The sequence below is a fragment of the Aureimonas sp. AU20 genome (assembly GCF_001442755.1).
In the GTDB taxonomy this organism is placed as follows: Bacteria; Pseudomonadota; Alphaproteobacteria; order Rhizobiales; family Rhizobiaceae; genus Aureimonas.
This window is the reverse complement of the sequence record NZ_CP006370.1, coordinates 170077-227747: the sequence shown is the minus strand read 5'-3', so window position 1 is coordinate 227747 and position 57671 is coordinate 170077. Positions and strand designations below refer to the sequence as shown.

Genomic DNA, 57671 nt, shown 5'->3' with positions numbered 1-57671 from the left:
TCGGAACGCTGATGGCCATCATGCTTTTGACGTCGAAGGGCGCGGCGACGGTTTCGGGCGGGAGCTTCGTCGTCTTCGCGGCGACAGTCACCGCTTCCGGCTTCATCCCGGTGGAGGGCCTCGCCTTGATCTTCGGCGTCTACCGTTTCATGTCGATCGCCGTTTCCACCTGCAACGCCATCGGCAATTGCGTGGCGACCGTGGTGACGGCGAAACTCTGCGGCGAGTTCGACCCGGCTATGGCGGAGCTGGCAAACCGCGATCCCCTTGCCGCCGAGCGGGCCGTCACATCCGAGTTCGAGCGTGGGGACGCGGCTGCAGCCCTCGCCTGAGGAGCTGAGATACCTCAGCTACTGGATGGTTCTTCCGGGGAGACTCACGAGCTCCCCGCCGTCCCGGCTTTCGCCATCGGCCCACCCATCAAGGACCTCGAACATGACCGATCAACCGGCTTGCCGGATCGAGCACGACGCCTTCGGCCCGGTCGAGATTCCCGCCGACCGCTATTGGGGCGGGCAGACGCAACGCGCGCTCGGTGTGTTCGAGATCGGCGACGAGCGTTTCCCGGCTTCTCTCGTTCGGACCTTCGGCCTGCAGAAGCTCGCGGCGGCCCGCGCCAATCGACGGCTCGGAACGATCGACCCGATCCTGGCCGACGCAATCGAGGCAGCGGCCCGCGAGTTGTGGGAGGGTCGCTTCGACGACCACTTTCCGCTGACGATCTGGCAGACGGGGTCCGGTACCCAGACCAACATGAATGCGAACGAGGTCATCGCAAACCGCGCCAACGAGGCCCTTGGGCACCCGCTCGGACGTCGCCAGCCGATCCATCCCAACGACCATGTGAATCGCTCGCAATCCTCGAACGACAGCTTTCCGACCGTCATGCACCTCTCGACGGCGATCAAGCTGCGCAACGGGCTGCTGCCCGCGCTCGGGCTCCTGCGCGACACGCTCGCCGCCAAGGCGCGGGAGTTCGAGGGCATCGTCAAGATCGGCCGGACCCACATGATGGACGCCGTTCCGATGACGGTCGGACAAGGCTTCGACGCCTTCGCCCGGCAGATCGGTCTCGGGATCGACCGGGTCGAGGCGACGATGCCGCGCCTGTACCTGCTGGCGCAAGGCGGCACGGCCGTTGGCTCGGGACTGAACGCGCCGGATGGGTTCGACGAGGTCTTCTGCGCCGAAGTGGCGAGCCTGAGCGGGCTCCCGTTCCTGCCCAATCCGAGCAAGTTCGAGGGGATGGGTGCTCATGACACTTTGGTCGAAGTCTCGGGCGCGCTCAACGTTCTCGCCGTCTCGCTGATCAAGATCGCCAACGACATCCGCCTGCTCGCCTCCGGGCCGCGATGCGGCCTCGGCGAGCTCGTCCTGCCGGACGACGGGCTGTCCTCCTCCATCATGCCGGGAAAGCGCAACCCGACCATTGCGGAGGCGCTGGTGCAGGTCGCCTTTCAGGTCATCGGCAATCACGCGACGATCTCGGCGGCGGGCGCGTCGGGAAGCTTCGAGCTCAACGTCGCCAAACCCGTTCTTGTCCACAACCTCCTGCAATCGATCCGCCTCCTGACGGACGGTTCGCGGATCTTCGCCACGAAACTGGTTCGAGGCCTCGACGTCGACCGAGAGCGTCTCGCCGCGAATGTCGCCGACGCGCTGCTCCTCGCCACGGTTCTCAATCCAATCTTGGGCTACGATCGCGTCGCCGACATCACCAAGAAGGCGCTGAGCGAGAACCTGACGCCGCGAGCGGCGGGCATCGCGCTGGGCTACGTGACAGGAGAGGACTACGACCGCATCGTCGACCCGAAGACGATGGTTGCACCTGTGCCGCGCTAGCCAGGGCAGCGCCCCCACGAACTCGGGAGTCAGGTCGTTGCCGAGAACGGCGATGCCGAAGCCGATTTCGAAAACCGGCGTCATGAGCGACAGGACGCCAAGGCGCGACGCGAGGTAGGCGCGCATCGACGGTTCGCCGAAGATGCGGGCTCGGCATCTTCGCACGGGGTCGGCACGCCTCGATCAGCGGCTCCGCATCAGACCATTGCTCTTCGCTCAGCATCCCGGCTTTCCCGTTCGTGAAAAGCCAACGACGTAGAGTCGGACTCAGGCGCCAACAGACCCCGGAGGATTCAGCCGGCGTCGGCGCCCGGCTTGGTGCCGACCGAGATGCCGCCGGCTCGCTCCAGGGCGCGCTTGGCGGCTTTGGGCGGGCGGGCGCGCAGGGATTCCAGGCCCTCGCGGGCGAGGGGGCGCAGGCCCGCGCCGTCCGCCGCGTCGAGATGGGCGAGGATCGTGTCTCGCATGCGCGGCGTCCAGAAGGCGGCGACATGGTCGGCGACGCCCAGCGCGCCGGGCTCGTGCGCCTGCGCCTCGAAGAAGCGCGCCACCTGGTTCAGCATGGAGACGAGCTTTTCGGCCTCGCTCGGTCCCGTCTCGTGCGCTCCGGTCTCGTCCGATCCCGCTTCGTGTGGCGCGCTCATTCCGCCGGCTCCGCCTGGGCGACGCGGCGCGAGCGCTCCGCGAAGCTGTTGTAGTGCTCCTGCCAGTCGCTCGGCCCGTTGGAAGGCGAGACCTGAACGGCGGTCACCTTGTATTCCGGGCAGTTGGTGGCCCAGTCCGAATAGTCCGTCGTCACGACGTTGGCCTGCGTCAGCGGATGGTGGAAGGTCGTGTAGACGACGCCCGGCGCCACGCGGTCCGTGATGCGCGCGCGCAGGCTCGTGTCGCCGGCCCGGCTCGCCACCTTGACGAAGGCGCCCTCGCGGATGCCCCGCTCCTCGGCGTCGTGCGGGTGGATTTCGAGGAGATCCTCCTCGTGCCAGAGCACGTTGTCCGTGCGCCGCGTCTGCGCGCCGACATTGTACTGCGACAGGATGCGGCCCGTGGTGAGCAGAAGCGGGAAGCGCGGGCCGACCTTCTCGTCGGTCGGCACGTATTCCGTCACCACGAAGAGGCCCTTGCCGCGCACGAAACCTTCCATGTGCATGAGCGGCGTGCCGAGCGGGGCCTTTTCATTGACCGGCCATTGCAGGGACTCGGTCTCCAGGCGCTCGTAGGACACGCCCGAGAAGGTAGGCGTCAGCGCCGCGATCTCGGCCATGATCTCGGACGGATGCGCGTAGGCCATCGGCAGGCCGAGCGCGTTGGAGAGAAGCTGCGTGATCTCCCAGTCGGCATAGCCGTTCTTGGGTTTCATCACGCGTCGCACGCGCTGGATGCGGCGCTCGGCATTGGTGAAGGTGCCGTCCTTCTCCAGGAAGGTCGAGCCCGGCAGGAAGACATGGGCGTGGACCGCCGTCTCGTTCAGGAACAGGTCCTGCACCACGACACATTCCATGGCGGCGAGGCCCGCCGTGACATGGCGCGTGTTGGGGTCGGACTGGAGAATGTCCTCGCCCTGGATGTAGATGCCCTTGAACTCGCCGGCGACCGCCGCGTCCAGCATGTTGGGAATGCGCATGCCCGGCTCGTCGTCGAGCTCGACGCCCCACATGGTCTCGAACAGGGCGCGCGCCGTGTCGTCGGACACGTGGCGATAGCCCGACAGCTCGTGCGGGAAGGAGCCCATGTCGCAGGCGCCCTGCACGTTGTTCTGCCCGCGAAGCGGGTTCACGCCCGCGCCGCGACGGCCGATATTGCCGGTGGCCATGGCGAGGTTCGCGATGGCCATGACCGTGGTGGAGCCCTGGCTGTGTTCGGTGACGCCGAGCCCGTAGTAGATCGCCGCCCGGCCGCCCGTGGCGTAGAGACGTGCGGCGGCGCGAAGGTCGGCCGCGGGAACGCGGGTCATCGGCTCGCTGGCTTCCGGCGAGCGCGCGGGGTCGGACACGAACTCCGCCCAGGCCGCGAAGGCCTCCAGATCGCAGCGCGCGCGCACATACTCCTCGTCCACCAGCCCTTCGGTGACGATCACATGCGCCATGGCGGTGAGAACGGCGACGTTGGTGCCGGGGCGCAGCGGCAGGTGGTGCGCGGCTTCCACATGCGGCGTGCGCACGAGGTCGATGCGGCGCGGGTCGATCACGATCAGCTCCGCGCCCTCGCGCAGTCGCTTCTTCATGCGGCTGGCGAAGACCGGATGCCCATCGGTCGGGTTGGCGCCGATCACGAGAATGACGTCGGATTCTTCGACGGAATCGAAGTCCTGCGTGCCGGCCGAGGTGCCGAGCGTGGTCTTCAGCCCGTAGCCGGTCGGCGAGTGGCAGACGCGGGCGCAGGTGTCGACATTGTTGTTGCCGAAACCCGCCCGGATCAGCTTCTGGACGAGGAACGTCTCCTCGTTGGTGCAGCGGGACGAGGTGATGCCGCCGACCGCGTTGCGCCCGTACTTCTCCTGGATGCGGCGGAACTCGGACGCCGTGTGGGCGATCGCCTCCTCCCACGACACTTCCTGCCAGGGATCGGAGGTCGAGGCGCGGATCATCGGCTTGGTGATGCGCTCGCGGTGGTTGGCGTAGCCATAGGCGAAGCGGCCCTTGACGCAGCTATGGCCGTGATTGGCCTTGCCGTCCTTCCAAGGCACCATGCGCACCAGCTCCTCGCCGCGCATCTCGGCCTTGAAGGAGCAGCCGACGCCGCAATAGGCGCAGGTCGTGACCTTGGAATGCTCGGGCACGCCGATCGCCACCACCGACTTTTCCATCAGCGTCGCGGTGGGGCAGGCCTGGACGCAGGCGCCGCAGGACACGCATTCGGAGGAGAAGAAGTCCTGCCCCTGGCTGGGCGAAACGCGGCTGTCGAAGCCGCGCCCGGCGATGGTCAGCGCGAACGTGCCCTGCACCTCCTCGCAGGCCCGAACGCAGCGCGAGCAGACGATGCATTTGGACGGGTCGTACTGGAAATAGGGGTTGGAGAGGTCCTTCTCCATGAAGAGCGGGTTCGCCTCGCCATGCTCGTGGGCATGGACGTGGTTCTCGCCGTGCTGGCCGTAGCGCACCTCGCGCAGGCCGACTTCGCCCGCCGTGTCCTGCAGCTCGCAGTCGCCATTGGCCGAGCAGGTCAGGCAGTCCAGCGGGTGGTCGGAGATGTAGAGTTCCATCACGCCCCGGCGCAGCTTGGCGAGCCGGTCGGTCTGCGTGTGGACCACCATGTTGTCGGCCGCCAGCGTGGTGCAGGAGGCCGGCGTGCCGCGCAGCCCTTCCACTTCCACGAGGCACATGCGGCAGGAGCCGAAGGGCTCCAGCGAGTCGCTCGCGCAGAGCTTGGGGATCTTGGTGCCCATCAGGCTCGCGGCGCGCATCAGGCTGGTGCCCGCCGGCACGGTGACGCTTTCGCCGTCGATCGTCAGCGTCACCATCTTCTCGGAGCGGCGCTCGGGTGTGCCGTGGTCGGTCTCGTGAACGAGCGACATGCCGTGTCCTCCTCAGTTCGCCGTCTGGAGCGCGGCCGGGAGCGGCCGCGCGTCGAGATCGAAGTCTTCGCGAAAATGCGTCATCGCGCTCATGACGGGGTAGGGCGTGAAGCCGCCGAGCGCGCAGAGCGAGCCGAACTTCATCGTCTCGCAGAGGTCGGCCAGGAGATCGAGCTCGGCCCTGGCGGAGCGCCCGGCCTCGCGCGCGGCGAGCACGCGGTCCATCGTCTCCTGCCCGCGCACCGCGCCGATGCGGCAGGGCGTGCACTTGCCGCAGCTTTCCGCCGCGCAGAACTCCATGGCGAAGCGCGCCATATGCGCCATGTCGACCGTGTCGTCGAACACGGTGATGCCGCCATGGCCGATCAGCCCGTCCTTGGCCGTGAAGGCCTCGTAGTCGAAGGGCGTGTCGAAGAGCGAGGGCGGGAAATAGGCGCCGAGCGGGCCGCCGACCTGCACCGCGCGCACCGGCCGGCCCGAGGCCGTGCCGCCGCCGATCTCGTTGACGAGTTCGCCCAAGGTGATGCCGAAGGGCACTTCCACCAGGCCGCCATGGCGCACATTGCCGCCGAGCTGCACCGGCATGGTGCCGCGCGAGCGTCCGAGACCCAGCCGCTCGTAGGCCTCCGGCCCTTCGGCGAAGATCGCCGGCACGGCGGCGAGCGAGAGGACGTTGTTGACCACGGTCGGCCTGCCGAACAGGCCCTTCAGCGCCGGCAGCGGCGGCTTGGCGCGCACGATGCCGCGCTTGCCCTCGATCGAGTTGAGAAGCGAGGTTTCCTCGCCGCAGACATAGGCGCCGGCGCCGACGCGCACCTCCATGTCGAAGGCCAGCCCCGAGCCACCGACCGAGCTCCCGAGCCATCCGGCGCGGCGCGCTTCGACGATGGCGTGCTCCATCGCCTCGATCGCGTGCGGATATTCCGAGCGGATATAGATATAGCCATAGGTCGCGCCGACGCTGACGCCCGCGATCGCCATGCCCTCCACGAGGCGGAACGGATCGCCTTCCATGGTCATGCGGTCCGCGAACGTACCGGAATCGCCTTCGTCGGCATTGCAGACGACATATTTCCGGTCGGCCGATGCCATGCGCACCGTGTCCCACTTGATGCCCGTGGGAAAGCCCGCGCCGCCGCGCCCGCGCAGCCCGGAGGCGGCGACGGTCTTGACCCTTTCCTCGGCGCTCATGGCGAGCGCCGCTTGGAGCCCGCGCCAGCCGCCATGGGCGCGATAATCGCTTTCCGAGCGCGGATCGACGATGCCGCACAGCGCCATGGTGGAGCGCGTCTGGCGAGCAAGGAACGGATGCGCCTCGGGCCGCCCGATGCGCAGCGGATGCGCGCCGCCCTCGAACAGGCCCGCCGCGACCAGCGCGGCGACGTCCGCCTCGCCAACAGGGCCGTAGCCGATGCGCCCGTCCGCCGTCTCGACCTCGACCAGCACTTCCAGAAAGTGCATCCCGCGCGAGCCGGTGCGCACGATCTCGACGGCGCGCCCCGCTTGCGCTGCGGCCTGCGCGATGGCGCTCGCCACCTCGTCGGCGCCGACCGCGAGAGCCGCGGCGTCGCGCGGCACGAAGACACGAACCAGCCCGTTCATCGCACGGCCTCCCCGAGAAGCGTCGCCAGTCGCTCGGCCGACAGGCGGCCATGGATCTTGCCGTTCACCATCGCCGCCGGGGCGACGGAGCAGAGGCCGAGGCAGTAGACCGGCTCCAGCGTCACCGCGCCGTCGCCGCTGGTCGCCTTCATGGGCACGCCCAGCAGTTCCTCGGCCCGGGCCTGGAGCGCCCGCCCGCCCGCCGCCTGGCAGGCCTCGGCCGAGCAGAGCTTGACCACGGTGCGGCCCGCCGGCTGGCGGCGGAAGTCGTGATAGAAGGTGAGAACGCCGTGCACATCGGCGCGCGACAGGTTGAGCGCTAGCGCGATCACCGGCACGGCGGCGTCGTCCACCATGCCGAACTCGCCCTGCACCTCGTGCAGGATCGGCAAGAGCGCGCCGGGCCGATCCTTGTGGGCGGCGATGATCTCGTCCAGCCGCTCTCGGTCGAAGGGAACGGAGCGTCGCGCGGAATCGAGCATGGGTGATCTCCCGAATATCGAAAGGCCGGCGCCACGAGGGGCGGCGCCGGCGCGACTTGATCGTCAGAACAGGGCTGCGGCCTTCTGCAGCGTGATGAAGACGCCCCAGAGAAGCGGCAGGGCGATGATGCCCCAGGCCAGAAGCGCCGCGCCGCTGAAGCCGCCGCGCCCGATGCCGTAGTCGCCGCCCGCCGGGGCCGCGCCGACCAGCGTCGGCTTCGAGGCGCCCTTGCCCTCCTGGCGCATCTGCCATTTCTGCGCGACGGGGCGAACGAGGAGATTGGCCACGAAGCCCACCGCCAGAAGCGCGGCGACCGTCAGGAAGATCGGCTGGTACACCGTCTCGCGCGGCACGCCGGCCGCGATCTGCCGGTCTCGGATCGTGCCGGTGATGAGACCGCCGAAGACGCCCGCGAGCGACCAGGCGGTGAGCAGCCGGCCATGGATGGCGCCGACGAACTTGGTGCCGAACACGTCCGCGAGATAGGCCGGCACGGTGGCGAAGCCGCCGCCATACATGGAGGCGATCACGCAGAACGAGGCGACGAACACGAACAGAAGGCCGCCGGAAGCGCTGAGCGGCAGCAGGGCGGCATAGATCGCAAGGCCGAGCGCCAAGATCACGGCATAGGTGGTCTTGCGGCCGAGCCGGTCGGAGAAGGAGGCCCAGAAGAAGCGCCCGCCGATGTTGAACAGCGACACGAGGCCGACGAAGCCCGCGCCCACGGCGGCGGCGGCGGCGCGCTGCTCGGGCGTGAAGTCGAGGAAGCGGACGCCCTCGGCCCCGATCAGCCGCCCGGCGAAGATTTCTTGCAGCATGGGCGAGGCGACGCCGATGATGCCGATCGAGGCGGAGACGTTGGTGAGGAGCACCACCCAGATCAGCCAGAACTGCGGCGTCCTGTGCGCGTCCTTCAGGTGCACGTCGCCGGTGGCGATCATGCGGTTCTTCGCCTCGGCGGGCGTCCAGCCAGCGGGGCGCCAGTTCTCGGGCGGCACGCGGTATCCCAGCGCGCCGGACACCATGAACACGAAGTAGACGGCGGCGAGCACCAGGAACGTCTGCCACACGCCGACGCCCTCAGGGCTGGCGAAATGGCGCATCAGCATGTCGGCGAGCGGTGAGCCGATCATCGCGCCGCCGCCAAAGCCCATGATCGCCATGCCGGTCGCCATGCCGCGACGGTCCGGGAACCATTTGATGAGCGTGGAGACCGGCGAGATGTAGCCGAGCCCGAGGCCGATGCCGCCGATAATTCCTGAACCCAGCCACATCAGCCAGAGTTGGTGGAGGTAGATGCCGAGCGCCGAAATCACCATGCCGCCGCACCAGCACACGGCCGACACGAGCCCGGCCTTGCGCGGACCGGCCCGCTCCAGCCAGCCGCCCCAGATGGCGGCCGAGGCGCCGAGCACCACGAAGAACAGCGTGTACATCCAAAGAAGGTCCGACACGCGCCAGTCGCACGTTGTCGTGAACAGGGCGGTCGTCAGGTTCATACCGTCGCAGGTGACGGACTGCGACACGCCGATGGCGCGCGACAGCGGCAGCCAGAACACCGAGAACCCGTAGGCCATGCCGATACACAAATGGATGGCAAGGGCGCAGGGCGGGATCAGCCAGCGGTTGAAACCGGCCTTCGCGACGGTGTTTTCCCGCTCCAGAAAGCCGGCTTTGGCTGGACGCGACACATCGGCTGCGGAACTCATGAACCCTCCCAGGACACGCGGAGCCACGACCTCGCGATCGTGTTTCTCCTGACAGACGAGGGTGTTGCGAAACTTAGAATGAGTCAAATGCAGCCGGATCGATCGTTGATAGAGCGCCTCTATCAAAAATCGCTCAGCGTGTGTCCCGCAGCGGCTCGATCTGGCGGCGGAACTCGGCCGAGCGTACGCAGGAGAGGATCGCGCGCGTCAGCGCCGACATCGGATGGCGATCGAGCACGACGAGCCCCACGGCCTGGGGCGGCGAGGGATCGTCGAAGGGCAGGACCAGGATCGAGGGATCGCGCTCGGCCGTGCGGGCCTGGGGATGGGGCAGGATCGAGGACAGGCCGCCCATGCGCACCATCGAGAGAAGCGCGGTGTAGGAATTGGCGGTGGCGCGCGGGCGCATCTCGACGCCGACGCGGGTCATCTGCGCGTCGAGAATGCGCCGGTTCTGCATGTCGCGCGTGAGAAGGCAGAGCGGGGCCGAGGCCGCCTCGGCCCAGGAGATGGACGAGCGGCCGGCGAATTCGCCGTCGGCCGGCGTCGCGAAGCGGTAGCGCTCCTCGTAGAAGGTCCAGCTGATGACGCCCGACAGCGGCTCGCTTTCCAGATAGGTAATGCCGCCGTCGATATCGTGCGCATGAAGCGCGCGCTCGATCTCGCGCGAGGTCATGGACAGGATCACCGGCTGAAGATCGGGATGGTCGATCGCCAGAACCGGCGGGATGGCACCCGCCGCCGGCATGGCGGCCGGGATGACGCCGAGGCGCAGCCGCCCGGACAGGCCGATGCCCGGCCGGCCGGCTGCGCGCAGCATTCCGTCGCAATCGTGCAGCATCTGCTGCGCCCAGGGCAGGGCCGCCTCGCCCTCGGCCGTCAGCCCGACGAAGCGCCGGTCGCGCCGCACCAGTTCCACCCCGAGCAGGGTCTCCAGCGAGTTGAGCCCGGCCGAGAGCGTCGGCTGCGACACGCCGCAGCTTTCCGCCGCGCGGCGGAAATGGCCGACGCGCGCCAGGGTGACGAAATACTGGAGATGTCGGATCTGCATCGGGGCTCCGCGAAGGCAGGGGGCCGAACCCGCGCCGCGCGCAGGCTAGTCGTCGCCCGGCCGAGGGGCAACGGGTGGGGAGCGGTGGCTGCGGGAAATGGCGGGGCCCGGCTCGCACTCGGCCCCTTGACCCGTTCGGGTGAGGACCCATCCCGACTTGATGGGCGAGCAATGGGCGTCAAACTCGCCCGCATGACCCAACCCCTCCGCAGCCCGACGGGCTTTCGCCTCGCCTTCTGGATCGCCTCCGCCTTCTGGCTGGGCCTCGCGATCGTTCTGTCCCTCGCCTGACGGATCGGGCCTTATACCCCGTTTCATACCCTTACTGCGCGCGTCAGCGGAACGTGTAGGGCACGGGACCCCTATGGTCGGAATCGAGCTGGATGTCGGCGGCCGCGGGCGGAAAGGCCCGCTGGTCGCAGTCCTGGCGCGGGCAGATGCGGCAGGACGATCCGATCGGCGTCGGGGTGCCGTTGGTGCCGATCGCGTCGGCATAGACGAAGTCGGCGGCATGCGCGATCTCGCAGCCGATCGCCACGGCGTAGCGGCGCGGGGGGCGCGCGAAGCTGGAGGAGGGCTTCACCAGCCCCTTGGCCATCGAGAGGTAGCGAATGCCGTCGGGCATCTCGGCGAGCTGCACCAGGATGCGGTCGGGAATGGCGACGGCCTCGTGCACGATCCAGAGCGGGCAGGCGCCGCCGAAGCGCGCGAACTGGAGCGCGGTGGCGGAATGGCGCTTGGTGATGTTGCCCGCCATGTCCACGCGGCAGAAGAAGAACGGCGTTCCCGCCAGGCCCGGCCGCTGCAGCGTGGACAGCCGGTGACAGGTCTGCTCGAAGCTGGTGCCGAAGACGCGGCGCAACCGGTCGATGTCGTGCCGTAGTTCCAGCGCCGAGTCGCGAAAGCGCCGGTAGGGCATCAGGATGGCGGCGGCGGCGTAGTTCGTCAGGCCCGTCGCCAGAAGCTCGCGCGCCGGGCCGAGCGAGCCGGCAATCTCCCCGATCCTTTCCTGGAAGTCGAGGCGGGCGAACTGATAGGCGATCTGGAAGGTCTGGGTTTCCGGCGTCTGGTGCGGATCGATGCGAAGGGTCTTCGTGGCGGCGTCGAAGCTGCGCAGCGCGTCGCCCGCAGAGGCCTGCGCCCGGACGCGGACGCCGTGGCGATCCAGAAGCAGGCGCTCCAGCCCCGGCGCCATCGGCCCATCGATCGCCTCGGCGATCTCCTCCGCCGCCCGGTCCAGCGCGTCGACATAGTTCCGCTCGGAATGGAACCAGTCGCGCACGCGCTCCCAGGGCAGCTGCGAGCGCGGGCCCTCGCTCGTGTCCACCCGGTCGTCGAGAACGCGCAATTGATCCTGCGTCCGGCGATAGGCGGCGTAGAGCGCGGCGAGGCGGCGGGCCAGAAGCGGCTGGCGGTGAACGGCGCGCCGGGCCGTGTCAGGCGAAAGCACGCCCTCGACGCTGGGATCGCCGGCGGCCTCCAGGACGTCGATCAGCAGCGCGGCCTCGTCGTCCCCGTCGATCGCCGCCCAGTCGGACGGGAAGGCGGCGGCGACCGCCGAAAGCACGGCCGGCGTCACCGGCCGGTCGCCGTTCTCGATCTGCGAGAGATAGCTGACGGAAATGCCCAGCCGCTCCGCCATCGCGGCCTGGCTTTGCGCCCGGCCGTTGCGCAGCGCCCGGATACGCTCCCCGATGAAACGGGGCGCGAGCTTCTTCATGGGAGGGGTGCTTCGCTGTTTCGATCCGGCAATTATGCAAACATGGCTTTTGCAGCTTTGCAACATCGCAGTTGCGGCGCAACCTGGCTTTCCCTCAACTGCGTTGGTTCCGAGGGAGGCCTGCCATGTCGTCGACCATTCACGAACTCGAGCGCCGCCGGGCCGCCGCGCGCCAGGGCGGGGGCGAGCGGCGCATCGCCGCCCAGCACGCCAAGGGCAAGCTGACCGCGCGCGAGCGCCTGGACGTGCTTCTGGACGAGGGCTCGTTCGAGGAGCTCGACATGTTCGTCGAGCACAATTGCACCGATTTCGGCATGGAGCGCGAGATCGTGCCGGGCGATGGCGTGGTGACGGGATCGGGCACGATCGACGGCCGGCTCGTCTTCGTCTTCAGCCAGGACTTCACCGTCTTCGGCGGCTCGCTGTCGGAGCGCCACGCGCAGAAAATCTGCAAGATCATGGACATGGCGCTGAAGGTCGGCGCGCCCGTGATCGGGCTCAACGATTCGGGCGGCGCGCGCATTCAGGAGGGTGTGGCCTCGCTCGGCGGCTATGCCGAAGTGTTCCAGCGCAACGTGCTGGCGTCGGGCGTCGTGCCCCAGCTCAGCCTCGTCATGGGCCCGTGTGCGGGCGGGGCGGTCTACTCGCCGGCCATGACCGACTTCATCTTCATGGTGAAGGATTCCAGCTACATGTTCGTCACCGGGCCGGACGTGGTGAAGACGGTGACCAACGAGATCGTCAGCCAGGAGGATCTCGGCGGCGCCATCACCCATACGACCAAGTCCTCGGTTGCCGACTGCGCCTTCGAGAACGACATGGAGGCGCTGCTCGCGGCGCGCGACTTCGTCGGCTTCCTGCCCGCGTCCAACCGCTCCGGCGTTCCCGAGCGGCCGACGGCCGATCCGTTCGACCGGCTGGAGCCGAGCCTCGACACGCTGATCCCCCCTTCCGCCAACCAGCCCTACGACATGCGCGAGCTCGTCGCCAAGACGGTGGACGAGGGCGAGTTCTTCGAGATCCAGCCCGGCCATGCCGGCAACATCATCGTGGGCCTCGGCCGCGTGGAAGGGCGCACGGTCGGGATCGTCGCCAACCAGCCGACGGTGCTGGCCGGCTGCCTCGACATATCAGCCTCCAAGAAGGCCGCGCGCTTCGTGCGCTTCTGCGACGCGTTCGAGATTCCGATCGTGACCTTCGTGGACGTGCCGGGCTTCCTGCCGGGCGTGGGCCAGGAGCACAACGGCATCATCAAGCACGGCGCCAAGCTGCTCTTCGCCTATGGCGAGGCGACGGTCCCCAAGATCACCGTCATCACCCGCAAGGCCTATGGCGGGGCCTACGACGTCATGGCCTCCAAGCATCTGCGGGGTGATCTGAACTATGCCTGGCCGACGGCCGAGATCGCGGTGATGGGCGCCAAGGGCGCGGTGGAGATCATCTTCCGGGGCAGGAGCCCGGAGGAGATCGCCGAGCGCACGGCCGAATACGAGCGCCGCTTCGCCAATCCTTTCGTCGCGGCGTCCAAGGGCTTCGTGGACGAGGTCATCATGCCCCACTCGACGCGTCGGCGCATCGCGCTCGGGCTTCGCAAGCTGCGCGGCAAGTCGCTCCAGAACCCTTGGAAGAAGCACGACAACATCCCGTTGTAGGAGCAGAAACGTGGGAGGAACCGGGATGGCGTTGGGACGCTTGAACCATGTCGGCGTGGCGACGCCCTCGATCGCGCAAGCCGTGGAGCACTATGCCAAGCTCTTCGGAGCCGCAGCCATCGGCGCGCTCTTCGATCTGCCCGAGCAGGGCGTGAAGGTCTGCTTCGTGAATGCGGGCAACACGCAGATCGAGCTGATCGAGCCGCTGGACGACGCTTCGCCGGTCGCCGGCTTTCTCGAGCGCAACCCGGCCGGCGGGCAGCATCATCTCTGCTTCGAGGTGGCCGATCTCGATGCAGAGATCGCCGATCTTACCGCGTCCGGCGCGCGGCTGCTGGGGAGCCCGCGCATCGGCGCGCACGGCACGCGGATCGTGTTTCTTCACCCGCGCGATATGGGCGGCGTGCTGGTCGAACTGATGGAGGCGCCCGATGGCGGACACTGAACGCCCCACCCCGGCCGACTGGCGCAAGGCAGCCGAGCGGGAGGTGAAGGGCCGCGACCTCGACTGGAAGACGCCCGAGGGCATCGTGGTCAAGCCGCTCTACACCGCCGAGGATATGGCGGGCTGGAACCCCGGCCTGCCGGGGTTCGCGCCGTTCACGCGCGGCGTGCGCGCCTCGATGTATGCCGGGCGGCCCTGGACGATCCGCCAATATGCCGGCTTCTCGACGGCCGAAGCCTCCAACGCCTTCTACCGCCGCAATCTCGCGGCCGGGCAGAAGGGCCTGTCGGTCGCCTTCGACCTCGCCACCCATCGCGGCTACGACTCGGACCACCCCCGAGTGGTCGGCGATGTCGGCAAGGCGGGCGTTGCGATCGACACCGTCGAGGACATGAAGATCCTCTTCGACGGTATCCCGCTGGATCAGATGTCGGTGTCGATGACCATGAACGGGGCGGTGATCCCGGTGCTCGCCTTCTTCATCGTGGCGGGCGAGGAGCAGGGCGTGCCGCGCGCCCGGCTCGACGGGACCATCCAGAACGACATCCTCAAGGAGTTCATGGTCCGCAACACCTATATCTACCCGCCCGAATCCTCCATGCGGATCGTCTCCGACATCTTCGCCTATACCAGCCGCGAGATGCCGAAGTTCAACTCGATCTCGATCTCGGGCTACCACATGCAGGAGGCGGGGGCGACGCAGCTCCAGGAGCTCGCCTTCACCATCGCCGACGGCATGGAATATGTCCGATACGGCGTCGCCTCGGGGCTCGACATCGACGCCTTCGCCGGGCGCCTCTCCTTCTTCTTCGCCATCGGCATGAACTTCTTCATGGAGGTGGCCAAGCTGCGCGCCGCGCGCGTTCTCTGGCACCGGGCGATGACCGAACTCGGGGCAAAGGATGAGCGCTCCAAGATGCTGCGCACCCACTGCCAGACCTCCGGCGTCTCGCTCACCGAGCAGGACCCGACCAACAACGTGATCCGCACCACGATCGAGGCCATGGCCGCGATGCTGGGCGGCACGCAGTCGCTGCACACCAACGCGCTGGACGAGGCGATCGCGCTGCCGACCGAAACCTCCGCCCGCATCGCCCGCAACACGCAGCTCGTTCTCCAGGAGGAAACGGGCATGACCAAGGTCGTCGATCCGCTCGGCGGCAGCTACTACGTGGAGAGCCTGACGAAGGCGCTGGTGGACGGCGCCTGGGAGCTGATCGAGCGCATCCGCCAAGAGGGCGGCATGGCCAAGGCCGTGGCTTCGGGCTGGCCGAAGGCGATGATCGAGGAGGCCGCCGCCGCCAAGGCCGCGCGGGTCGATCGCGGCGAGGACGTGATCGTCGGCGTCAACCGCTATCGGCTGGAGACCGAGGCGCCGATCGACATCCTCGACGTCGACAACCACGCCGTGCGCGAGGCGCAGGTGGCCCGCATCGAGCGGGTCAAGGCAGAGCGCGACCCGCAAGCCGTGGCCGCCGCGCTGGAGGCCCTGCGCGAAGGCGCGAAGGGAGAGGGCAATCTCCTCGAACTTGCGGTGGCGTGCGCCAGGGCGCGCGCGACGCTGGGCGAGATTTCCGGCGCGATGGAGGACGTGTTCGGCCGCTTCGACACCAGCCCGAGGCCTGTGAAGGGCATCTATGGCGGCGCCTACGAGAACGATCCGCGCTGGACGCGCCTCACCGACGCCGTCGCCTCCACCCGGCACCGCCTCGGGCGGCGCCCGCGCATGCTGGTGGCCAAGATGGGGCAGGACGGGCACGACCGGGGCGCCAATCTCGTGTCCTCCATGTTCGGCGATCTCGGCTTCGAGATCGTGCCCGGCCCGCTGTTCCAGACCCCGGCGGAAGCGGCGGTGCTGGCGGTCGAGAAAGACGTCGACATCGTCGGCGCCTCGTCGCTCGCGGCCGGGCACAAGACGCTGATCCCCGATCTCATCGCACGGCTGGCGGAGGCGGGGCGGTCCGACATCAAGGTGATCGCCGGCGGCGTCATCCCCGCACAGGATTATGACGAGCTGCGCCGGGCCGGCGTCTCCGCCATTTTCGGCCCCGGCACCAATCTCATGGAGGCGGCGGCCGAGGTGCTGCGCCTTCTCGGCCACAACATGCCCCCCGCCGAGGATACCACCGACCGGCCCAATGGCCGCGATGCAGCAGAATAAAGGCTTCCCCCGTGTTTCGTAAAATCCTCGTCGCCAATCGCGGCGAAATCGCCTGTCGCATCATGCGCACCGCCCGGCGCATGGGCATCGCCACCGTCGCGGTCTATTCCGACGCCGACGCGCTGGCGCCCCATGTCGCCATGGCCGACGAGGCGGTGCGCCTCGGCCCCGCGCCGGCGGCCGAGAGCTATCTCCGGGCCGACCTGATCCTCGCGGCCGCGCGGGCGACGGGGGCGGATTGCATCCACCCCGGCTACGGCTTCCTGTCGGAGCGCGAGAGCTTCGCCCGCGCCTGCGAGGAGGCCGGCATCGTCTTTGTCGGCCCGCCGCCGGGCGCGATCGCCGCCATGGGCGACAAGATCCAGTCCAAGAAGCTCGCCGCCGCCGCGGGCGTCAATGTCGTGCCCGGCTTTCTCGGCGAGATCGCGGATACGGACGAGGCCGTGCGCATCGCCCGCGAGATCGGCTTTCCCGTGATGATGAAGGCCTCGGCCGGCGGCGGCGGCAAGGGCATGCGCCTCGCCTGGAACGAGGTCGACGTGCGCGAGGGTTTCGACGCGGTGAAGCGCGAGGGCCTCGCGAGCTTCGGGGACGACCGCGTCTTCATCGAGAAGTTCATCGAGGAACCGCGTCATATCGAGATCCAGGTGCTGGGCGACAAGCACGGCACGGTCCTCCATCTCGGCGAGCGCGAGTGCTCGATCCAGCGTCGGCACCAGAAGGTGGTGGAGGAGGCGCCGTCGCCCTTCGTGACGCCCGCCATGCGCCGCGCGATGGGCGAACAGGCCGTCGCGCTGGCGAAGGCCGTTGGCTATCATTCGGCCGGCACGGTGGAGCTCATCGTCTCGGGCACGGACACGACGGGGCAGAGCTTCTACTTCCTGGAAATGAACACACGCCTTCAGGTCGAGCATCCCGTCACCGAGTTCGTGACCGGGCTCGACCTCGTGGAGGAGATGATCCGCGTGGCCGCCGGCGAAAAGCTGCGCCTCGCGCAGGACGAAGTCCGGCTCGACGGCTGGTCGATCGAGACGCGCGTCTATGCCGAGGACCCTTATCGCGGCTTCCTGCCCTCCACCGGCCGGCTCGTCCACTACCAGCCGCCCATGGCCGGCCCAGTGGGCGAGGGCGGCGCGGTGCGGGTGGACGACGGGGTGGTCGAGGGCTCGGAGATTTCGCGTTTCTACGATCCGATGATCGCCAAGCTCGTGACCCATGCCCCGACGCGCGAGGCGGCGGCCGATCTTCAGGTCGGCGCGCTGGACCGGTTCCGCATCGAGGGCATCGGCCACAATGTCGATTTCCTGTCGGCCCTGATGCAGCACCCGCGCTTTCGCGCCGGCGCGCTGACGACGGGCTTCATCGCGGAGGAATATCCCGACGGTTTCGCCGGCGCGCCGGCCTCCGACGAGCTCTCGGTTCGCCTCGTCGCCGTCGCGGCCCTGGTGGACTTCCTCGGCCGGCAGCGCAATGCCGGCCTGTCCGGCCAGCTCGGCGGGCCGGTCCCCGCCGAACCGGGGCGCGTGGCCGCGCTGCGAGGCGCCGAGCACGAGACGCATGTCGAGGCGGCGGGGGAGGGGCGCTGGCGCGTCACGGTGGACGGGCGCACGGTGAGCGTGGCCTCCGGCTGGCGCGCGGGCGGCGCCTTGTTCGAGGGCGTGGTGGACGGCGAGCCCTTCGCCTGCGTGGTGAAGCGCCGGCCCGGCATGCTTCTCCTGACGACGCGGGGCGCGACGCATCCCGTCACGATCGGCTCGGCGCGCCATGCGGCTCTGCGCCGGCACATGTTGGAAAAGACGCCACCCGACCTCTCGCGCCTTCTGATCTGCCCGATGCCGGGCCTCCTGACCCAGCTTCACGTCAAGCCGGGCGACAGGGTGGAGGCGGGCCAGATCCTGGGAACCGTCGAGGCGATGAAGATGGAAAACAACCTGCGCGCCGCCAAACCCGCCATGATCGGCGCCGTGCATGCGAGCGTCGGCGAAAGCCTGCCAGCGGACTTCGTGATCCTCGAATTCGAGTGACGGGACCGTGCAGCCCGCTCTCCCAAACTTCCGTCAAGCGCTGTCGCGAAAGGCCGAGGGCGTCATGCCCGTCCATTTGACGAAGGCGCGATGGAAGGCGCTGGGCTCGGCATAGCCGAGGCGCGTGGCGATTTCGGCGACGCTCGCCCGTTTGTCCTTCAGCATCGCCTCCGCCTGCACCTGCCGGATCTCGTCGCGGATGGAGACGAAGCTCTGCCCCTCGCCGCGAAGCCTGCGTCGAAGCGTGGCAGGCGAGAGTTTCATGTCGGCCGCGATCGCCTCGAAGCCCGGCCAGTCCGGCATCGGCACGGCGCGCAGCCGGCTTCGGATGCGGGCGGAGACGCCCTGGTCGTGCCGGTAGCGCAGCAGGATATTGGCCGGCGCGCCGCGCAGGAACAGGCGCAGCGCCTTCTCGTCCCGGATCGTGGGAAGGGCGAGATAGCTCGTGCTGAAGGTCAGGCGGCTGGAGGGCTGGTCGAAATGCACCGGCGCGCCGAAGAACTGGCGATAGTCGTCGCGGTTTTCGGGCGCGGCGCAGGCGAAGTCCACCCGCCGCAGCGCGATCCGCCGCCCGACCAGCCAGCAGAGCACCCCCAGCAGAATGAGCCAGTAGGTGCGGTAGGCGAAGGCCGGGCGGGCCCCGCCCCGGTCGGTCAACACGATTTCCGCCAGCCCCTCGCGCTGGCGCAGCTCGCCCGTCGGATCGTCCAGCACGATGTCGAGAAAGGTCAGGCAGCGCCGCAGCGCGCGCTCCAGCGTTCCGGCGTGAAGCACGGCATGGCACAGAAGGCGAAAGCTGCCGGGCCGCATCGGCCGCGCGCCGAGGCCGAAGAACTCGTCCCCCGACAGGGCGGCGAAACCCAGCCACATCCGCCCATATTGGACGTTCGAGACCGGGTCGGTCGCGCCCGCCCCGATGCCGGCCTCCGCCAGCGCCGCGCGGGGGTCGAACCCGCGCGCGCTGAGGCAGTCCACGGCGTCGTCCACGAAGCCGCGCGAGATCATCTGCCGGTCCATCCCCGCTCCCCCGCGTCTTGTATTTTCGATCATGTTTTTTGGCCGCAGCCGTCATTGTTTGCAAGACGGATTGGGGCAGACTTCGCCAGAACTCGGGGAGACGCCACCGGCGCGAGTTTCGGGAGGACCGGCCAGATATGTTGAACTCGTCCGTTGCCGCCATGCGGCCGACCTATGATGGCGCCGTTTCAGGCTTTCGTCTGGAGGTTGCCGAGGCGGCGCTCCAGGGCGATCTGGAAGGCGGGATCAACGCCTGCGTCGAGTGCTGCGACCGGCATGTCGGCGCCGACCGCGTGGCTCTGCGGTGCCTGTCGATGGACGAGACGCTGAGCGAATACACGTTCGAAGACTTGCGCGATCTGTCCGCCCGGGCCGCGAACGTGTTTGCCGCCAAGGGCGTCGGGGCGGGCGACGTGGTGGCCGGGCTCCTGCCGCGCACGCTCGAACTCGTCGTCACCATCCTCGCCACCTGGCGGCTCGGCGCGGTCTACCAGCCGCTCTTCACCGCCTTCGGCCCGAAGGCGATCGAGCATCGGCTGGCGATGAGCGAGGCCAAGCTGGTCGTCACCAACACGGCGAACCGCCCGAAGCTGGACGAGATCCCCGGCTGCCCGCCCGTCGCGGTGGTTCGCGGCGCGGCGGAGCCGCTGGCGGCCGGAGACCTCGACTTTCGCCAGGCGCTGGCCGATGCCGAGCCGGCGTTTCAGCCGGTCGTCCGCCGGGGCGACGATCTCTTCATGATGATGTCCACCTCCGGCACCACCGGGCTGGCCAAGGGCGTGCCCGTGCCGCTGCGGGCGCTCCTGTCCTTCTCGGCCTATATGCGCGATGCGATCGACCTTCGCGCCGACGACGTCTTCTGGAACATCGCCGACCCCGGCTGGGCCTACGGGCTCTATTATGCCGTGACCGGGCCGCTGATGCTGGGCTGCACGACCCTTCTGGTAGAAGGAGGCTTTGCCGCCGAAAGCACCTATTGGATCATCGATCGGCTGGGCGTCACCAGCCTCGCCGGCTCGCCCACCGCCTTTCGCATGCTGATCGCCGCCGGACCCAAACCCGCCGAGGCCCTGAAAGGCCGGCTGCGCGTCGTCAGCAGCGCGGGCGAACCGCTGAACCCGGAGGTCATCCGCTGGTTCGAGGCCCATCTCGCGGTGCCGATCCACGACCATTACGGGCAGACGGAAACGGGAATGGTGGTGAACAACCATCACGGCCTGTCCCACCTAGTGCGTCCAGGTTCGGCGGGCTTCGCCCTGCCGGGCTACCGGGTCGCCGTCCTGGACGACGACGGGCGCGAACTCGGTCCCAACCGCCCCGGCGTGCTCGCCGTCGACATCGCGCGCTCGCCGCTCATGTTTTTCACCGGTTATTTCCGCCAGCGGACCCCGGCCATCGACGGCGGTTATTATCGCACGGGCGACACGGTGGAGCTGGAGGCCGACGGTTCGATCAGCTTCGTCGGGCGCAACGACGATCTCATCACCTCGTCCGGCTACCGGATCGGACCGTTCGATGTCGAGAGCGCGCTGATCGAGCATCCCGCCGTGGTCGAAGCGGCGGTGATCGGCGTTCCCGATCCCGAGCGCACGGAAATCGTCAAGGCCTTCGTCGTGCTGGCGGACGGGGTGGAGGGCACCCCGGCCCTTGCGGACGAACTGGCCCAGCATGTGAAGCACCGGCTTTCGGCCCACGCCTATCCCCGCGCCGTCGAGTTCCTGCCCGAGCTGCCCAAGACGCCAAGCGGCAAGATCCAGCGCTTCGTGCTGCGCAAGGCGGAAGTCGAAAAGGCGGCCGGGGTGGGGAGTCAGCGAGCATGAACATCGAGAAGAGCGTCTTCCTGATCTCGGGCGCGGGATCGGGCCTCGGCGCGGCGGTCGCGAGAATGGCGGTTTCGGGCGGGGGCAAGGCGCTTCTTCTCGACGTGAACGCTTCGGCGGGCGAGGCGCTGGCGCAGGAGCTGGGCGCCGCCGCGCTGTTCTGCCGGACCGACGTCACGAGTGCGGAGGCGGGCGAAAACGCCGTGCGGGTCGCGCTGGAAAGGTTCGGCCGGGTCGATGTCCTCGTGAACTGCGCGGGCGTCGCGCCGGGCGAGAGGATCGTCGGCCGCGACGGGCCGCATGGGCTGGAGAGTTTCGCCCGCACGATTTCGATCAATCTCGTCGGCACGTTCAACCTCCTGCGGCTGGCCGCCGACGCCATGGCGAAGCAAGACCCCGGCGAAAGCGGGGAGCGCGGGGTGATCGTCAACACCGCCTCCGTCGCGGCCTTCGAGGGGCAGATCGGGCAGGCGGCCTATGCCGCGTCGAAGGGCGGCGTCGCGGCGCTGACGTTGCCGGCCGCGCGGGATCTGGCGCGGCACGCCATCCGCGTTCTCGCCATCGCGCCCGGCATTTTCGAGACGCCGATGGTGGCCGGCATGCCGCAGGAGGTTCAGGACGCGCTGGGCGCGGCGGTTCCCTTTCCCGCGCGGCTGGGTCGGCCGTCCGAATTCGCGGCGCTGGTGCGCCACATCGTCGAAAATCCGATGCTGAACGGCGAGGTCATCCGCCTCGACGGCGCCATGCGAATGCCGCCGCGCTGAGCGGCGCGGGGCCGGATGCACAGGGCTTGGCTGAGGAGAGAGCGGAATGAGCGAACAGGACCCGATCGTCATCGTCGGCGCGGTGCGTACACCGATGGGCGCGTTCCAGGGCGAGCTGGCCGGGCTGGACGCCCCGGCGCTGGGCGCCGCCGCCATCGCCGGCGCGCTGTCGGGGGCGGGGCTCGAGCCCGGCGCGGTGGAGGAGGTCCTCATGGGCTGCGTGCTCTCGGCGGGCCTCGGCCAGGCGCCGGCGCGGCAGGCGGCCCTTGCCGCCGGGCTGCCGCTCAGCGCGGGCGCGACCACGGTGAACAAGATGTGCGGCTCGGGCATGAAGGCGGCGATGCTCGCCCATGACCTGATCCGGGCGGGGTCGGTGGAGATCGCCGTCGCGGGCGGCATGGAGAGCATGTCCAACGCGCCCTATCTCCTGCCCAAGGCCCGCGCCGGCCAGCGCATGGGCCATGGCCAGATGCTCGACCACATGTTCCTGGACGGGCTGGAGGACGCCTACGACCGGGGCCGGCTGATGGGCACCTTCGCAGAGGACTGCGCCGAGGCGTTTCAGTTCACCCGCGAGGCACAGGACGCCTATGCGCTGGCTTCGCTGGAGCGGGCGCGCGGTGCGATCGCGCAAGGGCGCTTCGCCGCCGAGATCGTGCCGGTCAGCGTTCGCGCGGGCAAGGGCGAGGCGACGGTGGCCGAGGACGAGCAGCCCGGCAAGGCGCGCCCAGAAAAGATCCCGACGCTGCGCCCCGCCTTTCGTGAGGGCGGCACGGTGACGGCGGCCAACGCCTCCTCCATCTCGGACGGGGCGGCGGCGCTGGTTCTCATGCGCGCTTCGCAGGCCGAGCGGCGCGGCCTGACGCCGCGCGCGCGCATCGTCGGACACGCGACCTATGCCGACAAGCCGGGCCTCTTCGCCACGGCCCCGATCGGGGCGATGCGCCGCCTGTCGGAGCGAACGGGCTGGGCGCTCCGCGATGTCGATCTGTTCGAGATCAACGAGGCCTTCGCGGTGGTCGCCATGGCGGCGATGCGCGAGCTCGCCCTGCCGCACGAGACGGTGAACGTCCATGGCGGCGCCTGCGCGCTCGGCCATCCCATCGGGGCTTCGGGCGCGCGGGTGATCGTGACGCTCCTGTCCGCGCTCGAACAGCGCGATGGCGCGCGCGGTGTCGCCTCGCTCTGCATCGGCGGCGGCGAGGCGACCGCCATCGCCATCGAAAGGATGAACTGATGCTGCTGAACCAGTTGCAGGAGCAGATCCGCGACGCGGTGCGCGACTTCGCCCAGGCTCGCCTCGCGCCGGGCGCGGCCAAGCGCGACCGCGAGGGGAGCTTCCCCCGCGCCGAACTCGACGAGATGGGCGCGCTCGGCTTTCTCGGCATGCTGGTGCCGGAGGCCTATGGCGGGTCGGAAACCGGTGTCGTCGCCTATGCGCTGGCGCTGGAGGAGATCGCGGCCGCCGACGGCGCCTGCTCCACCATCGTTTCGGTTCATTCCTCGGTCGGCTGCGTCCCGATCCTGCGCTTCGGCACGGAGGAGCAGAAGCGCCGCTTCCTGCCCAACATGGCCTCGGGCGCCTGGATCGGCGGCTTCGCCCTCACCGAGCCGCAGGCGGGGTCCGACGCCTCGGCCTTGCGCACCAGAGCCCGGCGCGACGGCGACGCCTATGTGATCGACGGGGCCAAGCAGTTCATCACCTCCGGCAAGAACGGCAATGTCATCCTGGTTTTCGCGGTGACCGACCCCGAGGCCGGCAAGAAGGGCCTTTCCGCCTTCATCGTGCCGACCGACACGCCGGGCTACACGGTGACGGCGGTGGAGCATAAGCTCGGCCTTCATTCCACCGACACCTGCGCGATCGCCTTCGACGGGATGCGCGTGCCGGCCGAGAACCGGCTGGGGGAGGAGGGCGAGGGCTACCGGATCGCGCTCGCCAATCTGGAAGGCGGGCGCATCGGCATCGCCGCGCAGGCCGTGGGCATGGCGCGCGCCGCCTTCGAGGCCGCAACGACCTATGCAAAGGACCGCCAGAGCTTCGGCAAGCCGATCATCGAGCATCAGGCGATCGGCTTCAAACTCGCCGACATGGCGACCGAGATCGAGGCGGCCCGCCAGCTCGTGCTCCACGCCGCCAGCCTTCGCGACGCCGGCCAGCCCTGCCTGACACAGGCCTCCATGGCCAAGCTTTTCGCCTCCGAAATGGCCGAGAGGGTCTGCTCGGCGGCGATCCAGGTGCATGGCGGCTACGGCTATCTCGCCGACTATCCCGTCGAGCGGATTTATCGCGACGCGCGCATCTGCCAGATCTACGAGGGCACGAGCGAGGTGCAGCGCCTCGTCATCGCCCGCCAGCTTTAGGAGACCCCATGCCGGACTTGATCGACGTCAGCCGCGAGGGCCGGGTCGCGCTGATCCGCCTCAACCGCCCCGACCAGCTCAACGCCTTGAACGCCGCGCTGGCGGGCGAACTGGTGGAGGCGGTGGAAAGCCTCGACGCCGATCGCGGCATCGGCGCGGTAGTGGTGACGGGCTCCGAGCGCGCCTTCGCCGCCGGGGCGGATATTTCCGAGATGGCCGACAAGTCGGCCGAGGAGATGGTAGAGGCCGATTTCTTCGCCGTCTGGGATCGCTTCGCCCGCTGCCGCATCCCCAAGATCGCGGCCGTGAACGGCTATGCGCTGGGCGGCGGCTGCGAACTGATGATGATGTGTGACTTCGCCATTGCCGGGGAAGGGGCCAAGTTCGGCCAGCCCGAGGTGAAGCTCGGCGTCATCGCCGGCATGGGCGGCACGCAGCGCATGACCAAGTTGATCGGCCGCGCCTTGTCGATGGACCTGCATCTGACCGGGCGCATGATGGCGGCCGACGAGGCCTTGCGAGCGGGGCTGGTGGCGCGCGTGGTGCCGGACGCGGAGGTCCTGCCGGCGGCGATGGCGGCGGCGGCCGCGATCGCCGCTTATTCGCGCCCGGCCGTGCGTCTGGCGCGCGAGGCTGTGCTGCGCGCCGAGGACCTGCCGCTGGAGCAGGGCATTCTCTACGAGCGGGCCGTGTTCCACCGCCTGTTCGGCACGCGCGACCAGCGCGAGGGCATGGCCGCCTTCGTGGAAAAGCGCCGCCCGAATTTCCATGACGGCGAATGATCCGTCCGGCAAGGCGCAAGACCCGTCCGGCAGGGTGCAAGGAGTCGAGATGAACGAGCCCGCCCCTGTCATTACCTACACCGAGGGCGCGCTCGGGCGCATCCATCTCAACCGCCCGAAGGCCCTCAACAGCCTGACGCTCGAGATGGTCCACCTGATTGCTAGCGGATTGGATGCGCTGGAGGCGGACGGCGCGATCCGCGCGATCGCGCTTACTGGCGAGGGCGACCGGGCGCTCTGCGCCGGCGGCGACATCAAGATGATCTGGAGTCTGGGCCGCAGCGACCCGGCCGCCGCCATGGCCTTCTGGGCCGCCGAATATCGGCTCAACGCCCGCATCGCCCGGCTGCGAAAGCCCTGGGTCGCCCTGATGGACGGCATCTGCATGGGCGGCGGCGTCGGGCTTTCCGTTCATGGAAGCCACCGCGTCGTCACCGAGCGCACGCGCTTCGCCATGCCGGAAACCCGCATCGGCTATTTCCCCGATGTCGGCGGCACGTTCGCCTTGTCTCGCGCGCGCCAAAACCTCGGGCTGTGGATCGGCCTCACCGGCGCGACGATCGGCGCGGCGGACACGATCGCCGCGGGCCTGGCCGACGCGATGGTCCCGTCCGAACGTCTGCCCGCGCTGCTCGGCCATCTGGCGTCGGGGCGGTCGGCGGACGAGGCCCTCGCGGCCCATGCCGCCGACCCCGGCCCGTCGGAACTCGCGGCCCATGCCGGGCTGATCGAGGCGGCGTTCGGCGCGGGGCGCATGGCCGATGGAATCGCGGTGCTGCGCGAGGAGAGATCGGACTTCGCCCGTGCCACGCTCGCCCATCTCGAACGGGGATCGCCGACCAGCCACGTCCTGACGCTCCATCTCCTGCGCGCGGCCAAGGCCTCGCCCGATCTCGAAACCTGCCTCGACCGGGAATATGCCGCCGACGCGCTGATGCTGGCCGGGCACGACTTCTACGAGGGGGTGCGCGCGGCCGTGATCGACAAGGACGGCGCGCCCCGCTGGTCGCCCGCGCGTCTGGAAGAGGTGGACGAAGCCGCGCTCCTGGCCGCGCTTCACCCGTTGCCCTCGCTTTTCCTCGAACTTGAGAGCGCAGCGCCCTTCGAACCCGGAGAGGCGAGATGAGGCCGGAGCCGGCGTCCTTCGGCTGGGTGGCGCGAACTGCTCGCGCGTTCCGATCGTGTCACGGGCGCAAAGGCGGTATATCGTTGCGTTAGGTTCAAGCGGAAGGACCGTGGCAGGCGATGGCGCGGAGCGCTCTCAAAATCGGAATCCTGATTCCGCGAAGCGGACCTGCGGGCATCTGGGCGCCTTCCTGCGAGGCCAGTGCGCTTCTGGCCGCCTGCGAGATCAACGCGGCGGGCGGCATCCGGGGGCGGGAGGTCGAACTGGTCCTGCGCGACACCGGCGCGAGCGACCGCAGCGCCGTCGAGGCGGCCCTTGCGATCGTCGATCTCGACGCGGTCGACTGCATCGTCGCCATGGTGCCGAGTTCGGCGCGCCAGCCGATCCGAAACGCCACGCGCGGGCGCATTCCCTTCCTCTATACGCCGCAGTTCGAGGGGGCGGAAAACGATCCCGGGATCATCACGATCGGCGAAACGGCGGAAGAGTTGCTGAAGCCCGGCATCGACTGGCTGGCCAGCGAAAAGCGCGCCTCGCGCTTCTTCCTGCTCGGCAACGACTATCTCTGGCCGCAGCGCTCCATGGCCGAGGCGCGGCGCCTGATCGGCGACGGCGGCGGGCACGTCGTCGGCGAGATGGAGGTGCCGTTCGGCCTGGAGGATCACGACCTCGTCCTCTCGCGCATCCGGCGCTCGAAGCCCCATGTCGTCCTGTCCTGGCTCTTGGGGCACGAGGCGATCCTGTTCAACCGGGCCTTCGCCGCCTCAGGGCTGGCGGCCGGCATCCTGCGCTTCAGCACCGCGATCGACGAGACGATCCTCTACGGAATAGGGGCGGACTGCACCGAGAATCTCTATGTCTCCTCGGCCTATTTCTCCAACCTGCGGTCCCGCAACAACGATGCGTTCCTGGAGAAATACCATCAGCAGTTCGGCACGAGCCCCGCGCCGCCCAATGCCTTCGGGGAATCCCTTTACGAGGGGGTGCATTGCCTGAGCGGCCTCGCGGAGGCGGCGGAGAGCCTTCGCTCAAGCGACATCGTGCGCAAACTCGGCCGCTCCGCGCAGAAGCGCACCGCGCGCGGTTTCGAAACCGACGTGGCGACGGGCAATCGGCACCCCATCCACATCGCCGCCGTGGACGGGTTCGACTTCCGCGTGATCGCCAACAGATAGTCCCTCGCGGGCCTCACGAAGCGAGGACGCACGACATGGCGGACGCCTTCGGCCGCCCGAGCGCGGTCGGCCTATGAGCGAACCCGTTCCCGAAGCAGAAACGTCAGCTTCTCCCTCGGCCAAGATCCGGGGTCTGGCGGGCGGATCTCTGCGACAGCCGAATCGACGGGCTGTCTTTAAAGACGGTCTCCGTCTGTTCCAGCTCTCCGTCCGCCAGAAAAGTGTCTGGCGATCGATCCGGTCCTCAAGAGGCCTCGCCGAATTCCCAAACGGGTTCCGAGCGTTAAGTCTTGCCCAGAAGAGATAAGCGATCGTGATTACTGCTTTGTGATAGCCGGGCCGATTGCGGCGGCCGCCGAAAATTGAAAGAAAAAGTCATGTTTCGCGGCGCAAGTTGGAACAGGTCTAAATCGCTCAACTGACGCGGTTTCGTCTTGGTCTGCTTCGCCGACATCCGACTTTTCGTCGCTCTTTCCGGACCCGTTTCATTGGAGGCGGAAAGATGGAGGGCGATCATCTTGGTTTATCGCGATCCGTTCGACGTTCGGAGTTGATCCCATGAAGACCCTTCTCCTCTCCGGCCTTGCCGGCCTTTCCCTCTGCCTCGCGGCGGGAACGGCCGCGGCCGCCGACCTGACGATCTATTCCGGGCGGGGCGAGGCCTTCGTCGCGCCGGTGATCGAGATGTTCGAGACCGAAAGCGGTCTCGACGTCGAGGTTCGCTATGCCGGCACGGCGGAACTGGCCGCCCTCCTGCAGGAGGAGGGCGCGAAGTCGCCGGCGGATCTGTTCTGGGCGCAGGACGGCGGCGCGCTCGGCGCGACCGACAAGCTCTTCGCCAAGATGCCGGCCCATGTCGGCCAGAACCAGCCCGAGCACTTCAAGAGCGCGGACGGCAAATGGATCGGCACCAGCGCCCGCGCGCGCGTCATCGTCCACTCGCCGGAGCGGGCGCCCGCCGACACGCTGCCGAAAAGCGTTCTCGGCCTCACTGACGCGGCCTGGAAGGGCCGTGTGGGCTGGGCGCCGAGCAACGGCTCGTTCCAGTCCTTCGTGACGGCGCTGCGCGTCAAGGAAGGCGAGGAGGCCGCCAAGGCGTGGGTGGACGGCATGGTCGCCAACGGGGCCAAGGCCTATCGGAACAATGTCGCCCTGGTGCAGGCCATCGCCGATGGCGAGATCGATGCGGCGTTGACCAACAACTACTATCTCGGTCGCTTCAAGGGGCGGGACGACAAGTTCCCGGTGGAACAGCGCTTCTTCGCAGACGGCGACATCGGCAATCTCCTGAACGTCGCGGGCGTCGGCATTCTGGAGACGAGCGACTCCAAGGAGGCCGCCGAGCGTTTCGCCGCCTTCCTGCTGACGCCCGCTGTGCAGCAATATTTCACCTCCAGCGGCAACGAGTATCCCGTCATCAAGGGCGTTATCCCCAACGCCACTTTGACGAGCGTCGCCACCGTGGAGACGGCCGCGCCGAACGTGCCGCTCGATCAACTCTCCGATCTGCCGGGCACGCTGGAGCTTCTTCGGTCCGCCAACCTCCTGTGAGCCTCCGCTGACCGCTTTGGCCCCTTCCTGGCGCGCCGGTGTGGCGCGTCCGCCCTTGGCCCTGCTCGCTCCCGCGCTTCTCGTGGGGGCGGGCATGCTCGTGCCTTTCGTCTATCTCCTGGCCCGCGCGGCCGAGGCCGACGCCGGGACGCTGGCTGCTCTCGTCCTGCGTTGGCGCACGCTGGAGCTCGTCGGCAATACGCTGAAGCTCGCCGCCTGCGTCGCCGCGCTCGGCACGCTGATCGCCCTGCCGCTCGCCTGGATCACGGTGCGGACCGATCTGCCGGCCCGTCGCCTGTTCGGCTATCTCGCGGTGATGCCGCTGGCGGTGCCGGGCTATGTCATGGCCTATGCGCTGATCGGCCTGTCCGGCTATTACGGCCCGCTCAACCATGTCTTCGGCCTGACCCTGCCGCGCCTCCAAGGCCTGCCCGGCGCGACGCTGGCGCTCTCGCTCTACACGTTCCCCTATCTCTATCTGAACCTTCGGGCGGCGCTCCTCGGCCTCGACCCCAGCCTGGAGGAAACGGCGCGCTCGCTCGGCCGCTCGCGCGCCAATGCGTTTTGCACCGTGACGCTGCCCCATCTGCGACCGGCCCTCCTGTCGGGCTGGCTGGTGGTGACGCTCTATGTGCTGGGCGATTTCGGCGGGGTGGCGCTGATGCGCTACGAGACCTTCTCCTTCGCCATCTACAACCAGTATGCCGGCGCCTTCGACCGGGTCTACGCCGCCTGCCTGTCGCTGATGCTGATGGCGCTGGCCGGCGCGATGCTGATGGGTGAGGGCTGGCTGTCGCGCAGGCGGCGCTTCGGGCGAACGGGAACCGGCGTGCCCCGCGCGGCCGAGCCGGTGCCGCTCGGCCGCTGGCGCTGGCCGGCGCTCCTCTTCTGCGGGCTGGTGCAACTCGCCTCGCTCGGCCTGCCGTTTTTCGTGATCCTCTTCTGGCTCGGCCGCGCGCCCGCCGAGATCGACTGGCCGGCGCTGGGCATGGTGGCCGGGCGGACAGTGCTGGCGGCGCTGCCCTCCGCGCTTTTCGCCGCGCTTCTGGCGCTCCCCGTCGCGCTTCTGGCGGCGCGCCATCGCGGCCCGCTCGCGGCTCTCGCGGAGCGCCTCAGCTATTTCGGCTATGCCGTGCCCCCGCTCGCCTTCGCGCTCGCCGCCGTGTTCTTCGCCCTTTCGGCCGCGCCCTTTCTCTACCAGACGCTGCCGCTTCTGATGCTGGCCTATGCCTTTTCGTTTCTGGCGCTGGCCGTGGGGCCGGTTCGCAGCGCGCTCCTCCAGATGGGGCAGAGGCCGGAGGAGGCGGCGCGCTCGCTCGGCCGGGGGCCGCTGTCCGCCTTTGCCGGGGCGACGCTCCCGCGCCTCGCCCGGCCGCTGGTGGCAGGCGGGCTCCTCGTCTTCATCGTCGTGGTGAAGGAACTGCCCATCACCTTTCTTCTCGCGCCCACGGGCTACACCACCCTGTCCATGACCATCTTCTCGCGCACCAACGAAGGCATGCTCCTGGAAGCCGCTCCCTACGCTCTCGTCACGATCCTGTTCTCCAGCCTTTTCGTCGGGCTCATCATGCGCCACGAGGGAGGGCGGCATTGACGAAGGCCCCTGACGCGCCGCTTCTCCAGGTGCGCGGGCTCGCGCGTCGGTTCGGCGCGGTGGCCGCCGTGCGCGAGGTCGGGTTCGATCTCCAGCCCGGCGAAATCCTGGCGCTGATCGGCCCGTCCGGCTGCGGCAAGTCCACGACGCTGCGCATGATCGCCGGCTTCGAGCCGCCGGACGCGGGCGAGATCCACCTGCGCGGCCGCCGGATCGAAGGGCTCGCGCCGGAGCGGCGCGGCATCGGCATCGTGTTTCAGGACTATGCGCTGTTTCCGCATCTGACGGTGGCGGGGAATGTCGGCTTCGCCATGCCCCAGGTGCCGCGCGCCCGCCGCGCGGCGGAGGCAAGGCCCTTCGTGGAGATGGTCGGCCTGTCCGGCTTCGAGAGCCGCTTTCCCGACCAGCTGTCCGGCGGCCAGCAGCAGCGCGTGGCGCTCGCCCGCGCCTTCGCGGCCCGCCCGGACGCCATCCTTCTCGACGAGCCCTTTTCCAATCTCGACGCGGCCCTGCGGCAGACGACGCGCCGCGAAATCCGCTCGCTTCTGAAGGCGAGCGGCGTCGGCGCCGTCTTTGTCACTCATGATCAGGAGGAGGCCCTGTCCTTCGCCGATCGGGTCTGCGTGATGCGCGAGGGGCGCATCGAGCAGATCGGGACGCCGGACGAAGTCTACGACCGGCCCGCCACGGGTTTCGTCGCGAGCTTTCTGGGGCGAACCAATCTCGTGCGCGCCCGGGCGAGGGGCGGTGAGGTGGAAACGCCCTTCGGCCGGGCGGCTCTTCGCGGAACGGCGGACGGCGACGTCCTCCTCTCGATCCGCCCCGAGCATATCCGGCTGACGGCCGCCGCGAGCGAGACCTTCTCGGCGCTCGTCGTGGAACGCGAGTTCAAGGGCCACGACGCGACGCTCTGGGTGGCGACGCCGGACGGCGCGCAGCATCTCGTCCACGCGCCCCACGGCTCTCCGTTTCGCGTGGGGGATCGCGTGTCCTTCGAACTGGCCGTCGCCGACTTCGTTCCCCTGGCGCGGAACAGCGAAGCCTAGCGTCCGGTCTCGCCTCTCCAAACCATTTATGGCTGGCTCATCCGAGCCCGGCCTCGCGCGCTTTGACGGCTACCGTCTTTTCGGCGGACCGATCCCCCGGTGTCGGGGACAAGGGCCCGACTCTGCTGAACTGCCAACCATTCTTTCGATAGACTTCGACAGCGGCGCCTCGTTGCTTGCGACCCGCTCGCCGGTCGCGGCCCGTTGCCGTGCGCTTCGCTTCGCTCGACCCGAATTGACGTGCGCCGGATTGACCACCCGCTTCCGATGCGCTTAGATCTTTATTGGAGAATGTATTATCTAATAATGTAATACAGGATGGGGCGATGAAACTCTGGATGACCGCAGGCCTTATGGTGGCGACCGCCATCGTCTCCTACCCGGCTTTGGCGGCCGAACCGGTGCGCGGGGGCGTGATCGACGTCGCGACGATCGGCGAGCCGCCGACGCTGGACCCGATGGCCTCCACCGCCGATCTCGTGGGCATCGTCTCGCAGCATATTTTCGAGACGCTCTATACGTTCGGCGCGGATTGGACCGTGGTGCCACTCCTGGCGGAAAGCCTGCCGGAGGTCTCGGCCGACGGGCGCACCTACACGATCAAGCTTCGCCAGGGCGTGACCTTCCATGACGGGTCCACGATGGACTCGGCCGACGTTCTCGCCTCGCTCAAGCGATGGGAGACGGTGGCCTCGCGCGGCCAGCAGGCGGCCAAGATCATCACCTCGATCGAGGCGCCGGACGCCTCGACCATCCGCATCGTCCTGAACGAGCCCTACGCGCCGCTCTTGTCGCTGCTGGCCTTCAACAACGCCGCCGCGATCATCCTGCCGGAGGAGAACGTCGCGGTGCCGATGGAGAAAATCGTCGGCACCGGCCCCTACATGCTGAAGGAGCGCAAGCCTGACCAGTATATCCAGCTGACGCGCTTCGACGGATACCATTCCCGCGAGGACGCATCGAACGGCTATGGCGGCGCGCGGCATCAATATCTCGACGAAATTCGCTTCGTGCCGGTGCCCGATCCCAACACGCGCGTCGAAGGGGCCGTCGCCGGCCAGTTCGCCTATGTGGACTCGATTCCTGTGGAGTCGGTTGGGCGCCTGTCGTCGGGCAAGTCCGAGGCGGTGACGTTGAAGCCCTTCGGCTGGCCGGTGTTCATCATGAACACCAAGGAAGGGCTGATGTCGGACGTCGCCAAGCGGCGGGCGGTGCTGACCGCGCTCAACCCCGAAGACATGCTCATCGCCGGGTTCGGCTCCACCGACTTCTTCGCCGTCGACGGCGCGCTCTATCCCGATGGATATAGCTGGCACAACGAGGAGGGCGTCTCGGCCTATGGGATCGGCGATCCCGAAAAGGCCGCCGCGGCCCTGAAGGAGGCCGGCTACGACGGCACGACGCCGCTGCGCATCCTGACCAGCCGGCAATACGAGTTCCACTACAAGATGGCCGAGGTCGCCGCCGAGTATCTGAAGCTCGCGGGCTTCCCCGTGCAGCTCGACGTCGTGGACTGGGCGACGCTGACGCAGCGGCGCCAGGACCCCAAGCTCTGGGACATCTACATCACCCACTCGCCCTTCCTGCCCGAACCCGCGCTGATCGGCGTGATGCAGGACACCTCGCCCGGCTGGTGGGCGAGCGAGGCCAAGAGCGCGGCCCTGAAGGCCTTCAACTCCGAGGCCGACCCGGCCAAGCGGGCGGAACTCTTCAAGGCGGTTCAGAAGGTTTTCTACGACGAAGTGCCCGCCTTCAAGGTCGGCGACTTCAACGCCGTCGCCGCCAAGTCGCCGGCGCTGAACGGGGTCACTCCGGCGCCCTGGCCCTACTTCTGGAACGCCTCGCTGGCGCAATAGACCTTCGCCGCTCCTCGGCCCGGACGCGGGGTGCGCTCAAGCGCCCCGTGCTTCCCGCCCAATCGGACGGAACCGATGATCACCACCATCGCCAACCGCATCTTCGGCATGCTCGTCGTCATGCTCATCGTCGTCACGATCGTTTTCGTGATCGTGCGCGTGACGCCGGGCGATCCCGCCGCCGTGATGCTCGGTCCCGACGCCAATGCCGCCGACATCGCCGCGCTGCGCACCCAGCTCGGGCTCGACCGGCCCATGCTCGTGCAATACGGCCAGTACATATTCGATGTCGCGCGGGGCGATTTCGGGCAGTCGATCTTTCTCGGTCAGCCGGTGCTTTCGGCCCTGGCGGACCGGGCCGAGCCGACCTTCTTCCTGACGCTCTTCTCGCTCGCCATCGCGGTGGCCATTGCCCTCCCGATCGGCATTCTCTCGGCCTATCGGCGCGGCTCGCTGTTCGATCAGGCCGCGACGACGCTCGCCATGCTGGCGGCCAGCATTCCCAGCTTCTGGCTGGGCCTCCTGATGATCCAGTTCTTCGCCGTGAAGCTCGGCTGGTTTCCGACCTCGGGCTATGGCGGGCCAGGGACCAACTTGGCCGAGCGCCTGCACCATCTCGTCCTGCCCGCCTTCGCGCTCGGCATCGTCTCCTCCGCCCTCATCATCCGCTTCACCCGCGCCTCGATGCTCGACGTGCTCGGCGACGACTATGTGCGCACCGCGCGCTCCAAGGGCATGAGCGAGCGCCGCGTCGTGCTGCGCCACGCCTTGAAGAACGCGCTGATCCCGATCCTCACGATCATCGGTCTGACGGCGGCCCTGCTCATCTCGGGCGCGGTGGTGACGGAAACGGTCTTCTCGCTGCCGGGCGTCGGCAACCTCGTCGTCAACGCGGTTCTGAGGCGCGACTATCCCGTGATCCAGGGCGCGCTGCTTGTGGTCGCCGGGCTCTATGTCCTCATCAATTTCGGGATCGACATGCTCTATATCCTCGTCGACCCCCGGGTGCGCTACTGATGGCCGCCGCTTCCATGGCCGTGTCCGGGCCGGCGGGCGGTCAGTTCCTGCGCGCGCTTCTGCGGCGCAAGCCCGTGGTCGCCGGCCTCGCGGTGCTGCTGCTGATCGTGGCTCTGGCGGTCTTCGCGCCGATGCTCTCGCCCTATTCGCCGTCCAAGCTCTCGCTCGTGAACCGGCTGAAGCCGCCGTCCCCGGTCAATCTGCTGGGCACCGACGATTTCGGGCGAGACGTCTTCACACGGGCGGCGATCGCCGGGCGGCTGTCGCTTCTCGTCGGCTTGTCGGTCGTGGCGGTGTCCTGCCTCCTCGGGGTCACGCTCGGGCTTCTCGCCGGCTTCTTCCGCCGGCTCGACGCGCCGCTCGCCCGGCTCATCGACGCGATGATGGCCTTTCCCGACATTCTCCTCGCCATCTCGCTGGTGGCGGCCCTCGGCCCCTCCGTCGTCAATGTCGTGATCGCGCTCGGCATCGTCTACGCGCCCCGGCTCGCCCGCGTGGTGCGGGCCTCCACGCTGGTGATCCGCGAGCTGCCTTATGTCGAGGCGGCGCGCGCGCTCGGCGTTTCCACCCCGCGCATCCTGGTCCGCCACGTCCTGCGCAATCTTCTCTCGCCGATCCTCGTGCAGGGCACGTTCATCTTCGCCAGCGCCATGCTGGCCGAGGCGGGGCTCTCGTTCCTGGGCGTCGGCGTCTCGCCCAGCGTGCCGACCTGGGGAACGATGATCGCGCAGGGGCGCCAGTATCTCGACCAGGCGCCTTGGATTCTCTTCTTCCCCGGCCTTGCCATCGTTCTCGCCGTCCTGTCGCTGCAACTCGTCGGCGACGGGCTGCGCGATCTTCTCGACCCACGCCTCGCCAAGGATATCTGATCCGTGGACACCCAGCCCATTCTCATCCGCAATGTCCGCCCCGTTGGCTTCGTGCCGGGCGACGCGCCCGGCGCGGCGACCGACATCCTGATCGGCGCGGACGGCCGCATCCAGTCCGTCGGTCCCGCCCTGCTTCCCGCGCCCGCCGCGCGGATCGTGGATGGCGGCGGCGCCTATGTCTCGCCCGGCTGGACGGATCTTCACGCCCATGTCTGGCATGGCGGCACCGACATCTCGATCCGACCCCAGCTCGCGGGCCTGGAGCGCGGCGTCACGACCATCGTTGATGCCGGTTCGGCGGGCGAGGCGACCTTCCACGGGTTTCGCGAATACATCATCGAGCCGGCGGCCGAGCGGATTCTGGCCTTCCTAAACATCGGCTCGATCGGCCTCGTCGCCTGCAACCGGGTTTCGGAACTCATCGACATCCGCTCGATCGACATCGACCGGACGATCGCGGTGGTGGAAGCGAACCGCGACCTCATCGTCGGCATCAAGTGCCGGGCAAGCCACGTTATCCTCGGTTCCTGGGGCATCACGCCGGTGAAGGTGGCCAAGAAAGTCGCCAAGATCCTGAAACTGCCGATGATGATCCATGTCGGCGAGCCGCCGCCGACCTATGACGAGGTGCTGGAGCTGCTGCGGCCGGGCGACATCATCACCCATTGCTTCAACGGCAAGGCCGGCGGCTCGATCATCGAGGACGAGGACCTGTGGGACCTCGTGACCAAATGCGCCGATCAGGGCATCCGCCTCGATGTCGGCCATGGCGGGGCGTCCTTCTCCTTCAAGGTGGCGGAGATCGCCATCCAGCGCGGCCTTCTGCCCTTCTCCATCTCGACGGATCTACACGACCATTCGCTGAACGGCCCGGTCTGGGACATGGCGACCACCATGTCGAAGCTCCTGTCCGTCGAGATGCCCTTCGAGGCGGTGGTGACGGCCTCGACCACGGCGCCCATGTCGGCCGTCAAACTGCCGACCGACGATCTCCTGGGGCTGGGCAAGACGGCCGAACTCACCGTCTTCGATCTCGTGGACAGCGATCTTTCGGTGCAGGACAGCCAGGGCGCCACGGCCAAGCTGCACAAGATGTTCGAGCCGCGCTGGGCCGTGCGGGGCGGCACGCTGGTTCGCGCCTCGCGCCACATGCCCAAGGAAGGGTCGGCCAAGGTCTGCACCTGCGGGGCGCACGGCTGATGGCTCGGGCCGGCGGCATCCTGGCGGGTCTCGGGGCAGGCCCTCGGGCAGGCGGCGAGACGGGGGCCGATCTCGCTCCCGACATCGTCCTGTCCGTGCGCGATCTGCAGACGCATTTCGTGTCGCGCCGCCAGACCGCCAAGTCCGTCGACGGCGTCACCTTCGACCTCCGGCGCGGCGAAACGGTCGCGGTGGTCGGCGAGTCCGGCTCGGGCAAGTCGGTCACCAGCCTGTCGATCATGCGCCTTCTCGCCGAGCCCGGCCGCATCGTCGCCGGGGAGATCCTGTATCGCGACCGGGGGGGCCGGGTGCGCGATCTCGCCCGCGCCGGCCTGCGGGAGATGCGGGCCCTTCGGGGCACCGAGATCGCGATGATCTTCCAGGAGCCGATGACGAGCCTCAACCCGCTCTTCACGGTGGGCGACCAGATCGCCGAGATGATCATGCTGCACGAGCGGATCGACCGGCGCGCCGCGCTGGACCGCGCCGGAGAGATGCTGGAACTGGTGGAGATTCCGGCGGCGCGCCGACGCGTCAACGACTACCCCCACCATATGTCGGGCGGCATGCGCCAGCGCGTGATGATCGCGCTCGCGCTTGCCAACAAGCCCTCGCTGCTGATCGCCGACGAGCCGACAACGGCGCTCGACGTGACGATCCAGGCGCAGATCCTCGATCTCCTGCGCCGGCTGCAGCGCGAGATGGGCATGAGCATCCTCTTCATCACGCACAATCTCGGCGTCGTCGCCGAGATCGCGCGGGAGGTGGTGGTCATGTATGCCGGGCGCGTGGTGGAGCAGGCGCCGGTGCGCGATCTCTTCGCGCGCCCGCGCCACCCCTACACGGAAGGGCTCCTGGCCTGCACGCCGAACGCCGCGCGCGACATCGGCTCCGACGGCCAGCGCCGCCCGCTTCTGCCGATCCCGGGAAGCGTTCCGCCGATCACCGCGCTGCCGCCCGGCTGCACCTATGCGCCGCGCTGCGCCTATGCCGTGCCGGCCTGCACAGCGAGCGTTCCTCCGCTCTTCACCGTCGCCCCCGGCCATCTCAGCCGATGCCTGAGGACGGACCTCCTATGAGCCATGCGCAGACGCTTCAACCCGCCGCCGAGACGCTGCTCTCGGTCGAGAACCTCACCACCCATTTCGCGCTCTCGCACGGAACCGTGCGCGCGGTGGACGGGGTGTCCTTCACCGTCCGGCGCGGCAGCATCGTCGGGCTGGTGGGCGAGTCCGGCTCGGGCAAGACCACGGTCGGGCGCTCCATCCTGCGGCTGATCGAGCCGACCGGCGGCCGCGCCGTCTTCGACGGGCGCAACCTTCTGGACCTTTCGCCGAAGGAGATGCGGGCGCATCGCCGCCGGCTGCAGATCATCTTCCAGGACCCCTACTCCTCGCTCAACCCGCGCATGCGCGTGGGGGCGATCCTCGCCGAAGCGCTGGATACGCACGGGCTCGCCAAGGGCGCGGCGCGCCAGCCGCGCATCGCCGAGCTTCTGACCCGCGTCGGCCTGTCGCCCGACCACGCGCAGCGCTTTCCCCACGAGTTTTCCGGCGGCCAGCGCCAGCGGATCGGCATCGCGCGGGCGCTGGCGGTGGAGCCGGATCTCATCGTCGCCGACGAGCCGGTTTCGGCGCTCGACGTCTCAGTCCAGGCGCAGATCCTCAACCTGATGCAGGATCTCCAGCGCGCCTTTGGGCTCACCATGATCTTCATCGCCCATGATCTGTCGGTGGTGGAATATCTCTGCGACGAGGTTGTGGTGATGTATCTGGGCAAGGTCATGGAGCGCGGGCCGAGCCGCGAGGTCTATGCCCGGCCGCGCCACCCCTACACCAAGGCGCTGATCGCCACCGCGCCGGTGCCCGATCCGACGATCGAGCGCGAGCGCGTGATCCTCAAGGGCGACATTCCGAGCCCGATGAACCCACCGTCCGGCTGCGTCTTCCGCACCCGCTGCCCGGAGGCGGCGGAAATCTGCGCCGCCGCCGTGCCGCCGGAGGAGGAGGTCGGGCCGGGCCATTTCACGGCCTGTCTGCGCCAGGACGAGCTCGTCCGCGCCGGCCGCCTCTGACCCGCTCTCGCGCCCGCTTCCCTCCCTTGAACATCGCTGGAACCCTGGCTCATGTCCATTCTTCAGCCGGCCCGCGCCGGACCGACCGCCCCCTATGAAAGGCTCGCCGCGCTCGGCATCACCCTGCCGCCCGCCCCGCCGCCGATCGCCAATTTCGTGACTCATGTGGTCGAGGGCCGGCTTCTCTACCTGTCGGGCCAGGGCCCGCGCGAGATCGACGGTTATCTCCACAAGGGAAAGGTGGGATTGGACGTTTCGGTCGAGGAGGCCTACGGCCATGCGCGGCTGACGGGCATCAACCTTCTCTCCGTCATGCAGGACGCGCTCGGCGATCTCGGCCGCGTCCGGCGCATCGTGAAGCTTCTCGGCATGGTCAACGCCGAGGCCGATTTCGACGATCACCCCTCGATCATCAACGGCTGCTCGGACCTGATGATCGCGGTGTTCGGCGACGCCGGGCGCCACGCGCGCTCGGCCGTCGGGCTCGGCTCCCTGCCGGGCCGGATCACCGTCGAGATCGAGGCGATCGTGGCGATCGACTGACCCAACACATGCCCAACCCGATGCCGACCGGCGCCCTAGCCCTCCCGCCCGTTCCAGCCCAGGCGCCCCTCGATGCGCCGGGCGGACTGGCGCACCGCCTCCGTGTAGCGCTCGCGCGCCTCCGCCACCTTGAAGTCGGGCAGCACAACGGAGATCGTGGCCGTGCAGGAGCCCTTCGGGTCGAGGATCGGCGCGGCGACGCAGGCCACCGAATAGGCGGATTCGCCGGCCTGGATCGACAGCCGGTCGGCCAGCGCCTCGGCCGAGCGGATCGCCAGCGTCTCGGGGTTCAGCTCCGCCCGGCCGGTGGGGGAAACCTTGGCGCAGCGGCGGAAGATCTCGACCCGTTCGGCCTGCGGCAGGTGGCCGACCAGCAACCGACCCGACGCCACCCAGTTGAGCGGCACGCGCGAGCCGACGCGCGAGGTGACCTGGAAATGGTCCCGCCCCTCCGCCATGGCCAGCACCACCATCATGTCCTCGTCGCGCCCGCAGATCTGGATCGTCTCGCCCAGCTGCCGGTTGAGATCGATCATCTCCTCCTTGGCGATCGCCATCAGGTCGATCGAGCGCTCGTAGGCGAGGCCGTAATGGTAGAGGCGCGGCCCGAGCCAGACCGTGCCGCCTTCGCCGCGCACGAGAAGGCCCTTCTCCACCAGATCGTCGACGATCGTATAGATGGTGGAAAGCGGCGCCTTCACCGAATGGGCGAGGTCGTAGGCCGTCGCCGGGCGTCCGGTGTCGCGCAGCTGGTCGAAGATCTGCAGCGCGCGGTCGATGCCGCTGACGCGCGAGCGCCGGGCCGCGCCCGCCGCCTCCTGCGCTCCGCCGTCCTTGGCCGGGGCGATCGCTCCTCTTGCCATTGTCGTCTCATCCGATCGAGGCCTGCTCATCCGGCCCCGACCATACCCATCCGGCCCGGCCGTTGAAACCACCCCGGCTCAAAGCCTCGAACCGAACCGCGAACCAAACCCAAGGACCCCACCGCATGAACGACGACATTCGCATTCGCCTCGGCCTGCGCCCGGTCATCAACGTCTCGGGGACGATGACCTCGCTCGGCGCCTCGATCGTCGTGCCGCAGGCGGTGGAGGCCGTGACGGCAGCGCTGCCGCAATTCATCGAGATCGGCGCTCTTCAGAAGCTGGCGAGCCGCACGATCAGCCGGCTGACGGGCGGCGAGGCCGGGTTCGTCACGGCCTCCTGCGCCGCCGCGATCACGCTCGCGGTCGCGGGCGCCATGACGGGAGACGATCTCGCGGCGATCGAGCGCCTGCCGCAGACCGACCGCCTCGCGCGCGACGAGGTGCTGATCCAGGCCGGGCACATGGTCGGCTACGGCTCGCCGGTGGAGCAGGGCGTGCGCCTGTCCGGCGCCAAGGTCGTGCCGGTCGGGCAGGCGACCAGCGTCATGGCCTATCAGATGGAAGGCGCCATCACGGAGCGCACGGCCGCCGCGCTCTTCGTCGTCTCGCATCACACGGTCCAGGTCGGCCAGATGGGCCTTGCCGAGTTCGTGGAGGTCGCCCATGCGCGCGGCGTGCCGGTGATCGTGGACGCTGCGTCGGAATACGACCTGCGCCGCTTTCTCGAAGCCGGGGCCGATCTCGTGCTCTACTCCTCGCACAAGTTTCTCGGCGGGCCGACGGGCGGCATCGTGGCCGGGCGCCGCGATCTCGTGCGCGCCGCCTATTTCCAGAACAACGGCATCGGCCGGGGCATGAAGGTCGGGAAGGAAGGGATCGTCGGCACGATCGCCGCGCTGGAAGCCTGGGAGGTCCGCGATCACGCCGGCATTCGCGCTCGCGAGAGCGAAGCGCTGGATGTCTGGCAGCGCACGCTCGCCGACTTCGCGGGGGTGGAGGCCGCGATCGATCCCGATCCGACCGACAATCCGCTCGACCGGCTGAAGGTCCACGTGAACCCGGCGGAGGCGCATATCACGGCCTGGGACCTCGCCGACGCGCTGGCCAGCAACGGCACGCACCCGGTCATCGTGCGCGATCACGAGGTCGAGCACGGGCACTTCTATCTCGACCCCTGCAACCTTCATCCCGGTCAGGCGGAGATCGTTGCGGAGCGCCTGCGCGAGGAACTCGACATCGCGCGCCGCTCCAACGACATCATCAGCAGCGACTTCGCGGCCCGTCGCAAGCGCCGGGCCATCAACAACTGGCCGGACTGACGGCTCGCGGCGGAGGCCTCTCGGCGGGAAAGGGGCTTGTCGCCGGAGGCGCGCGCGCGGAAGATCGCGGCGGGAGACATCCGGCCGCCGGCTTGGGAGAGGGCGGCTTCAGCGGGAGGAAGAGCCATGTGCAGGTTGTTCGTCGGCGCGAGCGCCGACTTGTGGGAAAGCCAGACCCGGTCCATCCGCATGGACGGCATGGTGACGAGCGTCCGGCTGGAGAAGATGTTCTGGACGGTGCTCGAAGAGATCGCCGAAAAGGACGATCTCAACATCCCGCAACTCCTTCACCAGCTCTATAACGAGTCGATCGACGAGGGGCACGATCTCGGAAACTTCACCTCGTTTCTGCGCGTCTGCTGCCTTCGCTTTCTCAACCTGCAGCTGCAAGGGCTGATCCCGCGCGGGACAGGCGAGACGCGAGCGGCGGAGGACATCCTGGCCCTTGAAGCGGAGGCCAACCGGCGGCGCGAGATGAAGCGGGCCGCCGTGCCGGTGCCCGTTCCCCGCAAGAGCCAGAAATACATGCTGTGATCGCATCGGCGCCCTCGAACGGGAGAGGGCGCCGGCTTCCATTGCAATAGCCGGCATCTGCCGGTCGGACCCTGCTCGATTGAGCTCGGGGACGCGCCCGCGCGGCTCGACCGAAGGTTCTCGAACCTTGGAAAAGCGGCACGGCCGGGCGGGCCGAAATCCTGCGGCAAGCTGTCTCGAGCCGCGCTCGCCGCACGTTTTTCCAGGGCCGTGCGCCCTGTCCTAACCCCTTACTACCCCTTGCCTCCGCAATCGTCTTAAGAATCATTCCAAAGCTGATTTGGCAGCTGACGGACCGCTTGGGGGCGAGGCTTGGCGAGACTCATTCATTCCATGATCCGCGTTCTCGAAGAGGAACGCTCAAGGGCCTTCTACGAGACGGCCTTCGGCCTCGCCGTGGCCGATCGGATCGATTTCGACAGCTTCACGCTGATCTACATGAAGAACGCGGAAAGCGGTTTCGAACTGGAGCTGACGGTCAACAAAGGCCAGTCCGGGCCCTACGACCTCGGCACCGGCTATGGACATCTCGCGGTTTCAGTCGAGGCGCTGGAGGCCGAGCACGCGCGGCTGAAAGCGGCCGGCCTCGCGCCCAAGGACATCAAGGAGTTGAAGACGCCGGACGGAAACGCCGCGCGCTTCTTCTTCATCGAAGATCCCGACGGATACAAGATCGAGGTTTTGGAACGGAGCTGGCGCTTCCGATAAGGCATGCCGCCGGGAAAACACGCGGCGGACCGAGGGGATAGGTCACCGTTCCGGGCTGGGAGGCACGAGGGGCGGTGGCCGGGTCAAGATGGGAGGAACGAATGACGACGCAGTCCATCGCTGCGGCGGGCCTGTCCCGCCGTGTCTTCTTGAGGGGGGCCGGCACGACGCTGCTGGCCATGACGATCCTGCCGAGCGGGCTCGTGCACGGCCGCGCCTGGGCCCAGATGCCCAAGGCCACCAAGCCCGAGACCTTCGCCTCGCTGGTCCAGATGTCGCGCGACTGCTACCCGCACGACCGGATCGAGGACAAGCACTACGCCACCGCCGTCGAGATCCTGGACGAGGCCGCGCGCGGCTCGCCCGACCAGCTGACCCTTCTGGAAGACGGCATGGCCGCGCTGAACCGCGCCGCCGCCAGCGCCCATGGCGCGCCCTATGCCCGCGTGGCGGCCGAGGCGGACCGGGTGGCGCTGCTGAAAGCCATCGAGCCTTCGCCCTTCTTCCAGAAGGTTCGCGGCAATCTCGTGGTCGGTCTCTACAACCAGAAGGACCTCTGGCCCCTCTTCGGCTACGAGGGCTCCTCCTTCGACAAGGGCGGCTATCTCGAACGCGGCTTCAACGACATAGACTGGCTGGCCTGACCCGCCGCACGCAGCGTTTCAACCCGATGGAGAGGCCCCGGGTACGCCGACGCTTCGCGCCAAGACGAAGCGCGTTCGCGATGGGGCGGGAGGCAAGCAATCATGGCAGCACCTTATGATCTCGACGACGGCAGCGTCTTCGTCATCGTGGGTTCGGGCGCGGGCGGCGGCACGCTCGGCACGCAGCTCGCGCTGAAGGGCATCGACACCGTCATCCTGGAAGCAGGAAAGCGGCACGAGACCTGGGACTTCATCAACGACGAATGGGACTCGTTCAGCCAGCTCGCCTGGACGGACAAGCGCATGACCTCGGGAAGCTGGGACATCTCGCGCACCTTTCCCAACCTGCCGGCCTGGATCGTGAAATCGGTCGGCGGCTCCACCGTCCACTGGGCGGGCGCCTCGCTGCGCTTCCAGGAGCACGAGTTCAAGACCCGCACCCATTACGGCGAGATGGCCGGGGCCAATCTCCTGGACTGGCCGATCGACCTGAAGGAAATGGAGCCCTGGTACGCCGAGGCGGAAAACCGCATGGGCGTGACGCGCACCAACGGCATTCCCGGCCTGCCCGGCAACAACAACTTCAAGGTGCTGGAAGCGGGCGCCAAGAAGATCGGCTACAAGGAAGTCCACACCGGCCGCATGGCCATCAATTCCGAGCCGCGCGACGACCGGGGCTACTGCATGCAGCTCGGCTTCTGCTTCCAGGGCTGCAAGTCGGGCGCCAAATGGTCGACCCTCGTCGCCGAAATCCCCAAGGGCGAGGCGACGGGCAAGCTGGAAGTGCGGCCGGAATGCCAGGTCCTGCGCATCGAGCACGACGCGGCGGGCAAGGTGACGGGCGTCGTCTATGCCGACGCCAACGGCGTGGAGCAGCGGCAGAAGGCGCGGGCGGTCGCCGTCGCGGGCAATTCGATCGAGAGCCCGCGCCTCCTTCTCAACTCGCAGTCCAGCCTCTTCAAGGACGGGCTCGCCAATTCCTCCGGCCAGGTCGGGCGCAACTACATGCGCCACACGACGGGCTCGGTCTACGGCGTGTTCGACAAGCCGGTCCACATGTATCGCGGCACGACCATGGCCGGGATCGTGCGCGACGAGGCGCATCACGACACCAAGCGGGGCTTTGCCGGCGGCTACGAGTTCGAGACGCTGTCGCTCGGCCTGCCCTTCATGGCCGCCTTTCTCGACCCGCAGAAATGGGGCCGCGACTTTTCCAGCGCGCTCGACAACTACCAAAACCTCGCCGGGCTCTGGATCGTGGGCGAGGACATGCCGCGCGAGGACAACCGCATCACCCTGGCGGAGGAGAAGGACGCCTTCGGCATGCCCGTCGCCTCCGTCCATTTCGACGATCACGAGAACGACACGGCGATGCGCGCCCACGCCTACAAGCAGGGCTCGGCGATCTACGAGGCGGTGGGCGCGCTGCGCACCATCCACACCCCGCCCTATCCCTCGACCCACAATCTCGGCACCAACCGCATGAGCGAGAAGGCGAGCGACGGCGTCGTCAACCGGTTCGGCCAGACGCACGACATCTCCAACCTCTTCGTCTCGGACGGCTCGCAGTTCACCACCGGCGCGGCGGAGAACCCGACCCTGACGATCGTCGCGCTGGCTCTGCGACAGGCCGATCACATCGCCGGTCGCATGTCGCGCGGCGAACTCTGACGCCAGCCGGCGCGTGCCGATCGCGCGCCGGTCTTCATCCCCCGGCCTTCGAACCGGCGTGAGGCGGTTCGAAGGCTCTCGGCCTCTTTAATGTCCCGGCAAGGCCTGTCCGCTTCGCCTGGGAAATGCTTCAAGCTCCGGCGTCCTTCTCCCCGGATGCGCCCGCCTTCTTTCCCTTGATCCAACGCGGACGGCTCGACATGCTGAACAGATCCCATCTTCGCCTCGTCCTCGCCGCCGGTCTCCTCGCTTTCGCCTCGGGCGCGGAGGCGGCGGACCATGTGGTGAAGATGCTGAATGTCGGCGCCAAGGGCTCGATGGTCTTCGAGCCGGATTTCGTGCGCGCCGAGCCCGGCGACACCGTGACCTTCGTTCCGACACAGCCCGGCCACAACGCCGAGTCCGTCAAGGACATCTGGCCGGAGGGCGTCGAGCCCTTCAAGAGCGGCTTCAACAAGCCCTACACGCTGACCGTCGGCTCCGAGGGGCTCTACGGCATCAAGTGTACGCCGCATTACGGCATGGGCATGGTGGCGCTGGTGGTGGTGGGCAAGCCCGCCAAGCTGGACGCGGCGCGGGCCGTGAAGCACCCCGGCAAAGCCCAGGCCACCTTCGCCGCGCTGCTGGACGAAGCCGCCAAGACGCCATAGGCGCGACGCGGCGCCGGCTTGCATATGGATGTGACGGCCGCTGCTCTCGGTGGCGCGAAGCGGCTCGGCTTCATCGCGCTGTAGGACGCGCGTCTCTGGTCTTACCAGCGTTCTGGCTCGTTCCGGATGTCGTTCGGTAAACTGTCCGAAAGCCCGCCCGGCGGCGCCTTGACAAGCACTCCCTCCCTGTATCGGGTCTGACCGGGGTCGCGCACTGGGAGCATTTGCGCGGCGATCCGTGACGGGAGGGGCAGTCGGACATGCTGAGATTCGCAGCCATTGGCATCGACCACGGGCATATTTTCGATCACATCAAGGGCCTGATCGCGGCGGGCTGCGAGTTCGCCGGCTACTGCCCCAAGACCACCGCGCCAGGCGTCCTGGCGGCGATCGAGGCCGACTATCCCGACGCCCCGAAGGTGGACCGCGAGACGCTCTTGGCCGATCCCACGATCGACATCATCTGCATCGCCGCCATCCCTTGCGACCGGGCAGGCCTTGCCGTGCGCGCCATGGAGGCGGGCAAGGACGTGATGACCGACAAGCCCGGCGTCACCACCTTCGCCCAGCTGGACGAGGTGCGACGCACGGCCGAGCGCACCGGGCGCATCTTCTCGGTCTGCTTCACCGAGCGCCACAGCGTGCGCTCCGCCGTCAAGGCCGGGCAGCTCGTGCGCGAGGGGGCCATCGGCCAAGTGGTGCAGACCATGGGCATGGGGCCGCATCGGCTTCAGCTTGCCACGCGGCCGGACTGGTTCTTCGATCCCGACCGGTTCGGCGGCATCATCGTGGACATCGCCTCGCACCAGATCGACCAGTTCCTGTTCTACACCGGCTCGGACACGGCCGAGGTGGTGGCGAGCACGATCGGCAATTTCGCCATGCCCGACCGCCCGCGCTTCGAGGACTATGGCGACATCACGCTGCGCTCCGACAAGGCGTCGGGCTTCGTGCGGGTGGACTGGTACACGCCCGACGCGCTCGGCACTTGGGGCGACGGGCGGCTGACGATTCTTGGCACCGAAGGCTATATCGAGCTTCGCAAATATATCGACATTTCGGGCCGACCGGGGAAGGACCACCTCTTCCTCGTGAACGGCACGACCAACACGCACATCGACTGCAGCGCGGAAAAGCTGATCTACTTCGAGGCCTTTGCTGAAGACGTGCGCGCGCGCACCGAGACGGCCATGCCGCAGGCCCATGTCTACGAGGTCTGCCGCCTGTCGCTGGAAGCGCAGGCGAAGGCCGTGCGCATCGGCAATCGTTGAAGGAGGGGCGGGACATGACCCGGAAACTGCGCGTCGGCGTCGTCGGAGCTGGGATCGCCGAACGGCATCTGGCCGGCTACGGCTGGAACAAGGACCTGTTCGAGGTGCCCGTCCTGTGCTCGCTGGACGAAGGACGCGGCCGCGATCTCTGCGCGAAATACGAGATTGCCGACTACACGCAGGATGTCGAGACGCTTCTGCGGCGCGACGATCTCGACATCATCGACATCTGCACGCCGCCGGATTCGCATTTCGACTTGTGCCGCCGGGCGATCGAGGCGGGCAAGCACGTCGTCTGCGAGAAGCCGCTCTTCGGCTCCGTCGCGGAGGTGGACGAGATGGCCGCCATCGTCGCGCGCGCGAACGGCCCCAAGCTCATGCCGATCTTCCAGTATCGCTACGGCACGGGCCTTCAGAAGCTGAAGCTTCTGATCGAGAAGGGGCTGACGGGCCGGCCCTTCCTCACCACGATCGAGACGCATTGGTGGCGCGGGCGGGACTACTACGAGGTGCCCTGGCGCGGCAAGTGGCGGTCGGAGCTGGGCGGCGGCCTGCTCGGCCATGCCATCCACGCGCATGACATGCTCAACTACGTCCATGGCGACTGCGCCGATGTCTTCGCCTATGGCGCGACGCTGGTGAACCCGATCGAGGTGGAGGACACGGCCGCGCTTTCCGTGCGCATGAAGAACGGCTCGCTGGCGAGCCTTTCCATGACGCTCGGCTCGCGGCGGGAAATCTCGCGCCTGCGCTTCTGCTTCCACGACCTCGTCGCCGAAAGCATTCTGGAGCCCTACACGATGGGGCGCGATCCCTGGAGCTTCGTGGCGGGAACGCCCGAGCATCAGGCGCGCGTCGACGCCGCGCTGGCGGGCTACGAGGGGCGGGAGGACGGCTATACCCGGCAGTTCGAGCTCTTCCACACGGCGATCCTCTCCGGTGCGGAACCGCCCGTGACCCTGCAGGACGCGCGCAACTCGCTCGAACTCGTGACCGCCGCCTACGCCTCGCAGCGAAGCGGGCAGCCGACGGTGCTTCCCATCACCGCCGATCATCCGCTCTACCGCTCCTGGCTTCCCGAGGACGCGAGGGCGCCAGAGCGCATAGCGTCGTGATGCATCACTGATCGAGGCGAACGCGACGAACCCGCGCTGGCGCATGTCCTCGGGGCGAGGCCTTGCGGAGGAGCTGGAAATCTGCCGTTGCGCGCCGGCGAAACCGTCAATTTCGACGGGATGGGCGCCGGCGCCCGGCCGGGTCCGTTCAAGCTTGCGGAATGCTGCCGAATGATTTTGCAAAGCAATGTTTCGGATGTGACTGCGAAGTTGAAGGGATTAACCGAGCGCAGCGCACCAAATGCCCTTCAGGTCTGATCAAGATTTGCGAGCAAGACTTATCGTCAAAGATCAAGAGGAGGACGCTTTGCTTCAGCCCCGCGCTTCGACCGCTCCCGGCGGCAATCCGATGACCCGCAACGAGAGCGTTCAACTCGAAGGCCGTACGGCCGCCGAGAAGAACATGAACCGGCATGACAACCCCTATCGTTCCGGCAGCGCGGACGGCATCGCCTGGCATCAGGGCTTTGACGACGTCGCCGCGCCCAACTGGCGCCGAGCCGTTTGATACGAGTGCCACGAAGCTGCTGAGGTAGGCTCTTTAACCAAGATGCCGACGGGAACTCGACAATTCGTCTCGGCTAGAAGTGTTCCGGCTATCGTGTCGTCGCGCGATCTAGAGCGCTGACCATCTGGAGTTAGGCAACGGCCGGTAGCCGCGGAGACACGGCGCAACCGTGTCGCCGGACCAGCCCTCAGGCGTCGAGTTCCGCCTCGCCTTTGACGATGGCCTGTCGCGCCGCCTCGTGCTTCTCGCGCAGCGTGAGATAGAGTTGCGAACCGTTCATGTCCTCGCCGGACTCGTTGCGCCGGGTAAGGTCCAGAAAGGTTTCGCTCTCGCCGGGGTCGAGGCCCACGAACGCCTCGTGCCCTTCGGTCGTCATGGTCAGGGCACGCATGCCGCGCCAGAACTCGCGTTCGCTGTCGGTCATATCCATTCGAACCTCCCATCTTACCCCCCTACAACCCTTCGGACGCGGAAACGTTCGAAACGGTGGCGCGAGGCGAAGAGAAGAAGCAAAGGACGGGCGCTGCGGCGCACCCGTCCTTAAGCCTTGCAGATGGGCTTTCGAGATCGGCGACACGTAGGGCGCCGACGAACGAACTCCATAGACGGAGGAGGGGCTTTCGGCCTGCCTCCTTCCCGATATGCCGGCGAATGCCGCCTGCCTCTAGGCCGCCAGACTGGCCGGCGCTTTGTCGGCCAGAGCGGACGCAAGCCAATGCCGCGTTTGCATCAGGTCGAACCGCTCCGTCGTGTCCACATCGAGCCGGGGGCCGAGATCGAGCGGGCGCGCCCTTGCGGCGAGGGCTACGAGTTCGGGCACGTAGTCGAGACCGGGATGGCCGGGCGGGCGCTCATTCACGCGTGCGCCGTACCGCGCGCCGATGAGCTCGGGCGGGGCCGAGCACCAGAGTTCGGCAACCGTGTCGATGCCCGCTTCGCCGAGGAGTTCGGCCAGAAACTCGGCGGGCTGGAAGCCGAACCAGGCATCGAGGATCAAGGTCGTGCCCGCCGGCGCTTCCCGCGCCAGGGCGAACATGGCGCGCAGGCTGGCGCGGCCGAGCTTGCGATTGAAGGGACGATCGACGCCTTCGATCTCGGTGAGGAACGGGTTCTTGATCGTGTCGAGCGAAAGGATCGGCCAGCCCGTCGCGTCCGACAGCGCCCGCGCCACGCCGCTCTTGCCGCTGGCCGGAACGCCGTTGACGAGCACGAGGCGCTTGGACGCCGCGCGCGCGGGAAGCGCGGCCAGAGCCGCGCCGATCACGCCCGCATCGTCGCCCAGCCGCGCGGGGGCAACGGGGCTGTCGTACCAGGAGGCCTGCTTTTCGATGCCGGCCAGGGCCGCGAAGGCGGCTTCGCCGAGGCCCCCGCCCAGAAGCACGAGGTCGGGATCGAGAACCGCCACGAGATCGTCCACCGCGATGCGCAGCGGCGCGGCCCAGGCGTGCAGCACGGCGCGCGCCGTCTCGTCGTCCTCGCCGCGGCGCTGAAGCAACTCGGCGGCCGTGGTCGTCTGGGGCAGGCCGGCGCGAGCGATATGGCGGCCGAGCGCGGTGCCCGAACTCACCGTTTCCACGCAGCCGCGCTTGCCGCAAAGGCAGGGCTCGCCGGCGGGATCGACATTGAGATGGCCGAGCTGACCGGCCGTGCCGCGCGAGCGAAGGATCGCCCCGCGCTCCAGGATCGCGCCGCCGATGCCGGTGCCGATCGTCAGCATCACGACATTCTCGGCGCCCTTGGCGGCGCCGACGCGGGTTTCCGCCACCAGCGCCATGGAGCAGTCGTTGTCCACCACCACTGGCCAGCCGAAGCGGGCTTCAAGATGGTCGGCGAGGGGAAGGCCGGAGAGATCGACATAGCCGCCGGAGAGAACGCGCCGCGCGGCGAAATCCACGCGGCCCGGCACGCCGAGGCCGAGAGCTGAGACGCTGCCGTCGTCGAGCTCGGCCACCAGCGTCTCGATCCGCCCGAGCACGACCTGCGGATCGGGCGCGCTCGCAACGCGCGCCCTTTCGAGGATTTCGCCCTCGGGCGAAACGCGGGCGGCGCGGATGTGCGTGCCGCCGATGTCGATGCCGATGGCGTTCCGCCCCGCCATGGCGTTCAGGCCACCTTGGCGGCCGGGGCGCGGTGGCGGGCGATCACCGCCTGGATCTCGCGAAGCCGGGGAACGGCGACGCTTTCCAGCCGCTTGCGCGTCTCCGTGCGGTCGAGCGAGATGCAGTCCTTCCAGAGCGAGCGCCCGGCGATGACGCCCGAAGCGCCGTTCGCCATGGCGATCTCCACCTGGCCGAGGAAGGTCTCGTGATCGACGCCCGCCGACAGCACCGCCCAGGGCACGTCGCCCGACATTTTCGTGACGGCGGCGCAGGATTCGGGCGAGCCGGGATAGGGAAGCTTGAGGACCTTCGAGCCGAGATCGAGGCAGATCCGCGTGCCGCCCTGGATCAGCTCGGGGATCTTGGCCTTGTAGGCCTCCGGGCTCTCGCCCTCCAGCGCGTAGGTCAGGAACTCCACCACGAGGAGAAGGTCCTCGCGGGCGAAATCGGCGATCACCCGTTCCAGAATGTCGATATTGTGCGTGTTGGCGGCCGGCGTGTCGGAGCGCAGATAGACCATGATCTTGCCGCCCGTGCCGCCAAGCGCGCGCACCCGCCGGGCATCGACGCCGTCCACCAGCTTCGACAGGCGGTAGCCCTCGGGCGAGGTGTCCCAGCCCGAAGCGTCGAGGCCGATCAGAAGCGCGGTGCCGCGCTCCAGCACCGCGTCGTCCACCAGCTGCGGCACCGCGCAGATCGGGTCGACCAGGACGCAGCTCGCTTGGCTGGCGAGATGGCGGGTGATGTCGGCCTTGGTGAGGCCCAGAACGTCGTTGCCGATCTTGGCCTGCTCGGCCGGGTCGCTGGCCAGGAGGGTGCGCATGCCGCCCCGCTGGTCGCAGGCGATGACCATCATCGCCCCGTCCGGTCCGCAGATCTGGTGATAGCCGCGCAGTTCCGCCGTGGTCATCCGTGCCATGCGAAGTCCTCCTCCCAAGGATGCGCCAGGGTTCGGTGGCCCGCCGGAAAGGCGGGTTGCGGCCCGGTCGCTTGCATGTTTCCATTCGCTGATATAGCTCGGTAACATATTGCTGAAAGGAATTGCAAGCTGGCTTCTTCACCTTCGTCCGACCAAACCGCGTCGCGGGCTCTGATCCACACGGTCGCCAAGCTGCATTACGAGTCCGAGCTGAGCCAGGTGGACATCGCCAAGCGCCTCGGCCTCTCGACCGCGACGATCTCCCGGCTTCTGCAACGCGCGCGCGCGGAGGGGATCGTGCGCATCGAGGTGCGCGATCTCGTTTCGCCCGACGCGCTGGGGCGGGACCTCGTCGAAAGGCTGGGACTGAAGCAGGCCGCCGTGGTGGAGGTGCCGCCTGGGCCGAGCTCGGGCGCGCTGGCCGCGCCCGTCGGACAGATGCTGCTGAGTTGCGGCCTGCGGGCCGGCTCTGTGGTCGCGATCGGCTGGGGGCGGGCGATTCGCGCCGTGGTGGAAACCGGCCTGCCGGCGATTCCCGGCATTCTCACCGTGCCCGCCACGGGCGGCATGCAGCAGCACGCCCCGCATTTCCAGATCAACGAATTCGCGCGGCTTGCGGCCGAGACCATGGGCGGCGCGCCGCATTTCCTGCATGCGCCCTACCTGCCCTCGGCCGGGGCGCGGGAGGCCTTCCTGGCCGATCCGACGATCGCCGGAAGCGTCTCGCTCTGGGAGCGCACGGCGGCGGCCGTGGTCGGCATCGGCCTGCCGCATTCCATCCATTCGCCGGCCACCAACTCGCCGGACGAAACGGCCGCGACCCCCGGAGAGCGCGCGCTTCGCGACGCGGTGGGGGACGTCCTGCGCCACTATGTCCGGCGGGACGGCAGCGTGACGGACTGGGAGGGCGAGGGGCGGATGATCGCCATGTCGGCCGAGCAGCTGCGCCGCACGCCGCTGGTGATCGGCGTCGCGGTGGGCGAGGCGAAGGCCGCGGCGATTCTGGGCGCGGCCCGCTCCGGCCTGATCTCGGCCCTGGCGACCGACCCGCGCACGGCCGAAGCGGTTCTGGAAGAGGCTGCGAAAGGGTGAACATTCCGCCCGCGACGTTGGAAAAGTGACATGAAATTGCTTTCAGAAACAATTTGCACTTGACGGAAGGCCGCTCACGCAGAAATCATAGGCACAGGTGAGCTGCCGGCGAGCGGATGAGACATCCGGGCCGGACCCCGATCGGAACATGTGTGGGAGCGCATGTCGGGAACCCTTGGCTCATCCCAGGGAGGAAAAACATGCAGCGTCGTTCGATCCTGAAGGCGGCGGCCGGCTTTGCCGTGGCCGCATCCATCGGCCTGTCCGCCGGCCCCGGCCATGCGCAGGACAAGAAATACACCGTGGCCCTGATTCCGGGCCTCACCACGGACGCCTTCTACATCACGATGCGCAAGGGCGCGCAGGCCGCCGCCGACGCGCTGGGCGTGACCCTCGTGTTCCAGGGCGGGCCGGAGTTCAACCCCGTGGTCCAGGTGCCGGTGCTCGACGCGACCATCGCGCGCAAGCCGGACGCCATCCTGATCGCGCCGACCGACAAGACCCAGCTGGTCGAGCCGCTGCGCAAGGCGCAGGACGCCGGCATCGCGGTGATCACCGTCGACACGTTCATCGGCACCGGCCAGTACCAGACCGGCTCGGGCGACGCCGACTTCCCGCTTTCCTACATCGCCTCGGACAACGTGCTCGGCGGCCGCATGGCGGCACGCGCGCTTGCCAAGGCGATCGGCGATGCGGGCGGCAAGGTCTATGTCTCCAACGTCAAGCCCGGCATCTCCACCACCGACCAGCGCGAAGCCGGCTTCAAGGCGGAGATGAAGGAGAACTTCCCCAAGATCACTGTTCTCGACACGCAGTTCAACGAGAACGACGCCAACAAGGCGGCGAGCCAGCTGCAGGCGGTCTACGCCCGCAACTCGGACCTCAAGGGCGTGTTCGGCGCCAATCTCTTCTCGGCCATCGGCGCGGGCAACGGCGTGCAGCAGGCCGGCCAGACCGGCAACGTCAAGGTCGTCGCCTTCGACGCGCCGGGCTCGATCGTCGGCAACATCCAGTCCGGCCTCGTGGACGCCGCGATCGCCCAGCACCCGGCCGAGATCGGCTATTACGGCGTCGTTTCCGCCTATGCCCATCTCACCGGCCAGTCGATTCCTACCACGATCGGCACCGGCTTCACGGTGATCGACAAGGCGAACGTCTCTGATCCGAACGTCGCCAAATACGTCTACTCCGAATAACGGGGCAAGGCCGGCCCGGCGCCCGCGAGAGGCGGGGCCGGCCTCTTCTCTCTTCCCATCTCGACCTTTTCAGCCACGAGAGGCGGAACCGCCGCCGGGCAAGGTGACACCATGACAGCATCCGCGACGGACGCGCCGCTTCCCGGCCCGTCTCCCACTCCGGCGCCGGGCCTTGCCTCCGCCCCCCATGTGAAGCCGGAGGCCGACCACGCCGATAAGGCCAAGACGCTTCTTCAGCGCATCGCCGACCTTCGCGCCTGGCTCTTTCTTCTGGCGCTGGCGCTCGGCTTCGAAGCCTGGGCGCGGGCCGAGTTCGGCGGCACCTTCATCTTCAATTCCTTCAACATCCAGTCGATCGCGATCTTCGCCGTCGCGCCGCTGATCCTGGCCACGGGCCAGACCTTCGTCATCATCTCGGGCGGCATCGACCTTTCGCTCGGCTTCATCATGGGCCTCGCCGCCGTGGTGGCGGCGCATGTCATCAACTATGCCACGCCCGGCCTCGGCCTGCCGATGGGCGTTCTCGTGGGAACGCTGGTGGCCGTGCTCGTCGCCGGCATTCCCGGCTTCATCAACGGGCTTCTGGTCTCGCGCCTGCGGGTTCCCCCGTTCATCGGCACGCTCGGCATGTTCGGCGTGGCGCGCGGCGTCGCCTTCCTTCTGGCCGGCGGCACCACGGTTCCGATCAGCAATTCCTTCTTCGCCACGATCGGCAACGGGCGCATCTTGGGCGTGCCCTACATCATCCTGATCACCGCCGCCTTCGTTCTGGTGATGCACTATATTCTCAGCCAGACGCGCTTCGGCCAGCACAATTACGCCATCGGCGCCAATGTTCAGGCGGCCCGCCGCTCCGGCATCGACGTGAAGTCGCATCTTCTGCGCCTTTATATGCTCTCGGCCTTCTGCGCGGGGCTGGCGGGCGTCGTCTACTCCGCGCGCTTCAACGCCGGCGCGGCGCAGGCCGGCGAGCCGCTGTTGCTCGACTGCGTGGCCGCGGTCGTGATCGGCGGCGCCAGCCTCTTCGGCGGATCGGGCACGATCCTTGGAACGGTCGCCGGCGCCTTCGTGATCGCCGTGATCCAGTACGGCCTCGTCTTCGTGAATGTCGAACCCTTCTGGCAGTTCATCAGCGTGGGCATCGTCATCATCATCTCGGTTCTGATCGACCAGGCGCAGCGCCGGTTCAGCGGAGGACGCATCGATGAGTAGAGCCGCCGAGCCCATTCTCGAAATCAAGAATCTGTCGAAGCATTTCGGCGCGGTGCGGGCCTTGAACGACTTCTCCATGACCATCGCCCCCGGCGAGGTCGTGGCTCTCGCCGGCGACAACGGAGCCGGCAAGACGACGCTGATCAAGGCGATCTCGGGCGTCTTCAAGCCGACGGCGGGCGAGATCCGGCTGGAGGGTAAGCCGGTCCACTTCTCGACCCCGCAGGAGGCGCGCGACAGCGGCATCGAAACGATCTACCAGGACCTGGCTCTGGCCGACAATCTGTCGATCGGCGGCAACATCTTCCTCGGGCGCGAGCCGATGAAGCGCAAGTTCGGCTTCCTGCCGGTGCTGGACCGCAAGAAGATGTCGGACGCGGCGCGCGACACGATGGCGCTTCTGGACTTCCACGTCTCGCGCATGGAGGCCCCGGTCTCGAACTTCTCGGGCGGCCAGCGGCAGGCGGTCGCGATCGGCCGCGCGGTCTACTGGAACGCTCGGCTCCTCATCATGGACGAGCCGACCGCCGCGCTCGGCGTGCCCGAGCAGCGCAAGGTCATCTCGCTGATCCACCAGCTCAAGGCGCAGGGGCGCGGGGTGATCTTCATCTCGCACAATCTGCAGGACATTTTCGCCGTGTCGGACCGTATCGTCGTGCTCCGGCGCGGGGTGCTGGCTGGCGAGCGCCGCATCGCCGACACCACCCATGACGAGGTGGTGAAGCTGATGGTCGGCGGCTGATCCTCCTAGACTCTTCAGATCGGCAGACGGCGCCTGTTCAAGGGCGCCGTTTTGCTTAGAGACGAGGCCGCGCCAAGGAGAGCGCGCCGGAATTGGCGGGGAAGAGGCAGATGGACGGTTGGACGATCGAATGGGACCGGGGCCGCGTCCTGGCCATCCCGACCGGCGGCATGGCGCATCATCTCCAGCTGAGGCTGGCGGACGGGCGCGTGGTCGAGCCCTTTGCGGAGGCGCCCTGGCACGGTGAGCCCGACGTCCTCGGCGACACGCGCTTTCCCGCCCATTTGCGCACCCTCGGCGGGGAGTGGCCCTGCGTGCCCTTCGGCACGGGCGAGGCGGACCCGGCCCATCACGGCCACGGCTCCAACGCCGACTGGCAACTGGTGGAGCGGGGCGAGCGACACTTGCGGCTCGCCTGCGACTTTCCCGCCGGCCATGCGGTAGAGCGGCTGGAGCGCGAAATCCGGGCCGTGGAGGGAGAGGCGGCGGTCGAGTTCACCCTTCGGGTCGTGACGCGCGTCGACTGCACGCTGCCGATCGGCCTTCATCCGATCTTCCGCCTGCCGGCCGAGACGGCGGGTCTGCGGGTCGAGCCCGCGCCCTTCGCCAAAGGGCAGGTTTTCCCCGAGACCTTCCAGCGCGATGTCTCGCGCCTTCGCCCGAACGCCCTGTTCGACCGGCTCGATGCGATCGATACTGTGGAGGGAGACCGTGCCTCGCTCGCCGCCCTGCCGGCGCCGGGCCTTGGCGAAGAGCTGGTCCAGCTTTGGCGCTGCGAGGGCGCGATGAGCCTCGAGGACACGGCGGCGGCAACGCGCGTTCGCTTCACCTGGGACCCGGCGGCCTTTCCCCACTGCCTCCTTTGGGTGAGCCAGGGCGGCCGCGACGCCGCGCCCTGGAACGGCCGGTTCCGGGGTCTCGGCGTCGAGCCCATCGCCTCGGCCTTCGACCGGGGCGATCTGATCCGTCATGCGGCGTTTCGCGAGGGAACGGCGCAGGCTTTTCGCGCCGGAGAGCCTTGGGAAACCCACTATCGGATTGAGGCCGAGGCGCTTTGATCAGGGCCTAAGAGACGGTTCGACAACCTTGTCGGGTCGGCCCGCCGGTGCTTTTCCGCCGCCGCCCCAGGGCGAGACACGCCGCGCAAGCGCAGCAGTGCTGCGCAAGCGCGGCCGATGTTTCGCCCGTCCGCACGGACATTTGCCAATCCTCGCCGATGCGCCCTCGTATCGACTGCGGTTGGCGCCTCGCGACCGACGAAAAATCACTCGGCGGCCCTCCGCCGCCGAGTTGTCAAACAGTCTCTAAGCGACCGAGAACGAAATCCTCGTCCACCGAGAGGAGGCGGCGCTGCAGCAGTCGGGCGCCGCCGAGCGCCGCGCCGTCCGGCCCAAGGCGCGAGGCTGAAAGCCGGGGCAGGGGCTGGCCGGGCAGGAGATGTTTGGCCAACGCCTCGCGCACTTCTATTTCCCCGCGCTGGAACAGGGCGCAGACCGGGCCGGCGAGAACGATCTCGTCGGGATCGAGCAGTGCCGTGATCGAGGCGAGCCCCCGGCCGAGATAATGGCTCCAGGCGGAAAGGGTGCGCCGCGCCGCCGGCTCGTCGGCCTCCAGGGCCGCCAGAAGCGCCGGCCATGTCGGTTCGCCCCCTTCCAGGCGATAGCGCTGGAGGATCGCCTCGCGGCCGACGAAGGATTCCAGCGAGCCCGGCAGGGCGGCCCCTTCCAGAAAGCCGCGCTCGCCGACCGGCATATGGCCGATTTCGCCGGCATAGCCCCGCGCGCCGCGCTGCAAGGCTCCATCCTGAAGGATGGCCCCGCCGACGCCCGCATCGAGCAGGAGATGGACCGTGCGCCCCCTCAAGGCCGCGCCCCCCAATGCGGCTTCCGCGAAGGCGAAGGCTTTGGCGTCGTTTTCCACCGCGATCTCGCCGACATCGGGGAAAGCACGGCGCAGCTGCGCCCCCGCCGGCCAATCCGTCCAGCCAAGGATGGGCAGGCGCAGCACGCTCCCCTCCGGGGTCGCGATGCCCGGCACGGCAAGCCCGATGCCGCGCAGTGGCGCGCCGGGGTCGAGCCGGCGGCGGAACGCGCCGAGCCGCGAGAGAAGCCGGTCCATCGTGCC

The 57671-nt window shown here is 68.4% G+C and carries 51 protein-coding genes (2 of these 51 only partly in view); 38 read left to right on the top strand and 13 right to left on the bottom strand.

Features of this window, described 5'->3' with window-relative positions; translation table 11 throughout:
- On the top strand, positions 1–332 hold the final stretch of the coding sequence (locus M673_RS22055) for a cation:dicarboxylate symporter family transporter (protein ID WP_061978877.1). Its footprint begins 1042 nt before the window's first position; 332 of the gene's 1374 nt are visible here — the last part of the coding sequence; its start codon lies beyond the left edge, outside the window; the stop codon is at positions 330–332.
- A 103-nt stretch (positions 333–435) separates the two neighbouring features.
- Positions 436–1842, top strand: a complete 1407-nt coding sequence (locus M673_RS22050) for a class II fumarate hydratase (protein ID WP_061978876.1) — start codon at positions 436–438, stop codon at positions 1840–1842.
- A 293-nt stretch (positions 1843–2135) separates the two neighbouring features.
- Here M673_RS22050 and M673_RS23845 read toward each other — a convergent pair whose 3' ends face one another.
- From M673_RS23845 to M673_RS22015, 7 genes are all read right to left on the bottom strand, one after another.
- Positions 2136–2486: a formate dehydrogenase subunit delta gene (locus M673_RS23845; RefSeq protein WP_082640017.1), complete on the bottom strand. Its 351-nt coding sequence runs from the start codon at positions 2484–2486 to the stop codon at positions 2136–2138.
- Positions 2483–5356: a formate dehydrogenase subunit alpha gene (gene fdhF, locus M673_RS22040; RefSeq protein WP_061978875.1), complete on the bottom strand. Its 2874-nt coding sequence runs from the start codon at positions 5354–5356 to the stop codon at positions 2483–2485. Before fdhF ends, M673_RS23845 begins: the two co-directional genes overlap by 4 nt.
- Before the next feature lie 12 nt (positions 5357–5368).
- Complete coding sequence (locus M673_RS22035; protein ID WP_061978874.1) at positions 5369–6958, bottom strand: formate dehydrogenase beta subunit; 1590 nt, start codon at positions 6956–6958, stop codon at positions 5369–5371.
- A complete protein-coding gene (locus tag M673_RS22030; protein WP_061978873.1) occupies positions 6955–7440 on the bottom strand; it encodes a formate dehydrogenase subunit gamma in 486 nt (161 codons plus the stop codon). Before M673_RS22030 ends, M673_RS22035 begins: the two co-directional genes overlap by 4 nt.
- Before the next feature lie 63 nt (positions 7441–7503).
- Positions 7504–9150, bottom strand: a complete 1647-nt coding sequence (locus M673_RS22025) for an OFA family MFS transporter (protein WP_061978872.1) — start codon at positions 9148–9150, stop codon at positions 7504–7506.
- A gap of 133 nt (positions 9151–9283) precedes the next feature.
- Entirely contained in the window at positions 9284–10201 is a 918-nt protein-coding gene (locus tag M673_RS22020; protein WP_061978871.1) for a LysR family transcriptional regulator, read from the bottom strand.
- 334 nt (positions 10202–10535) lie between these two features.
- Positions 10536–11921, bottom strand: coding sequence for a helix-turn-helix domain-containing protein (locus M673_RS22015; protein WP_061978870.1), 1386 nt, complete (start codon positions 11919–11921; stop codon positions 10536–10538).
- Positions 11922–12046: 125 nt separating this feature from the next.
- Here M673_RS22015 and M673_RS22010 point away from each other — a divergent pair, with 125 nt between their 5' ends.
- Genes M673_RS22010 through M673_RS21995 form a run of 4 tightly spaced genes read left to right on the top strand, consistent with a single transcriptional unit; the run spans position 12047 to position 18203 of the window.
- A complete protein-coding gene (locus tag M673_RS22010) occupies positions 12047–13573 on the top strand; it encodes an acyl-CoA carboxylase subunit beta (RefSeq protein ID WP_061978869.1) in 1527 nt (508 codons plus the stop codon).
- 25 nt (positions 13574–13598) lie between these two features.
- Positions 13599–14018, top strand: coding sequence for a methylmalonyl-CoA epimerase (gene mce / locus M673_RS22005; protein WP_061978868.1), 420 nt, complete (start codon positions 13599–13601; stop codon positions 14016–14018).
- Positions 14005–16179, top strand: a complete 2175-nt coding sequence (gene scpA, locus M673_RS22000; protein ID WP_061978867.1) for a methylmalonyl-CoA mutase — start codon at positions 14005–14007, stop codon at positions 16177–16179. Before mce ends, scpA begins: the two co-directional genes overlap by 14 nt.
- Before the next feature lie 11 nt (positions 16180–16190).
- On the top strand, positions 16191–18203 hold the full coding sequence (locus tag M673_RS21995; protein ID WP_061978866.1) for an acetyl-CoA carboxylase biotin carboxylase subunit: 2013 nt from the start codon (positions 16191–16193) through the stop codon (positions 18201–18203).
- Between the two features lie 33 nt (positions 18204–18236).
- Here the strand turns inward: M673_RS21995 and M673_RS21990 are convergent, their stop codons facing one another.
- Entirely contained in the window at positions 18237–19220 is a 984-nt protein-coding gene (locus tag M673_RS21990; RefSeq protein ID WP_061978865.1) for an AraC family transcriptional regulator, read from the bottom strand.
- Between the two features lie 137 nt (positions 19221–19357).
- Between M673_RS21990 and M673_RS21985 the strand changes: the two genes are divergently transcribed.
- The 17 genes from M673_RS21985 (at position 19358) to M673_RS21905 (ending at position 39001) form a co-directional block, all read left to right on the top strand.
- Positions 19358–21040 carry an acyl-CoA synthetase gene (locus M673_RS21985; RefSeq protein ID WP_061978864.1) on the top strand — a complete coding sequence of 561 codons (1683 nt, stop codon included), beginning with the start codon at positions 19358–19360 and terminating at the stop codon, positions 21038–21040.
- The gene (locus tag M673_RS21980) at positions 21037–21804 is read left to right on the top strand and encodes an SDR family NAD(P)-dependent oxidoreductase (protein ID WP_061978863.1); all 768 of its coding nucleotides are present in this window, start codon (positions 21037–21039) and stop codon (positions 21802–21804) included. The genes M673_RS21985 and M673_RS21980 overlap by 4 nt, the downstream gene beginning before the upstream one ends.
- A 46-nt stretch (positions 21805–21850) precedes the next feature.
- On the top strand, positions 21851–23041 hold the full coding sequence (locus M673_RS21975) for an acetyl-CoA C-acyltransferase (RefSeq protein WP_061978862.1): 1191 nt from the start codon (positions 21851–21853) through the stop codon (positions 23039–23041).
- Positions 23041–24168, top strand: coding sequence for an acyl-CoA dehydrogenase family protein (locus M673_RS21970; RefSeq protein ID WP_061978861.1), 1128 nt, complete (start codon positions 23041–23043; stop codon positions 24166–24168). The genes M673_RS21975 and M673_RS21970 overlap by 1 nt, the downstream gene beginning before the upstream one ends.
- 8 nt (positions 24169–24176) lie before the next feature.
- Positions 24177–24950: an enoyl-CoA hydratase-related protein gene (locus tag M673_RS21965; protein WP_061978860.1), complete on the top strand. Its 774-nt coding sequence runs from the start codon at positions 24177–24179 to the stop codon at positions 24948–24950.
- Between the two features lie 49 nt (positions 24951–24999).
- On the top strand, positions 25000–26076 hold the full coding sequence (locus M673_RS21960; RefSeq protein WP_061978859.1) for an enoyl-CoA hydratase/isomerase family protein: 1077 nt from the start codon (positions 25000–25002) through the stop codon (positions 26074–26076).
- Between the two features lie 119 nt (positions 26077–26195).
- Complete coding sequence (locus M673_RS21955) at positions 26196–27251, top strand: substrate-binding domain-containing protein (RefSeq protein WP_061978858.1); 1056 nt, start codon at positions 26196–26198, stop codon at positions 27249–27251.
- 558 nt (positions 27252–27809) lie between these two features.
- Positions 27810–28802: an iron ABC transporter substrate-binding protein gene (locus M673_RS21950; RefSeq protein ID WP_061978857.1), complete on the top strand. Its 993-nt coding sequence runs from the start codon at positions 27810–27812 to the stop codon at positions 28800–28802.
- Positions 28803–28857: 55 nt separating this feature from the next.
- Positions 28858–30396, top strand: coding sequence for an ABC transporter permease (locus M673_RS21945; RefSeq protein ID WP_244493111.1), 1539 nt, complete (start codon positions 28858–28860; stop codon positions 30394–30396).
- Positions 30393–31442 (top strand): ABC transporter ATP-binding protein, encoded by a 1050-nt coding sequence (locus M673_RS21940; protein WP_061978855.1) that lies wholly within the window; start codon positions 30393–30395, stop codon positions 31440–31442. The genes M673_RS21945 and M673_RS21940 overlap by 4 nt, the downstream gene beginning before the upstream one ends.
- 338 nt (positions 31443–31780) lie before the next feature.
- A complete protein-coding gene (locus M673_RS21935; protein WP_061978974.1) occupies positions 31781–33298 on the top strand; it encodes an ABC transporter substrate-binding protein in 1518 nt (505 codons plus the stop codon).
- A 75-nt stretch (positions 33299–33373) separates the two neighbouring features.
- Positions 33374–34315 carry an ABC transporter permease gene (locus tag M673_RS21930; protein WP_061978854.1) on the top strand — a complete coding sequence of 314 codons (942 nt, stop codon included), beginning with the start codon at positions 33374–33376 and terminating at the stop codon, positions 34313–34315.
- A complete protein-coding gene (locus M673_RS21925) occupies positions 34315–35184 on the top strand; it encodes an ABC transporter permease (RefSeq protein ID WP_061978853.1) in 870 nt (289 codons plus the stop codon). The genes M673_RS21930 and M673_RS21925 overlap by 1 nt, the downstream gene beginning before the upstream one ends.
- Before the next feature lie 3 nt (positions 35185–35187).
- Entirely contained in the window at positions 35188–36384 is a 1197-nt protein-coding gene (locus M673_RS21920) for an amidohydrolase/deacetylase family metallohydrolase (protein WP_061978852.1), read from the top strand.
- The gene (locus M673_RS21915; RefSeq protein WP_082640014.1) at positions 36384–37463 is read left to right on the top strand and encodes an ABC transporter ATP-binding protein; all 1080 of its coding nucleotides are present in this window, start codon (positions 36384–36386) and stop codon (positions 37461–37463) included. The genes M673_RS21920 and M673_RS21915 overlap by 1 nt, the downstream gene beginning before the upstream one ends.
- Positions 37460–38458: an ABC transporter ATP-binding protein gene (locus M673_RS21910; protein WP_061978851.1), complete on the top strand. Its 999-nt coding sequence runs from the start codon at positions 37460–37462 to the stop codon at positions 38456–38458. Before M673_RS21915 ends, M673_RS21910 begins: the two co-directional genes overlap by 4 nt.
- A gap of 51 nt (positions 38459–38509) precedes the next feature.
- Positions 38510–39001 carry a RidA family protein gene (locus M673_RS21905; protein ID WP_061978850.1) on the top strand — a complete coding sequence of 164 codons (492 nt, stop codon included), beginning with the start codon at positions 38510–38512 and terminating at the stop codon, positions 38999–39001.
- A 35-nt stretch (positions 39002–39036) separates the two neighbouring features.
- Here M673_RS21905 and M673_RS21900 read toward each other — a convergent pair whose 3' ends face one another.
- Positions 39037–39864, bottom strand: a complete 828-nt coding sequence (locus tag M673_RS21900; protein ID WP_148640224.1) for an IclR family transcriptional regulator — start codon at positions 39862–39864, stop codon at positions 39037–39039.
- Positions 39865–39989: 125 nt separating this feature from the next.
- On the opposite strand from M673_RS21900, the gene M673_RS21895 reads away from it, so the two are divergent.
- The 10 genes from M673_RS21895 to M673_RS24740 all read left to right on the top strand — a co-directional run bounded on the left by M673_RS21895 (position 39990) and on the right by M673_RS24740 (position 48287).
- Positions 39990–41186, top strand: coding sequence for an aminotransferase class V-fold PLP-dependent enzyme (locus M673_RS21895; RefSeq protein WP_061978848.1), 1197 nt, complete (start codon positions 39990–39992; stop codon positions 41184–41186).
- Positions 41187–41312: 126 nt separating this feature from the next.
- Complete coding sequence (locus M673_RS21890) at positions 41313–41720, top strand: ribbon-helix-helix domain-containing protein (protein ID WP_082640011.1); 408 nt, start codon at positions 41313–41315, stop codon at positions 41718–41720.
- Between the two features lie 312 nt (positions 41721–42032).
- Positions 42033–42428: a VOC family protein gene (locus M673_RS21885; protein ID WP_061978847.1), complete on the top strand. Its 396-nt coding sequence runs from the start codon at positions 42033–42035 to the stop codon at positions 42426–42428.
- A gap of 101 nt (positions 42429–42529) precedes the next feature.
- Positions 42530–43072 carry a Twin-arginine translocation pathway signal gene (locus M673_RS21880; protein ID WP_061978846.1) on the top strand — a complete coding sequence of 181 codons (543 nt, stop codon included), beginning with the start codon at positions 42530–42532 and terminating at the stop codon, positions 43070–43072.
- A 102-nt stretch (positions 43073–43174) separates the two neighbouring features.
- A complete protein-coding gene (locus tag M673_RS21875; protein ID WP_061978845.1) occupies positions 43175–44743 on the top strand; it encodes a GMC family oxidoreductase in 1569 nt (522 codons plus the stop codon).
- 200 nt (positions 44744–44943) lie between these two features.
- Positions 44944–45393 (top strand): pseudoazurin, encoded by a 450-nt coding sequence (locus M673_RS21870; RefSeq protein WP_061978972.1) that lies wholly within the window; start codon positions 44944–44946, stop codon positions 45391–45393.
- 260 nt (positions 45394–45653) lie between these two features.
- Positions 45654–46664: a Gfo/Idh/MocA family protein gene (locus M673_RS21865; protein WP_061978844.1), complete on the top strand. Its 1011-nt coding sequence runs from the start codon at positions 45654–45656 to the stop codon at positions 46662–46664.
- A gap of 14 nt (positions 46665–46678) precedes the next feature.
- Entirely contained in the window at positions 46679–47779 is a 1101-nt protein-coding gene (locus tag M673_RS21860) for a Gfo/Idh/MocA family protein (RefSeq protein ID WP_061978843.1), read from the top strand.
- An 87-nt stretch (positions 47780–47866) separates the two neighbouring features.
- Positions 47867–48037 (top strand): hypothetical protein, encoded by a 171-nt coding sequence (locus M673_RS24745; protein WP_156421108.1) that lies wholly within the window; start codon positions 47867–47869, stop codon positions 48035–48037.
- Between the two features lie 91 nt (positions 48038–48128).
- Positions 48129–48287 carry a hypothetical protein gene (locus M673_RS24740; RefSeq protein WP_156421107.1) on the top strand — a complete coding sequence of 53 codons (159 nt, stop codon included), beginning with the start codon at positions 48129–48131 and terminating at the stop codon, positions 48285–48287.
- A gap of 187 nt (positions 48288–48474) precedes the next feature.
- On the opposite strand, the gene M673_RS21850 is transcribed toward M673_RS24740, so the two are convergent.
- The 3 genes from M673_RS21850 to M673_RS21840 form a co-directional block, all read right to left on the bottom strand.
- Complete coding sequence (locus M673_RS21850) at positions 48475–48711, bottom strand: hypothetical protein (protein ID WP_148640223.1); 237 nt, start codon at positions 48709–48711, stop codon at positions 48475–48477.
- Positions 48712–48951: 240 nt separating this feature from the next.
- On the bottom strand, positions 48952–50385 hold the full coding sequence (locus tag M673_RS21845; RefSeq protein WP_061978840.1) for an ROK family protein: 1434 nt from the start codon (positions 50383–50385) through the stop codon (positions 48952–48954).
- 5 nt (positions 50386–50390) lie between these two features.
- Positions 50391–51305 (bottom strand): tagatose-bisphosphate aldolase, encoded by a 915-nt coding sequence (locus M673_RS21840; RefSeq protein WP_061978839.1) that lies wholly within the window; start codon positions 51303–51305, stop codon positions 50391–50393.
- A gap of 171 nt (positions 51306–51476) precedes the next feature.
- On the opposite strand from M673_RS21840, the gene M673_RS21835 reads away from it, so the two are divergent.
- From M673_RS21835 to M673_RS21815, 5 genes are all read left to right on the top strand, one after another.
- A complete protein-coding gene (locus tag M673_RS21835; RefSeq protein ID WP_061978838.1) occupies positions 51477–52397 on the top strand; it encodes a sugar-binding transcriptional regulator in 921 nt (306 codons plus the stop codon).
- A gap of 200 nt (positions 52398–52597) precedes the next feature.
- Positions 52598–53593, top strand: a complete 996-nt coding sequence (locus M673_RS21830; RefSeq protein ID WP_061978837.1) for an ABC transporter substrate-binding protein — start codon at positions 52598–52600, stop codon at positions 53591–53593.
- Positions 53594–53704: 111 nt separating this feature from the next.
- Positions 53705–54805, top strand: a complete 1101-nt coding sequence (locus M673_RS21825; RefSeq protein ID WP_082640008.1) for an ABC transporter permease subunit — start codon at positions 53705–53707, stop codon at positions 54803–54805.
- Positions 54798–55547 carry an ATP-binding cassette domain-containing protein gene (locus tag M673_RS21820; protein ID WP_061978836.1) on the top strand — a complete coding sequence of 250 codons (750 nt, stop codon included), beginning with the start codon at positions 54798–54800 and terminating at the stop codon, positions 55545–55547. The genes M673_RS21825 and M673_RS21820 overlap by 8 nt, the downstream gene beginning before the upstream one ends.
- A gap of 110 nt (positions 55548–55657) precedes the next feature.
- Positions 55658–56605 (top strand): hypothetical protein, encoded by a 948-nt coding sequence (locus tag M673_RS21815; protein ID WP_061978835.1) that lies wholly within the window; start codon positions 55658–55660, stop codon positions 56603–56605.
- Positions 56606–56840: 235 nt separating this feature from the next.
- On the opposite strand, the gene M673_RS21810 is transcribed toward M673_RS21815, so the two are convergent.
- Positions 56841–57671, bottom strand: partial view of an ROK family transcriptional regulator gene (locus M673_RS21810; protein WP_061978834.1) — the 3' portion only. 363 nt of this gene lie beyond the right edge of the window; the window shows 831 of its 1194 coding nt (coding positions 364–1194); the start codon falls outside the window, past its right edge; it ends in the stop codon at positions 56841–56843.

Bases quoted from the DNA above. Each gene is read 5' to 3' on its own strand.
- M673_RS22050 (WP_061978876.1), top strand. From the start codon at position 436: ATGACCGATCAACCGGCTTGCCGGATCGAGCACGACGCCTTCGGCCCG.
- M673_RS23845 (WP_082640017.1), bottom strand. From the start codon at position 2,486: ATGAGCGCGCCACACGAAGCGGGATCGGACGAGACCGGAGCGCACGAG.
- fdhF (WP_061978875.1), bottom strand. From the start codon at position 5,356: ATGTCGCTCGTTCACGAGACCGACCACGGCACACCCGAGCGCCGCTCC.
- M673_RS22035 (WP_061978874.1), bottom strand. From the start codon at position 6,958: ATGAACGGGCTGGTTCGTGTCTTCGTGCCGCGCGACGCCGCGGCTCTC.
- M673_RS22030 (WP_061978873.1), bottom strand. From the start codon at position 7,440: ATGCTCGATTCCGCGCGACGCTCCGTTCCCTTCGACCGAGAGCGGCTG.
- M673_RS22025 (WP_061978872.1), bottom strand. From the start codon at position 9,150: ATGAGTTCCGCAGCCGATGTGTCGCGTCCAGCCAAAGCCGGCTTTCTG.
- M673_RS22020 (WP_061978871.1), bottom strand. From the start codon at position 10,201: ATGCAGATCCGACATCTCCAGTATTTCGTCACCCTGGCGCGCGTCGGC.
- M673_RS22015 (WP_061978870.1), bottom strand. From the start codon at position 11,921: ATGAAGAAGCTCGCGCCCCGTTTCATCGGGGAGCGTATCCGGGCGCTG.
- M673_RS22010 (WP_061978869.1), top strand. From the start codon at position 12,047: ATGTCGTCGACCATTCACGAACTCGAGCGCCGCCGGGCCGCCGCGCGC.
- mce (WP_061978868.1), top strand. From the start codon at position 13,599: ATGGCGTTGGGACGCTTGAACCATGTCGGCGTGGCGACGCCCTCGATC.
- scpA (WP_061978867.1), top strand. From the start codon at position 14,005: ATGGCGGACACTGAACGCCCCACCCCGGCCGACTGGCGCAAGGCAGCC.
- M673_RS21990 (WP_061978865.1), bottom strand. From the start codon at position 19,220: ATGGACCGGCAGATGATCTCGCGCGGCTTCGTGGACGACGCCGTGGAC.
- M673_RS21985 (WP_061978864.1), top strand. From the start codon at position 19,358: ATGTTGAACTCGTCCGTTGCCGCCATGCGGCCGACCTATGATGGCGCC.
- M673_RS21980 (WP_061978863.1), top strand. From the start codon at position 21,037: ATGAACATCGAGAAGAGCGTCTTCCTGATCTCGGGCGCGGGATCGGGC.
- M673_RS21975 (WP_061978862.1), top strand. From the start codon at position 21,851: ATGAGCGAACAGGACCCGATCGTCATCGTCGGCGCGGTGCGTACACCG.
- M673_RS21970 (WP_061978861.1), top strand. From the start codon at position 23,041: ATGCTGCTGAACCAGTTGCAGGAGCAGATCCGCGACGCGGTGCGCGAC.
- M673_RS21965 (WP_061978860.1), top strand. From the start codon at position 24,177: ATGCCGGACTTGATCGACGTCAGCCGCGAGGGCCGGGTCGCGCTGATC.
- M673_RS21960 (WP_061978859.1), top strand. From the start codon at position 25,000: ATGAACGAGCCCGCCCCTGTCATTACCTACACCGAGGGCGCGCTCGGG.
- M673_RS21955 (WP_061978858.1), top strand. From the start codon at position 26,196: ATGGCGCGGAGCGCTCTCAAAATCGGAATCCTGATTCCGCGAAGCGGA.
- M673_RS21950 (WP_061978857.1), top strand. From the start codon at position 27,810: ATGAAGACCCTTCTCCTCTCCGGCCTTGCCGGCCTTTCCCTCTGCCTC.
- M673_RS21935 (WP_061978974.1), top strand. From the start codon at position 31,781: ATGACCGCAGGCCTTATGGTGGCGACCGCCATCGTCTCCTACCCGGCT.
- M673_RS21930 (WP_061978854.1), top strand. From the start codon at position 33,374: ATGATCACCACCATCGCCAACCGCATCTTCGGCATGCTCGTCGTCATG.
- M673_RS21925 (WP_061978853.1), top strand. From the start codon at position 34,315: ATGGCCGCCGCTTCCATGGCCGTGTCCGGGCCGGCGGGCGGTCAGTTC.
- M673_RS21915 (WP_082640014.1), top strand. From the start codon at position 36,384: ATGGCTCGGGCCGGCGGCATCCTGGCGGGTCTCGGGGCAGGCCCTCGG.
- M673_RS21910 (WP_061978851.1), top strand. From the start codon at position 37,460: ATGAGCCATGCGCAGACGCTTCAACCCGCCGCCGAGACGCTGCTCTCG.
- M673_RS21905 (WP_061978850.1), top strand. From the start codon at position 38,510: ATGTCCATTCTTCAGCCGGCCCGCGCCGGACCGACCGCCCCCTATGAA.
- M673_RS21900 (WP_148640224.1), bottom strand. From the start codon at position 39,864: ATGGCAAGAGGAGCGATCGCCCCGGCCAAGGACGGCGGAGCGCAGGAG.
- M673_RS21895 (WP_061978848.1), top strand. From the start codon at position 39,990: ATGAACGACGACATTCGCATTCGCCTCGGCCTGCGCCCGGTCATCAAC.
- M673_RS21890 (WP_082640011.1), top strand. From the start codon at position 41,313: ATGTGCAGGTTGTTCGTCGGCGCGAGCGCCGACTTGTGGGAAAGCCAG.
- M673_RS21880 (WP_061978846.1), top strand. From the start codon at position 42,530: ATGACGACGCAGTCCATCGCTGCGGCGGGCCTGTCCCGCCGTGTCTTC.
- M673_RS21875 (WP_061978845.1), top strand. From the start codon at position 43,175: ATGGCAGCACCTTATGATCTCGACGACGGCAGCGTCTTCGTCATCGTG.
- M673_RS21870 (WP_061978972.1), top strand. From the start codon at position 44,944: ATGCTGAACAGATCCCATCTTCGCCTCGTCCTCGCCGCCGGTCTCCTC.
- M673_RS21865 (WP_061978844.1), top strand. From the start codon at position 45,654: ATGCTGAGATTCGCAGCCATTGGCATCGACCACGGGCATATTTTCGAT.
- M673_RS21860 (WP_061978843.1), top strand. From the start codon at position 46,679: ATGACCCGGAAACTGCGCGTCGGCGTCGTCGGAGCTGGGATCGCCGAA.
- M673_RS24740 (WP_156421107.1), top strand. From the start codon at position 48,129: ATGACCCGCAACGAGAGCGTTCAACTCGAAGGCCGTACGGCCGCCGAG.
- M673_RS21850 (WP_148640223.1), bottom strand. From the start codon at position 48,711: ATGACCGACAGCGAACGCGAGTTCTGGCGCGGCATGCGTGCCCTGACC.
- M673_RS21845 (WP_061978840.1), bottom strand. From the start codon at position 50,385: ATGGCGGGGCGGAACGCCATCGGCATCGACATCGGCGGCACGCACATC.
- M673_RS21840 (WP_061978839.1), bottom strand. From the start codon at position 51,305: ATGGCACGGATGACCACGGCGGAACTGCGCGGCTATCACCAGATCTGC.
- M673_RS21830 (WP_061978837.1), top strand. From the start codon at position 52,598: ATGCAGCGTCGTTCGATCCTGAAGGCGGCGGCCGGCTTTGCCGTGGCC.
- M673_RS21825 (WP_082640008.1), top strand. From the start codon at position 53,705: ATGACAGCATCCGCGACGGACGCGCCGCTTCCCGGCCCGTCTCCCACT.
- M673_RS21820 (WP_061978836.1), top strand. From the start codon at position 54,798: ATGAGTAGAGCCGCCGAGCCCATTCTCGAAATCAAGAATCTGTCGAAG.
- M673_RS21815 (WP_061978835.1), top strand. From the start codon at position 55,658: ATGGACGGTTGGACGATCGAATGGGACCGGGGCCGCGTCCTGGCCATC.